The 57,671-nt window shown below is 30.0% G+C and carries 59 protein-coding genes (1 of these 59 running past the window's edge); 32 read left to right on the top strand and 27 right to left on the bottom strand.

Going from position 1 to position 57,671, the window contains the following annotated elements; all coding sequences use genetic code 11:
* The 13 genes in view from coaE to AC3ATN_RS01145 are tightly spaced (at most 58 nt apart) and all read right to left on the bottom strand, a layout consistent with a single transcriptional unit that may run on beyond the window.
* Positions 1 to 421 carry the 5' portion of a dephospho-CoA kinase gene (gene coaE, locus AC3ATN_RS01205; RefSeq protein WP_487531377.1) on the bottom strand. The gene continues 176 nt to the left of window position 1, outside the view, so the window shows 421 of its 597 coding nt (coding positions 1-421); it begins with the start codon at positions 419 to 421; its stop codon lies beyond the left edge, outside the window.
* Positions 418 to 1,374: a CdaR family protein gene (locus AC3ATN_RS01200; protein ID WP_487531376.1), complete on the bottom strand. Its 957-nt coding sequence runs from the start codon at positions 1,372 to 1,374 to the stop codon at positions 418 to 420. The genes coaE and AC3ATN_RS01200 overlap by 4 nt, the downstream gene beginning before the upstream one ends.
* Positions 1,375 to 1,389: 15 nt before the next feature.
* The gene (locus tag AC3ATN_RS01195; RefSeq protein ID WP_487531375.1) at positions 1,390 to 2,199 is read right to left on the bottom strand and encodes an enoyl-ACP reductase FabI; all 810 of its coding nucleotides are present in this window, start codon (positions 2,197 to 2,199) and stop codon (positions 1,390 to 1,392) included.
* A 24-nt stretch (positions 2,200 to 2,223) separates the two neighbouring features.
* Entirely contained in the window at positions 2,224 to 3,876 is a 1,653-nt protein-coding gene (locus tag AC3ATN_RS01190) for a DNA repair protein RecN (RefSeq protein ID WP_487531374.1), read from the bottom strand.
* A gap of 51 nt (positions 3,877 to 3,927) precedes the next feature.
* Entirely contained in the window at positions 3,928 to 4,818 is an 891-nt protein-coding gene (porD, locus tag AC3ATN_RS01185; protein WP_487531373.1) for a type IX secretion system protein PorD, read from the bottom strand.
* A complete protein-coding gene (gene coaBC / locus AC3ATN_RS01180; protein ID WP_487531372.1) occupies positions 4,811 to 6,019 on the bottom strand; it encodes a bifunctional phosphopantothenoylcysteine decarboxylase/phosphopantothenate--cysteine ligase CoaBC in 1,209 nt (402 codons plus the stop codon). The genes porD and coaBC overlap by 8 nt, the downstream gene beginning before the upstream one ends.
* A gap of 1 nt (position 6,020) precedes the next feature.
* Entirely contained in the window at positions 6,021 to 6,350 is a 330-nt protein-coding gene (locus AC3ATN_RS01175; RefSeq protein WP_487531371.1) for a DNA-directed RNA polymerase subunit omega, read from the bottom strand.
* A 4-nt stretch (positions 6,351 to 6,354) separates the two neighbouring features.
* Positions 6,355 to 7,176 carry an outer membrane protein assembly factor BamD gene (locus AC3ATN_RS01170; protein ID WP_487531370.1) on the bottom strand — a complete coding sequence of 274 codons (822 nt, stop codon included), beginning with the start codon at positions 7,174 to 7,176 and terminating at the stop codon, positions 6,355 to 6,357.
* Positions 7,177 to 7,234: 58 nt separating this feature from the next.
* On the bottom strand, positions 7,235 to 8,116 hold the full coding sequence (gene dapA, locus AC3ATN_RS01165; RefSeq protein WP_487531369.1) for a 4-hydroxy-tetrahydrodipicolinate synthase: 882 nt from the start codon (positions 8,114 to 8,116) through the stop codon (positions 7,235 to 7,237).
* Entirely contained in the window at positions 8,116 to 8,595 is a 480-nt protein-coding gene (locus tag AC3ATN_RS01160) for a DUF6913 domain-containing protein (RefSeq protein WP_487531368.1), read from the bottom strand. The genes dapA and AC3ATN_RS01160 overlap by 1 nt, the downstream gene beginning before the upstream one ends.
* 31 nt (positions 8,596 to 8,626) lie before the next feature.
* A complete protein-coding gene (ligA, locus tag AC3ATN_RS01155; protein ID WP_487531367.1) occupies positions 8,627 to 10,633 on the bottom strand; it encodes an NAD-dependent DNA ligase LigA in 2,007 nt (668 codons plus the stop codon).
* On the bottom strand, positions 10,626 to 11,471 hold the full coding sequence (prmC, locus tag AC3ATN_RS01150; RefSeq protein WP_487531366.1) for a peptide chain release factor N(5)-glutamine methyltransferase: 846 nt from the start codon (positions 11,469 to 11,471) through the stop codon (positions 10,626 to 10,628). Before prmC ends, ligA begins: the two co-directional genes overlap by 8 nt.
* Entirely contained in the window at positions 11,468 to 11,947 is a 480-nt protein-coding gene (locus tag AC3ATN_RS01145; protein ID WP_487531365.1) for a GNAT family N-acetyltransferase, read from the bottom strand. The genes prmC and AC3ATN_RS01145 overlap by 4 nt, the downstream gene beginning before the upstream one ends.
* Before the next feature lie 52 nt (positions 11,948 to 11,999).
* On the opposite strand from AC3ATN_RS01145, the gene ribD reads away from it, so the two are divergent.
* On the top strand, positions 12,000 to 13,049 hold the full coding sequence (gene ribD, locus AC3ATN_RS01140; protein WP_487531364.1) for a bifunctional diaminohydroxyphosphoribosylaminopyrimidine deaminase/5-amino-6-(5-phosphoribosylamino)uracil reductase RibD: 1,050 nt from the start codon (positions 12,000 to 12,002) through the stop codon (positions 13,047 to 13,049).
* On the opposite strand, the gene AC3ATN_RS01135 is transcribed toward ribD, so the two are convergent.
* Positions 13,028 to 13,426, bottom strand: a complete 399-nt coding sequence (locus tag AC3ATN_RS01135) for an acyl-CoA thioesterase (RefSeq protein WP_487531363.1) — start codon at positions 13,424 to 13,426, stop codon at positions 13,028 to 13,030. The two genes, ribD and AC3ATN_RS01135, sit on opposite strands and share 22 nt — an antisense overlap.
* Positions 13,427 to 13,604: 178 nt before the next feature.
* Between AC3ATN_RS01135 and dnaA the strand changes: the two genes are divergently transcribed.
* Together dnaA and AC3ATN_RS01125 are read left to right on the top strand one after the other, a co-directional pair.
* Entirely contained in the window at positions 13,605 to 15,032 is a 1,428-nt protein-coding gene (gene dnaA, locus AC3ATN_RS01130) for a chromosomal replication initiator protein DnaA (protein ID WP_487531362.1), read from the top strand.
* Positions 15,033 to 15,181: 149 nt separating this feature from the next.
* Positions 15,182 to 15,907 carry an SAM-dependent methyltransferase gene (locus AC3ATN_RS01125; RefSeq protein ID WP_487531361.1) on the top strand — a complete coding sequence of 242 codons (726 nt, stop codon included), beginning with the start codon at positions 15,182 to 15,184 and terminating at the stop codon, positions 15,905 to 15,907.
* On the opposite strand, the gene mltG is transcribed toward AC3ATN_RS01125, so the two are convergent.
* Genes mltG through dapF form a run of 3 tightly spaced genes read right to left on the bottom strand, consistent with a single transcriptional unit; the run spans position 15,898 to position 18,186 of the window.
* A complete protein-coding gene (gene mltG, locus AC3ATN_RS01120; RefSeq protein ID WP_487531360.1) occupies positions 15,898 to 16,947 on the bottom strand; it encodes an endolytic transglycosylase MltG in 1,050 nt (349 codons plus the stop codon). The two genes, AC3ATN_RS01125 and mltG, sit on opposite strands and share 10 nt — an antisense overlap.
* On the bottom strand, positions 16,940 to 17,407 hold the full coding sequence (locus AC3ATN_RS01115; RefSeq protein WP_487531359.1) for a GNAT family N-acetyltransferase: 468 nt from the start codon (positions 17,405 to 17,407) through the stop codon (positions 16,940 to 16,942). Before AC3ATN_RS01115 ends, mltG begins: the two co-directional genes overlap by 8 nt.
* Positions 17,404 to 18,186, bottom strand: coding sequence for a diaminopimelate epimerase (gene dapF / locus AC3ATN_RS01110; RefSeq protein WP_487531358.1), 783 nt, complete (start codon positions 18,184 to 18,186; stop codon positions 17,404 to 17,406). The genes AC3ATN_RS01115 and dapF overlap by 4 nt, the downstream gene beginning before the upstream one ends.
* A gap of 86 nt (positions 18,187 to 18,272) precedes the next feature.
* Here dapF and AC3ATN_RS01105 point away from each other — a divergent pair, with 86 nt between their 5' ends.
* The 12 genes from AC3ATN_RS01105 (at position 18,273) to AC3ATN_RS01050 (ending at position 29,392) form a co-directional block, all read left to right on the top strand.
* Positions 18,273 to 19,637: a trypsin-like peptidase domain-containing protein gene (locus AC3ATN_RS01105; RefSeq protein WP_487531357.1), complete on the top strand. Its 1,365-nt coding sequence runs from the start codon at positions 18,273 to 18,275 to the stop codon at positions 19,635 to 19,637.
* A 17-nt stretch (positions 19,638 to 19,654) separates the two neighbouring features.
* On the top strand, positions 19,655 to 20,332 hold the full coding sequence (gene trmD, locus AC3ATN_RS01100; protein ID WP_487531356.1) for a tRNA (guanosine(37)-N1)-methyltransferase TrmD: 678 nt from the start codon (positions 19,655 to 19,657) through the stop codon (positions 20,330 to 20,332).
* A 107-nt stretch (positions 20,333 to 20,439) separates the two neighbouring features.
* Positions 20,440 to 20,790 (top strand): 50S ribosomal protein L19, encoded by a 351-nt coding sequence (rplS, locus tag AC3ATN_RS01095; RefSeq protein ID WP_487531355.1) that lies wholly within the window; start codon positions 20,440 to 20,442, stop codon positions 20,788 to 20,790.
* A 90-nt stretch (positions 20,791 to 20,880) separates the two neighbouring features.
* A complete protein-coding gene (locus tag AC3ATN_RS01090; RefSeq protein WP_487531354.1) occupies positions 20,881 to 22,107 on the top strand; it encodes an NADP-dependent isocitrate dehydrogenase in 1,227 nt (408 codons plus the stop codon).
* A 48-nt stretch (positions 22,108 to 22,155) separates the two neighbouring features.
* A complete protein-coding gene (locus tag AC3ATN_RS01085; RefSeq protein ID WP_487531353.1) occupies positions 22,156 to 22,971 on the top strand; it encodes an N-acetylmuramic acid 6-phosphate etherase in 816 nt (271 codons plus the stop codon).
* Positions 22,968 to 23,204 carry a DUF6095 family protein gene (locus AC3ATN_RS01080; protein WP_487531352.1) on the top strand — a complete coding sequence of 79 codons (237 nt, stop codon included), beginning with the start codon at positions 22,968 to 22,970 and terminating at the stop codon, positions 23,202 to 23,204. The genes AC3ATN_RS01085 and AC3ATN_RS01080 overlap by 4 nt, the downstream gene beginning before the upstream one ends.
* Positions 23,205 to 23,259: 55 nt before the next feature.
* Complete coding sequence (gene thrS, locus AC3ATN_RS01075; protein WP_487531351.1) at positions 23,260 to 25,206, top strand: threonine--tRNA ligase; 1,947 nt, start codon at positions 23,260 to 23,262, stop codon at positions 25,204 to 25,206.
* Positions 25,207 to 25,265: 59 nt separating this feature from the next.
* Positions 25,266 to 25,778, top strand: coding sequence for a translation initiation factor IF-3 (gene infC, locus AC3ATN_RS01070; protein ID WP_487531402.1), 513 nt, complete (start codon positions 25,266 to 25,268; stop codon positions 25,776 to 25,778).
* Positions 25,779 to 25,800: 22 nt separating this feature from the next.
* A complete protein-coding gene (gene rpmI / locus AC3ATN_RS01065) occupies positions 25,801 to 25,998 on the top strand; it encodes a 50S ribosomal protein L35 (protein WP_487531349.1) in 198 nt (65 codons plus the stop codon).
* An 86-nt stretch (positions 25,999 to 26,084) separates the two neighbouring features.
* The gene (gene rplT / locus AC3ATN_RS01060) at positions 26,085 to 26,429 is read left to right on the top strand and encodes a 50S ribosomal protein L20 (RefSeq protein ID WP_487531348.1); all 345 of its coding nucleotides are present in this window, start codon (positions 26,085 to 26,087) and stop codon (positions 26,427 to 26,429) included.
* 60 nt (positions 26,430 to 26,489) lie between these two features.
* The gene (locus AC3ATN_RS01055; protein ID WP_487531347.1) at positions 26,490 to 26,759 is read left to right on the top strand and encodes a thioredoxin domain-containing protein; all 270 of its coding nucleotides are present in this window, start codon (positions 26,490 to 26,492) and stop codon (positions 26,757 to 26,759) included.
* A gap of 137 nt (positions 26,760 to 26,896) precedes the next feature.
* Positions 26,897 to 29,392, top strand: a complete 2,496-nt coding sequence (locus AC3ATN_RS01050; protein WP_487531346.1) for a TonB-dependent receptor — start codon at positions 26,897 to 26,899, stop codon at positions 29,390 to 29,392.
* A 5-nt stretch (positions 29,393 to 29,397) separates the two neighbouring features.
* Here AC3ATN_RS01050 and AC3ATN_RS01045 read toward each other — a convergent pair whose 3' ends face one another.
* A complete protein-coding gene (locus tag AC3ATN_RS01045) occupies positions 29,398 to 29,574 on the bottom strand; it encodes a hypothetical protein (protein ID WP_487531345.1) in 177 nt (58 codons plus the stop codon).
* A gap of 98 nt (positions 29,575 to 29,672) precedes the next feature.
* On the opposite strand from AC3ATN_RS01045, the gene fumC reads away from it, so the two are divergent.
* Together fumC and AC3ATN_RS01035 are read left to right on the top strand one after the other, a co-directional pair.
* Positions 29,673 to 31,070, top strand: coding sequence for a class II fumarate hydratase (gene fumC, locus AC3ATN_RS01040; protein WP_487531344.1), 1,398 nt, complete (start codon positions 29,673 to 29,675; stop codon positions 31,068 to 31,070).
* Positions 31,060 to 31,524: a GNAT family N-acetyltransferase gene (locus tag AC3ATN_RS01035; protein ID WP_487531343.1), complete on the top strand. Its 465-nt coding sequence runs from the start codon at positions 31,060 to 31,062 to the stop codon at positions 31,522 to 31,524. Before fumC ends, AC3ATN_RS01035 begins: the two co-directional genes overlap by 11 nt.
* A 12-nt stretch (positions 31,525 to 31,536) precedes the next feature.
* On the opposite strand, the gene ettA is transcribed toward AC3ATN_RS01035, so the two are convergent.
* From ettA to dnaK, 5 genes are all read right to left on the bottom strand, one after another.
* Positions 31,537 to 33,231: an energy-dependent translational throttle protein EttA gene (gene ettA / locus AC3ATN_RS01030; RefSeq protein WP_487531342.1), complete on the bottom strand. Its 1,695-nt coding sequence runs from the start codon at positions 33,229 to 33,231 to the stop codon at positions 31,537 to 31,539.
* Positions 33,232 to 33,233: 2 nt separating this feature from the next.
* Entirely contained in the window at positions 33,234 to 33,413 is a 180-nt protein-coding gene (locus AC3ATN_RS01025; protein WP_487531341.1) for a CAL67264 family membrane protein, read from the bottom strand.
* Positions 33,414 to 33,440: 27 nt separating this feature from the next.
* Positions 33,441 to 34,358 carry a CPBP family intramembrane glutamic endopeptidase gene (locus tag AC3ATN_RS01020; RefSeq protein WP_487531340.1) on the bottom strand — a complete coding sequence of 306 codons (918 nt, stop codon included), beginning with the start codon at positions 34,356 to 34,358 and terminating at the stop codon, positions 33,441 to 33,443.
* Positions 34,359 to 34,464: 106 nt separating this feature from the next.
* On the bottom strand, positions 34,465 to 34,878 hold the full coding sequence (locus AC3ATN_RS01015; RefSeq protein ID WP_487531339.1) for a hotdog fold thioesterase: 414 nt from the start codon (positions 34,876 to 34,878) through the stop codon (positions 34,465 to 34,467).
* Between the two features lie 44 nt (positions 34,879 to 34,922).
* Entirely contained in the window at positions 34,923 to 36,833 is a 1,911-nt protein-coding gene (gene dnaK, locus AC3ATN_RS01010; protein ID WP_487531337.1) for a molecular chaperone DnaK, read from the bottom strand.
* Between the two features lie 160 nt (positions 36,834 to 36,993).
* Between dnaK and panB the strand changes: the two genes are divergently transcribed.
* Together panB and AC3ATN_RS01000 are read left to right on the top strand one after the other, a co-directional pair.
* A complete protein-coding gene (gene panB, locus AC3ATN_RS01005; RefSeq protein WP_487531336.1) occupies positions 36,994 to 37,812 on the top strand; it encodes a 3-methyl-2-oxobutanoate hydroxymethyltransferase in 819 nt (272 codons plus the stop codon).
* 3 nt (positions 37,813 to 37,815) lie between these two features.
* Positions 37,816 to 38,502 carry an RluA family pseudouridine synthase gene (locus tag AC3ATN_RS01000; protein WP_487531335.1) on the top strand — a complete coding sequence of 229 codons (687 nt, stop codon included), beginning with the start codon at positions 37,816 to 37,818 and terminating at the stop codon, positions 38,500 to 38,502.
* On the opposite strand, the gene AC3ATN_RS00995 is transcribed toward AC3ATN_RS01000, so the two are convergent.
* Positions 38,465 to 40,036: a hypothetical protein gene (locus tag AC3ATN_RS00995; protein ID WP_487531334.1), complete on the bottom strand. Its 1,572-nt coding sequence runs from the start codon at positions 40,034 to 40,036 to the stop codon at positions 38,465 to 38,467. The genes AC3ATN_RS01000 and AC3ATN_RS00995 overlap by 38 nt on opposite strands.
* Before the next feature lie 143 nt (positions 40,037 to 40,179).
* On the opposite strand from AC3ATN_RS00995, the gene AC3ATN_RS00990 reads away from it, so the two are divergent.
* From AC3ATN_RS00990 to leuB, 5 genes are read left to right on the top strand one after another with little or no spacing between them, the layout of a single operon-like run.
* The gene (locus AC3ATN_RS00990; RefSeq protein ID WP_487531333.1) at positions 40,180 to 41,334 is read left to right on the top strand and encodes a 2-isopropylmalate synthase; all 1,155 of its coding nucleotides are present in this window, start codon (positions 40,180 to 40,182) and stop codon (positions 41,332 to 41,334) included.
* Positions 41,335 to 41,337: 3 nt separating this feature from the next.
* The gene (leuC, locus tag AC3ATN_RS00985; RefSeq protein WP_487531332.1) at positions 41,338 to 42,732 is read left to right on the top strand and encodes a 3-isopropylmalate dehydratase large subunit; all 1,395 of its coding nucleotides are present in this window, start codon (positions 41,338 to 41,340) and stop codon (positions 42,730 to 42,732) included.
* A gap of 2 nt (positions 42,733 to 42,734) precedes the next feature.
* The gene (leuD, locus tag AC3ATN_RS00980) at positions 42,735 to 43,331 is read left to right on the top strand and encodes a 3-isopropylmalate dehydratase small subunit (RefSeq protein WP_487531331.1); all 597 of its coding nucleotides are present in this window, start codon (positions 42,735 to 42,737) and stop codon (positions 43,329 to 43,331) included.
* Between the two features lie 15 nt (positions 43,332 to 43,346).
* Positions 43,347 to 44,870: an alpha-isopropylmalate synthase regulatory domain-containing protein gene (locus tag AC3ATN_RS00975; protein WP_487531330.1), complete on the top strand. Its 1,524-nt coding sequence runs from the start codon at positions 43,347 to 43,349 to the stop codon at positions 44,868 to 44,870.
* A 7-nt stretch (positions 44,871 to 44,877) separates the two neighbouring features.
* Positions 44,878 to 45,945, top strand: coding sequence for a 3-isopropylmalate dehydrogenase (leuB, locus tag AC3ATN_RS00970; RefSeq protein ID WP_487531329.1), 1,068 nt, complete (start codon positions 44,878 to 44,880; stop codon positions 45,943 to 45,945).
* 4 nt (positions 45,946 to 45,949) lie between these two features.
* On the opposite strand, the gene AC3ATN_RS00965 is transcribed toward leuB, so the two are convergent.
* The 3 genes from AC3ATN_RS00965 to AC3ATN_RS00955 all read right to left on the bottom strand — a co-directional run bounded on the left by AC3ATN_RS00965 (position 45,950) and on the right by AC3ATN_RS00955 (position 49,457).
* Positions 45,950 to 46,285, bottom strand: a complete 336-nt coding sequence (locus AC3ATN_RS00965) for a tRNA-binding protein (protein ID WP_487531328.1) — start codon at positions 46,283 to 46,285, stop codon at positions 45,950 to 45,952.
* A 1-nt stretch (position 46,286) separates the two neighbouring features.
* Complete coding sequence (locus AC3ATN_RS00960) at positions 46,287 to 47,219, bottom strand: peptidylprolyl isomerase (protein ID WP_487531327.1); 933 nt, start codon at positions 47,217 to 47,219, stop codon at positions 46,287 to 46,289.
* A 63-nt stretch (positions 47,220 to 47,282) separates the two neighbouring features.
* On the bottom strand, positions 47,283 to 49,457 hold the full coding sequence (locus tag AC3ATN_RS00955) for a RecQ family ATP-dependent DNA helicase (RefSeq protein ID WP_487531326.1): 2,175 nt from the start codon (positions 49,455 to 49,457) through the stop codon (positions 47,283 to 47,285).
* On the opposite strand from AC3ATN_RS00955, the gene AC3ATN_RS00950 reads away from it, so the two are divergent.
* The 8 genes from AC3ATN_RS00950 to menD all read left to right on the top strand — a co-directional run.
* Positions 49,406 to 50,515, top strand: a complete 1,110-nt coding sequence (locus tag AC3ATN_RS00950; RefSeq protein WP_487531325.1) for a KpsF/GutQ family sugar-phosphate isomerase — start codon at positions 49,406 to 49,408, stop codon at positions 50,513 to 50,515. The two genes, AC3ATN_RS00955 and AC3ATN_RS00950, sit on opposite strands and share 52 nt — an antisense overlap.
* The gene (tatC, locus tag AC3ATN_RS00945; protein ID WP_487531323.1) at positions 50,512 to 51,321 is read left to right on the top strand and encodes a twin-arginine translocase subunit TatC; all 810 of its coding nucleotides are present in this window, start codon (positions 50,512 to 50,514) and stop codon (positions 51,319 to 51,321) included. Before AC3ATN_RS00950 ends, tatC begins: the two co-directional genes overlap by 4 nt.
* Positions 51,322 to 51,325: 4 nt before the next feature.
* The gene (gene lptB, locus AC3ATN_RS00940; protein ID WP_487531322.1) at positions 51,326 to 52,066 is read left to right on the top strand and encodes an LPS export ABC transporter ATP-binding protein; all 741 of its coding nucleotides are present in this window, start codon (positions 51,326 to 51,328) and stop codon (positions 52,064 to 52,066) included.
* Positions 52,066 to 52,470, top strand: a complete 405-nt coding sequence (locus AC3ATN_RS00935) for a GNAT family N-acetyltransferase (RefSeq protein WP_487531321.1) — start codon at positions 52,066 to 52,068, stop codon at positions 52,468 to 52,470. The genes lptB and AC3ATN_RS00935 overlap by 1 nt, the downstream gene beginning before the upstream one ends.
* Before the next feature lies 1 nt (position 52,471).
* On the top strand, positions 52,472 to 54,319 hold the full coding sequence (gene glmS / locus AC3ATN_RS00930) for a glutamine--fructose-6-phosphate transaminase (isomerizing) (protein ID WP_487531320.1): 1,848 nt from the start codon (positions 52,472 to 52,474) through the stop codon (positions 54,317 to 54,319).
* A gap of 2 nt (positions 54,320 to 54,321) precedes the next feature.
* Positions 54,322 to 55,041 (top strand): bifunctional demethylmenaquinone methyltransferase/2-methoxy-6-polyprenyl-1,4-benzoquinol methylase UbiE, encoded by a 720-nt coding sequence (gene ubiE, locus AC3ATN_RS00925; RefSeq protein ID WP_487531319.1) that lies wholly within the window; start codon positions 54,322 to 54,324, stop codon positions 55,039 to 55,041.
* Between the two features lie 13 nt (positions 55,042 to 55,054).
* Positions 55,055 to 56,095, top strand: coding sequence for an isochorismate synthase (locus AC3ATN_RS00920; RefSeq protein WP_487531318.1), 1,041 nt, complete (start codon positions 55,055 to 55,057; stop codon positions 56,093 to 56,095).
* Positions 56,096 to 56,135: 40 nt separating this feature from the next.
* A partial coding sequence (gene menD / locus AC3ATN_RS00915) for a 2-succinyl-5-enolpyruvyl-6-hydroxy-3-cyclohexene-1-carboxylic-acid synthase (RefSeq protein ID WP_487531317.1) occupies positions 56,136 to 57,671 on the top strand: 1,536 nt, incomplete at its 3' end.

Below are 57,671 nucleotides of genomic sequence, written 5' to 3'. Positions count from 1 at the left end.
TAACAACCCTTTCTATTCTGTTAATTTTTGGAGCGGTTATTAAAACAATATAGTCACATAAAATATTAGCCTTTGATTCAAATAAAATTGCAGATTCTTTAAAAATTAAAGGAGATTCATTCTCATTCTTGAATTTGATAAAATTTTTATTAACGAATGGATGAACAATTGAATTTAACTTCTTAAGATCATCAATGTTATTAAATACTCTTCTAGATAAAACTTTGGAATCTATTTTATCAAACTCATATATCTCGTTTCCAAAATACTCTTTGATTTTAGATTTAATAATTGAATTTGTGTTTATTAAAAGTTTGGCTTGCTGATCTGAATTATAACAAGGTATTCCTTTGCTTTCAAAAAAACTTAAAGCTTTTGTTTTCCCACTTCCAATACCACCTGTAATACAAACAGTTTTCATTTTTTTATAAGATATGAGATAGTCTTTGGCTCCCATCGAACATTTCTTGAAAATTTTGGTGAATTAATAAGTTTAACAGGGACACTTTCAAACTTTCCATTTTCAGTTGTGTTATAATCAAAGATAAATTCAAAATCATTGCTTTTAACATTTTCAATTAAATCAAATGGAAATAAAGAAACAATAGATACCTTTTCAGGGAATAATTTAATTATAATACTGTCAGGTTTGTTAATAATATTAATAAAGACATCAAACTGTTGTTCAGTGAATTTTCTAATAGACTCGTTAAAAGTAACTTTATTTGGTTTTATACTTATTATAGACTGAATATTTTGAATAGAAACTACTAATTCAAAATCATCTGATAAGTTTTGTTTTTTTATTATTTCTGTTTCTACAAATTCGAGATTATTAAGAATTGATTCTGGACCTGAAACATAAACAGAGTCTGGGTATATTCTTGAATCACTAATATTGTTGAATCCAGCAGCATAACTTAAGTCAGAATTAATTTTTACTCTTATTTTTCTGGTGCTAAATTTAGAGTAATTAAAGAATAATTTATCATTTTCAAAGCCAAGAAAACTTCCACTTATTTGATCATCAAGTAATCTCCGTTGAGATATTAAGTCAACTACTCCCTTCGAATCTTTAAAATTCGCAATAGATATATCGACATTAATTTTTTTTGGAAATAATCTATAAAGAAGTAATTGAAAACCAGAAGCCTTAATATAACCCTCGATTTTCATATAGTCTAACTCTACGACAATTAATTCTGGAATATTTTCAAAATTAACATCAAAATAAACAAGTGCAGAATAATTTTTAGAAAATTTTGTTATACCCCAAAAAAAGAAAGAAATTAATGTGAAAATTAAAAACAGTTTTAACTTCTGTTTTCTAACCAAAGAATTTGACAACTCGTTATCAGAAATTTTAATATTCATTCTTTAGTCTTATTATCAATCAAGTGAATCAATAATATCTTGACTTACACCCACATTTGAAAAACCTCCATCATGAAATAAGTTTTGTAATGTGACTTTTCTTGAGTAATCAGAAAACATCATAACTGTATATTTAGCACAATCTTCAGCAGAAGCATTTCCTAAGGGAGACATTTTTTCTGCATATTTCAAAAACCCATCTAAGCCTTTAACTCCCTCTCCTGCCTTAGTCATGGTTGGAGATTGAGAAATTGTATTTACTCTTACTTTTTTTTCTTTTCCAAAAAAATATCCAAAACTACGAGCTATGGATTCTAAATATGCCTTATTATCAGCCATATCATTATAATTCGGAAAAGTTCTTTGAGCAGCAATATAAGTTAAAGCCAGAATACTGCCCCAAGTATTCATTGCATCCATTTTAAACAAAGTTTGCATTAATTTATGAAAGGATACAGCTGATATATCCCAACCTTTTTGCATCCAATCATAGTTTAAGTCTGTATAATGTTTACCCTTTCTTACGTTAACTGACATTCCTATCGAGTGTAAAACAAAATCTATTTTTCCACCAAAATGCTTGATTGTTAAATCAACTAAATTTTCAAGATCTTTTATAGATGTAGCATCAGCTGATATTAGGGGAGCATTAATTTTTACAGCAAGTTTATTTACGCTTCCCATTCTTATGGCAACTGGAGCATTTGTCAGAATAACTTCACCCCCTGCATCAACAATTGCCTCAGCTGTTTTCCAAGCAATTGAATTTTCGTCCAAGGCACCAAAAACAATTCCCTTTTTTCCTCTTAAAATTTTGTAAGACATATTAAATGTTTTCACAAATATATATTAATCTAGTAATTCTCGTGCATGATCTTTAGCGCTGATTGTGATTTTTTTTCCAGAAAGCATTAATGCAATTTCATCTTCTCTTTCACTTTCACTTAACACTTTTAAATTAGTAATTGTATCATTTTTTAAAACTTGTTTAAAAACTTTAATATGATTATTTCCTTTAGCTGCTACCTGAGGAATATGCGTGATTGCAATGACTTGAGTTGAATTAGACATCGTTTTCATTAACATTCCAATTTCATTAGCAACCGAACCTGAGACACCTGAATCAATTTCGTCAAAAATTATTGTAGGAAGATTATTAAATTTTGACATTAAATATTTAATAGAAAGCATAATTCTAGACTGTTCTCCACCAGAAGCGATTTTCTGTATTGGTTTATGAACTGATCCAATATTAGAAGAAAACAAGAATTCCAAATTATCATTTCCAAATTCATTAAAATCATTTGATTTTATCAAATTTAACTTGAAACTAGTATTTTTCATTCCTAACTTTAAAACAACATCTTTAAGTTTGTTTTCAATTTGCGGTATGGATTTTGCTCTATTTTTATGAATTTTTGAAGAAATTGTAAATAGTAATGATTTTTGTTTAGTAAGTAAGTCTTTAGTTTTTTCAATTTTTTTTGATAACGAATTTGAATCAAAAAAAACTTTTGATAAATCATTTTTTATTAAAATTAACTCTTCAACTGAAGAAACATTATGTTTTTTTAAAATTGAATAGATATTATCAAGTTCTAAATTTTTGTCATTTAATAGTGCTGGATTGTACTCCAAAGTCTCCGAAATATTCTCAAAGTCAAATAAAATATCCTTTAATTCGGTATCTAATGATTCAATTCTAAAATTGTATTCCTTGAATTTAACTGAAAACCTTTGGATAGATTTAATATTATTTAACACATCAGATAACCTGGTAAGTATCCCTTCTTCGTCTGAATTCAATAATTTAATTGATGCTGAAAGTTTATCTTTAAATTCAGAAACATTACTCAATTCTGCTACTTCTAATTTAATTTTAGACAAAGTATCCTCTTCTAATCGTAAAGAATCTAACTCTTGAAATAAGAACTTTTGATAGTCTAATTCTTTAACACTTGAATCTTTAGTTTTTATAAGATTTTTGAGAGAATTAGTTAATGAGTTAAATTCTAAATATTGAGCTCTATACTCCTTTAAATAATTTGTATTCTCAGATAATGAATCTAAAAATTTAAATTGAAAAAAATTTGAAAATAATTTTAGAGTTTCGTTTTGAGAATGGAAATCAATTAAACTTGAACTTATTCTATTCAGTAAATCAAGCGTAACCGGAGTATCATTTATAAATGATCTTGATTTACCAGATGGGATTAATTCTCTTCTTAAAATAGTTTCTTCATAATAATCCAAATCTTCAGAGGTGAAAAATCCCTTCAAATTATAATTTGATATATCAAAACTTGCTTCAATTATACATTTTACGGAAGAATCTTTCAAGTAATTTAAGTCTGCACGCTTTCCTAAAACTAAGGATAAGGCATCAAGAATAATAGATTTACCTGCACCGGTTTCTCCAGTAACAGATGTCATTCCGTCTAAAAATGACACTTCTAGAGAGTCAATTATGGCAAAATTAGAAATAGAAATTTTTTTTAACAAAACATTAAATTATACTTCCAAATATATGTTAGATAATGAGTATAATAAAATTTAGCCCTTTATTTCCTTCCATTTATTATTAAAAAAAGGCGCAACTCTTTTCAAAGTCTGCTTCGTGGCATCTAAATCTATTGCAACTCCCTCAGAAAAAATATTAACTATTTCTTGAGATTTAGCATCAAAAAATAATTGAATTAAGAAAGAATTAGGGCGACGCTTATTTAATTCGTTAAAGTTTAAAAGACTATTTGCAATATTAGTTTTAGCTTCAAATTGATCTGTAGTCATCATATCTAAACCCATTCTATGATATTGGTAATTAGTAGTTCTAAATTCTTCGAAAGTTTTAGAAAGAATTGAGTCGATAAGCCAATATCTATTTTTTCTATTTCCACTTGAAATCCAACCACTATTTTTAGTTTGTTGAGCTAGATTTGAAATTTTCTGAGCTTGCACATAAAAAGTCTGACCTCCTTGAGGTTTGAATGAGTCAGAATCTAAACCTATAATTAAATAAGCATAAAAACTTAAAATAGATATTAGATTTGAGTCAAATCTATTTGTGTTATAAAATAAAGGCTGAAATTCCTCAGATGAAAAATTTAAATCTAAATCTTGAAAATTTAAAATGGGGCTATTGTAATTAGATTCATATATCGGTCTTTGAGATTGAACCTGAAGTGTACCCTTAAAATTATTACCACTATAACTTGTTAAGTTAATAATAATACTACAATTAATTCTTTCCTCAACATTCCAATTCTGAGAAGTCCATACTTGAGAATTCATGAATTCTTGAATAGATTTTTGAAGAGTTACAAATATTTGTTGATTGGTTTGATTAACTAGATCAGAATTGACTAACACTTCACATCTAATCTCTTGATTGTAAGAGTTTAATGAGTTTAATAAAATACATAAAAACAATAATAATCTAGTCATTAATTTTAATGATTTCGTTAAAAATGTCTTTAGCTACATCGGATTTACTTTTTAATTCGAAAGACTTTAGAGTACCATTTTTTTTAATAAATGTTATTTTATTTGTTTCATATCCAAAACCTGCACCTTTGTCGTTTAATGAATTTACAATTATTGCATCAAGATTTTTGTTTTTGATCTTGCTGGTAGCATTATTTATTTCATTGTCAGTTTCAAGAGCAAATCCAATTAATATTTGATTCTTTTTTATCTTACCCATTTCAAATAATATATCTTTTGTTGGGATTAAATTAACTGAATCAAGATTATTCTCTTTTTTAATTTTGTCCTGAAATTTGTTTTCAGGGGTGAAGTCAGCTACTGCAGCTGCTGATATAAAAATATCCGTTTCATTGAAATTAGAGATCACTTTGTCAAACATTTCAGATGCCGTGACAACATTTATTATATCTCCTCTAAAAGAATCAAATTCTAAACTATTAGGACCAATTATCAACTTCACTATACCTCCTAGGTTATAAGCTTTTTTGGCTAACTCGTAACCCATTCTACCAGACGAATGGTTTCCAATAAAACGAACAGGATCAATAGGCTCATAAGTTGGACCAGCTGTTATTAAAATTTTTTTTCCTAACAATGGCATAGATCTATTGAAGTGTGAAATTAGTTTTTTTAATATTTGTTCAGGCTCAATCATTCTTCCCTTTCCATGCAAACCACTAGCTAAAAAACCTTCTCCTACTGGAAAGATAATATTTCCATACGAAGTTAGTTTTTTAATATTTTTTTTATTTGCAGGATGTGAATACATATCTAAATCCATAGCTGGAGCAATAAGTACAGGACATGTCGCTGATAAATATGTGGCAACAAGTAAATTGTTACATTTAGCGTTTGCCATTGAGGATAAACTATTTGATGTTGCTGGTGCAATTAAATATAAATCAGCCCAATTGCCTAATTCGACATGATTATTCCATTGCGGATTGTCATGTTTTTCTTCAGTAAAACTAGTTAAAACAGGGTTTTGAGAAAGTACCTGAAGTGTTAATGGAGAAACAAAATCCTTTGCTGAATTAGTTAAAATTATTTTTACTTCAGCACCAGCTTTTTTTAATAGTCTAACTAAAATAGGGGTTTTGTATGCCGCTATACCACCCGTAATACCTAGAAGTATTTTTTTGGATTCAAGCGACGACATATTAGGATTTAGATTCGTCGGTGTTACGGTAATATATATTATCATTTAACCATTCCTCAACAGCAATTGCATGAGGCTTTGGTAATCTTTCGTAAAAACGCGAAACTTCTATCTGCTCCTTGTTTTCAAAAATTTCTTCCAAACTATCATTATGTGTAGCAAACTCCTCTAATTTTTCATGAAGTTCTTTTTTTATATCAAGATTGATTTGAGAAGATCTTTTTGCAATAATTGATAAAGCTTCATATATATTTTCAGTTGCTGATTCAATTGATTCTCTATTGTAAGTTTTCGAACTTAGTGCTGCTTTAGAATTTCTATATTTTGTCATAATTTTATTTAGTTATTTTATTTTTAAATGACTCCAATGTGTCATTTATGAAATTATATTTTTGATTTAAATCCTCTTCATAAATAGTTTCTGGGTAATATCGGAGAATATTTTTATACAAAATTAAGAGTTCATTTAAACGATCTTCTTGTTTATTAATAACGCTATTAATTGCAATTTCATATGTTGATAAAAACTCATAATACATAGCTCCTTCTCTAAAAGATGTTCCTGGATATTCTGAAATAAAATTATCCAAAGATCTAATTGCAGACTTATAATCTCTTATTGTGTAATATTGCTTTGAAACCTCAAAATCTTTTTTCTCTAATTTAGTTTGTAGTTCTACTACTAATACGTTTGCTTCGTCTAAGAATTCTGATTTAGGAAATTTATTTATAAATATTTGGAACTTTTCAAGAGCAGTTTTGGTGTCATCCTGGTCTAAACTATATTCAGGAGACATTTGGTAATATGATTTTGCTTCTAAAAAAAGTGCTTGTTGAAGTCTTTGACTCTTAGGATAAGATTTAGAAAACTTCTCAAATTCATAAGCGGCTAAAACATAACTTTTAGTATGAAAGTACGAGTCTGCAAGAAAAAATATCACTCTTTCTGCCTGAGGCTTTCCTCTATATTTTGATTCAATTTGTTCGAAAAGCCTATTTGCCCTCCTATACTCCCCTTCATTATAGTATTTTTCTGCTGCACGATATTTACTGTTACTATCATCACTATTAAGTATTTTTTGATAATCATTGCAACCAAAAAAATTAAATATTAAAATTGTAAAGATGTATTTTGTATGTTTTTTAAAACCAATCATCCCGTAAAATTAACAAAACATTATTTATTAAGTGGATAAAAATAAATGTAATATGGTTTTAGTTTATAGATAAAGTATTTAGTTCGATTTTAATTTTATTAAATTCTTCCTCAGATACTGGAACAAGAGGTAATCTTAATATGTTTTCACAAATACCAAGTTGAGATATTAAGCACTTAATTCCAGCAGGGTTTCCTAACTTAGAAATTAATGTATTAATTCTTTTTAGTTCATTTCGCTTTTTTGAAGCTTTAAATACATCATTGGAGAGTGAGAGTTTCACCAACTTATTAGTTTGAAACGGAAAAGCGTTACCTATAACGGATATGACACCTGATGCTCCAGCTAAAATTGAATCGATTGCTGTATTGTCGTCTCCAGAAATGATCTGGAAATTATTTGAAGAAAATTTAATTAATTCTTCCATTTGATTTTTAAGGTTACTAGCCTCTTTAATTCCAATGATATTAGAGCTCTTTTTTAATAATTCAAAAACAGTATTAGGTTCAATATTTATGCCTGTTCGTGATGGAACGTTATATATCACAACTGGTATTGGACATTTTTTTGATATTTCTATAAAATGTTTAAATAATCCTCTTTGATTTGGCAAATTATAATATGGACAAATTGATAAAATTGATTGGAAATTTGATAAATTAAATTTGTTAAAACTATGAACCACTGAGGAAGTGTCATTTCCGCCAACCCCAATAACCAGAGGAAGTCTATTTTTATTTATTTTAACAATAAATTCTGAGATTTCAATTTGTTCTAAAACAGATAGTGTTGAGACTTCGGAAGTTGTCCCAAGAACTACCAGGTAATCAACTTGAGAAATAATAAGATTATTTACATGCTTCTCAAGAGCCTCATAGTCTATATCACCCTTTTTGTTAAAAGGTGTAACAACTGCAACACCATGTCCAATTAAACTCACTAGTTTGTTATTATTTTTAAATATTTTATGAGTTCTTTTCTAAATAATTTAATGTCTTGAATGTCAAAATCAAACACTATATCGTTTAATTCAATATCAACCGGTGTGAAACCAATTGAAAAGTTGTTTCTCACATTCAAACTTAATAATTTCATGGAAACACTATTTTTTTGATACAAATTTAATAAAAGATCATAGTTATTATTAAAAATCGAATTAGTAACATTACCACTAAAACTAATATCATTTCTTACAAAATTAAAGTGATTTGGGAGGTCACGATTAATATGTGATTTATACCATAAAAATGTTATAGCTTCATCACTAATTTTAAAAACCTCATTTAAAAAATCTAAATCTTTTAAGCCTATATTTAGTCTTGAGTCAACGATTACACAAATTGAAGGATTTATATTGGAAAATTTATTAAAATTTTTTTTAGATTTATTTTTTAATTTAGTTTTATAAATTAAATTCAAAATAAATTTTTTTAAAGTATTTTTTACTAAGTCAGTCATTAATTATTTGAATAAATTGTGTTTCACTTATTATAGGGATATTAAATAATTTTGCTTGTTTTAATTTTGAAGGACCCATATTCTCTCCAGCAATTAAATAACTAGTTTTTTTTGAAATACTTGAAATAATTTCTCCATCATTTTCAAGTATAATTTGTTTTATTTGATCTCGAGTATGGCTAGTAAAAATTCCAGAAATCACAATTTTTTGTCCATTAAGTTTTTTTGACAATGGTTTGTCATTAGATTCCTTTTGGAATTGGAGGCCTGAGGATACCATTCTATCAATGAGGATTAATTTGTTTTCTGATTTGAAATAATCGATTAAACTTTCTGCAATTCTGTCTCCTATTTCATCAATTAAAATTAATTCCTCAAAAGAACATTTTTTTAATTTATCAATGCTATTTATAGAGTTCGTTATTTTTTTCGCAACAGTTTCTCCAACATACCGAATGCCTAATCCGAATAGAACTTTGTTAAAAGGCTGATTTTTAGATTTTTCTAATCCTTCAAGAATATTGGATACAGATTTATCAGCCATCCTATCTAGTTTTAAAAGATCACGCTCCTTTAGATCATATAAATCCGCAATTGATTTGACTAAACCTGATTCATATAATAATGAAATAGTTTCACCTCCAAGACCTTCAATATCCATTGCGTTTCTGGAAACAAAATGCTGAATAGAACCAATGATTTGCTGTTTACAGCCATATAAATTCAAACAATAATGATTAGCCTCACCATCCTTTCTGAAGAGAGCCGTTTGACAATCAGGACAATTTTCAATAAATGAAATTTTTAAAGATTCTTTGGATCTTCTTTTTTCATCAACTCCAACAATTTTTGGAATAATCTCCCCCCCTTTCTCAATAACTACAAAATCTCCAATTCTAACATCTAACTTTTCAATTTGATTGGCATTGTGCAAGGAGGCGCGTTTAACTATTGTTCCAGATATCAAAATGGGTTCCAACTCTGCAACTGGAGTGATTGATCCAGTTCTTCCGACTTGGTAAGTGACCCCATTGAGTTGAGTTGTTGTTTGCTCAGTTTTATACTTGAAGGCAATAGCCCATCTTGGCGACTTAGAAGTATAACCTAATTTATTTTGGAGTTCAATATTATTAATTTTTATAACTATACCATCTATTTCGTAAGGTAAATTGTGACGAAGGTTATCCCATCTATCTAAAAAGGTAAAAACAGAATCTAAATCGTAAGCATGTATTACTTCTTTAGGAACATTGAAGCCCCAAGATCTTGCTTTTGAAAGAGCCTCGGATTGAGAAGAAAATTTGTCGTTTTTTGATATAACAGAATATAAATAACATATTAATTTTCGCTTTGCAACAATACTACTATCCTTAATTTTTAATGATCCAGAAGCGGTATTTCTTGGATTCATAAAAGAGGGTAATCCCTCATTTTCTCGTCTCTTATTCAAGTCTTCAAATACTTTTTTGGGCATTAAAATCTCACCTCTAATCTCAAAAAAATTTGGGTAATCTCCGTTAAGAACTAAAGGAATAGTTTTAATAGTTCTTACATTATTAGAAATATCATCTCCCTGAATCCCATCACCTCTTGTGAGAGCCTGAACTAAATTACCATTTTCATAGGTTAAACTAATTGATGCACCATCATATTTCAATTCACAACTAAAACTTAAATTAACATCATCTCCTACAACTTTTCTGACCCTTGCGACCCAATCACTTACCTCCTTCTTAGAATAAGTGTTGTCAAGAGAATACATGGGATAATTATGTTTCTTTGTTTCAAAACTTTTTGAGACTCCACCTCCAACTCTTTTGGTTGGAGAGTTTAAATCTTCTAATTCTGGGTAATTTTTTTCAAGATTTTCTAGTTTTCTTAACTTTTGATCAAAATCAAAATCTGATATAACAGGAATATCTTTGATATAGTAAAGATAATTTGCATGATGAATTTCTTCTCTAAGTTTTAAAATTTCGGCCTTAAAATTTTTATCCATTTCTTTGGGAACTTAACATCCTTTTTTTACCATAAACATCAAGTTTAATATCGATATTATTAAAATTTGAATTTACCAATAGCGTTTCAATTTCTTTAGCATAAAAAGGATTTATTTCAAAAAAAAGTTTTCCTCCTACTTTCAAGCTTTTTTTAGCAAAATTAATACAATACTTATAATAATATGTTGGATCATTTTTAGGAGTAAAAATAGCCATGTGTGGCTCAAAGTTTAAAACGCGAGAATGCATTATTTCTTTTTCATTAGGGTGAACATATGGTGGATTAGCAACAATTATATCAATCGAAGCATCTTTGGTTATAATTTTTTTTAAATCCTCTACTATCCAATTAATATTTAAATTTAATTTTTCAGAATTTTTAACTGCAATTAAAATGGCATCATTTGATATATCAATACCTGTAACATTTAAAGATGAATTTTTATTTTTTAAACCTAATGCAATGCAGCCACTTCCTGTACACAAATCAAATATTGTATCATCATTTTTCGTTGATCCCAATACATAATTAACCAATTCCTCAGTTTCGGGTCTCGGTATTAACACATTTGAATCTACATAAATTTCAAAATCCATAAATGTTGATTTTCCAATTACATATTGCAATGGGCAATTATTGTTAATCAGCTTTAAGGCTTCAATTAATTTAAATTCTTGACTAGCAGATAGTTCAAGTCTTGGACTAAGTCCAATTATGGTTGATTCAAAATTGAAAAAGTAATTTAAAAGTTTTTTGAAAATAAAATCAATTTCATTGATCTCAAATTTAGAGCTCAACGATTTACGAAATTGATTTCTAAATTGGATTATATTCATTCTATATTTTTAATCATCCATCTATCACAATTTACGTGACCAGTATTGCCCAACGGCTTTTTTATATATTCAAACCCCTTTTTCAGATAGAGTTTTTGTGCTGCTTTCATAAAACTCATTGTTTCAATATAGCATATCTTAAAATTATTTTTTCTAGCATGATTTAAACATTTCTCAATCATAATCTCACCCCAACCTTTGCCTCTCCCTTCCTTTAAAAAATACATTTTTTGTAATTCACACACGGAATCTTTAAAATGATTCAATGGATTTATTCCTGCTCCACCAAATATTTTATTATTTTCTTCGACGATGAAATATTTTGATCTGGATCCACTAAAAGCAGTACTTAAAAAATTCAATTCAGGATCAGCAAACGCAGTCCCTGTCTTAGGAGCTTTCATTTCAATAATCACACTTCTAATTATTTTTGCTATTTGCAAATCATCTTGGTGATTAATTTCTCTAATTATCATCTAATCAAATTTTAATTTAATTTTGTGTTAAAATTACACAAACAACAATTAAATGTCAACGAAAGAAGAATTGTTAATGAAGCGATGTTTACAACTTGCTAAAATAGGGTCAGGAAGAACATCACCAAACCCTATGGTTGGTGCAGTCATAGTTTATAATAATAAAATTATAGGAGAAGGTTTTCATGACAAGTACGGGGGAAATCATGCTGAGGTTGAAGCAATTAATAATGTGATAAATAAAAAATTGTTAGAAAAATCAAAACTATATGTTAACCTTGAGCCATGTAATCATTATGGAAAAACTCCTCCATGTAGTGATTTAATAATCCAATCAAAAATTCCGAACGTGATAATTGGCTCTGAGGATCCTAATCCAAAAGTTTCTGGTTTAGGAATCCAAAAATTAAAAGATAATAATATAATAGTTGAAGTAGGTGTTTTAGAAAATGAATGTATAGCATTAAATAAAAGATTTTTTTGTTTTCATAAAAAAAATAGACCCTACATTATATTAAAATGGGCAGAATCCAAGGATGGTTTTATTTCTCCAAAAGATCAAAAGAAAGGGAAAGTTTTTTGGATAACATCAGAAGAATCTAAACAAATTACTCATAAATGGAGGTCGGAAGAAGATACCATAGCAATAGGTGTAAATACAGCAAATAATGATAATCCAGAATTAACTACAAGATACTGGCGGGGAAATTCACCAAATCCAATAGTAATTGACCCAAACAATAGGCTAAACTCTAATTTAACTTTACTTTCAAAACATAAAAAAATTTATCATTTTATTGATATTAAAACAGAAATTATTGGAAAAAACAATATTCAGATAAACTTTAAAGAAAGTATTCAAGAAATTTTATCTAGTCTCTACAAAAACAAAGTGAATTCAATTTTAGTAGAGGGTGGAAGAAAAACAATTCAAAAGTTTATTGATAGTAATTTTTGGGATGAAATCAGATGTTTTGTTGGAGAAATTGAAATAAATGATGGAATAAAATCACCCTCAATTAATAAAATAAGATGGCATAAAAAAACTATTTCAAAAGATTCACTTTACTGTTCAATAAATTATTTTGCAAATAAATTATAAATCATTTCAGGACACCTTATTGGTTTTTGTGTTTTTGAACTAAGAAAAGCAAGTTTAGTAGATCCTTTACAAATTAACTCACTGTCTTGATTAAAAATCTTATATAAGAATTCTAAGGAAGCCTTTGGAGGCTTAATTAAAATTATTTCAATAAATAATTCATCATCAAAAAAAGAAGGCTTTATATGTTTTAAAGATGATGAGACAACTGGCATTATTATTCCATCATTTTCCATTTTTTTGTATGAAACACCAAGATCTCTGAGCCATGAAATTCTGGCATTCTCAAAAAATCTTAAATAATTAGAATGATGCATAAAACCCATTTGATCAGTATCAGAATATTTAACTCGAAAAGGTTCAGATAAATATTTCATTTTCACAACAAAAATTATATATTGTGTACGTTTTTTGGAACTAATGATTATGACCCTTAATGTCACTAAAAAATTTTTAAAAATCAATAGTAAAGTGACTTTTTTTTTAAAAAGTTTTAATCAATATTTGTTTAGCTTAAATAGTTAGTTTAAAATTCACATACATTACAATAAATAAATGGATTCTGTTAAAATTGAGGTTTGGAATAAATGTTTATCTTTTATAAAAGATAATATCCAACCCCAAGCATTTAAAACATGGTTTGAGCCAATCCAAGCAGTTAAGCTAACTGATAATGTTTTAAGTATTCAGGTTCCTAGTAAATTTTTTTATGAGTGGTTAGAAGAACACTACGTGAGTCTTTTAAAATCGGTATTAGTACAACAATTGGGCCCTGACGCGCGATTAGTTTATGTAATAAAAATGGAAAATACTTTTGGAAATAAGCAACCCTTTACTGAAAGTATTCCAAGCAACAACAGAGATTCTATAAAACCTCAAGATGTTTCAGCTCCTCTCACTTCAAGAAGTCATGAGCTTAAAAACCCTTTTATTATTCCGGGTATTCGTAATTTACAAATTGAATCGCAACTCAACCCGAATTATAATTTTGATAATTTTCTAGAAGGAGATGCTAATAGACTTGCAAGATCTGCTGGACAAGCAGTTTCAAATAAGCCTGGGGGCACATCTTTCAACCCACTATTGGTTTTTGGGGGTGTAGGCTTAGGTAAAACCCATTTAGCTCACGCTATTGGAGTCGAAATTAAAGATAAATATCCTGATAAAACTGTATTGTATATCTCAGCAGAAAAATTCACACAACAATATATTGAATCAGTTAAAAAAAATTCTAGAAATGATTTCATTCATTTTTATCAAGTAATTGATGTTTTAATTGTTGATGATGTCCAGTTTTTAAGTGGAAAGTCAGGTACTCAAGATGTGTTTTTTCATATTTTCAATCATCTCCATCAAAATGGCAAACAAGTAATTCTTACATCTGATAAGGCACCTGTTGACATGCAAGATATCGAGCAAAGATTATTATCTAGATTCAAGTGGGGGCTTTCAGCTGAGTTACAGTCTCCTGATTTTGAAACTCGAGTATCCATAATTAAAAATAAATTATTTAATGATGGTGTAAAGATAGAGGACAATATTATAGAATATGTTGCAAAAAATATTAGTTCTAATATTCGTGAATTAGAGGGAGCAATAATTTCCTTGATTGCTCAATCATCTTTCAATAAAATTGAAATTACTATTCAATTAGCACAAGAAATTGTAAATAAATTTGTGAAAAATACTAAACGCGAAGTGTCTATTGATTACATTCAAAAAATAGTATCCGAATATTTTCAAATGGATGTTTCTACACTTCAATCAAAAACGAGAAAAAGACACATTGTTCAAGCTAGGCAACTTGCAATGTATTTTGCTAAAAAATTCACAAAAGCTTCACTTGCTAGTATTGGTTCTCAAATTGGAAAAAGAGATCACGCAACTGTACTCCATGCATGCAAAACTGTAGATAATCTAAGTTTTACTGATAAGCAATTTCGAAAATATGTTGAAGACTTAAATCAAAAACTTACAATATAACTACAACCACCTATCCTGTTTCTATAAAATAGTTTGTTTTTTGATTACTTTTTATTTCATCATCTTTTTATATTTAATAAACTTTCCCTGATGCAAACGTAAATTAATTGCATCGTTAAACTTATTAATTGAAATCTAAATTTATAAAAATGGATAAAAAAGGTTGTTTATATTTGATTCCAACAACAATTGGGAGTAATCAAATTGATAATTGTATTCCTTTTCAAGTTAAGGTGGTAGTTGAAAAATTAAAATATTTTATAGTTGAAAATGAAAAAATAGCTAGAAAATTTATTAAGCTACTTTGTCCAAATAAACCTCAAGAAGATATAATCTTTTACTCCTTAAAAAAAAATACATCATTAATTGAATCTGATTCTTTTTTAAATATATGTTTCAAAGGTAAATCAGTTGGATTGATGTCGGATGCTGGATGTCCTGGAATTGCAGATCCAGGAGCCTCAGTTACTTCAAAAGCACATAGTCTTAATATAATAACTAAACCTTTAGTTGGTCCTTCCTCTATCCTTTTGGCTTTAATGGCATCAGGAATGAATGGCCAAAATTTTGCATTTAACGGATACTTACCAATAGACAAAAAAGAAAGAATAAAAAAAATTAAATTTTTTGAAAAAAGAGCTTTTAATGAAAATCAATCGCAAATATTTATTGAAACACCTTACAGAAATAACTCATTATTTGTTGACTTTCTCGCTGTCTTAGCAAGCTCAACTATATTATGTATTGCTACTGACATAAGTCTTGATTCTGAAGAAATTAGAAGTAAATCAGTTGGTGATTGGAAAAGATTAAGTAAAGAAGATTTTAATAAACATCCTTCTATTTTTATAATTAACAGTGGGGTTTATCTGTAAACTTTTTTTTTATTTATCCAGCGAACATATTTTTTTTTATTAGAATTATGTTCTTTTAAGTTTTTTCCAAAAAGATGATACCCTCTATTTTCAGGATCAGCAACAAAGTATAAAAATTGATGATTTTCAGCATTTAGAACAGCATCAATTGCATCTAAATCTGGCATACATATCGGTCCTGGAGGTAGTCCCTTGTTTCTATAAGTATTGTAGGGAGATTTTATTTTTAAGTCTTTATACAATACTCTCCTTATTTTTTTATTAAAATTTCCAATTTGTTTTTTTAGAGCAAAAATAACTGTAGGATCCGCTTGAAGTCTCATACGTTTTTTTAGTCTATTTAAATAAACACCAGCAATTCTGGGTCTTTCATCTTTCATTACGGATTCTTTCTGAACAATTGAAGCAAGAACAGAAACCTCTTGTTTAGATAAACCAATTTTTTTTGCTTTTGATATTCTTTGAGTATTCCAAAAGATATTGTAAAAATCAAACATTTTATTCCTAAATTCTTCTGGGCTTGTGTCCCAGAAAAAATCATAAGTGTTAGGTAAATACATGGATATGGAATTTTGTGAATCAAAACCATTTTCAATATTAAAAATTTTATTATTAAAAGCTCTTAATAACGATATGCTATCTGTGAAAATTTGTTTTGAAATTCTTCCAGCTAGATTTTCTAGTCTTTCCTGATTATTAAAAACAACCTTAACAGTCTCACCCTTACTTCTTAAAATATTGATTATGTCGTTATTGTTACTTTGCTTAGGAATAAAAAATATACCAGGATTAACTCGAGTTGAGTAGCCTTTTTTTTCTGCAGCTAAATTAAAATAGTATAAAGATTTAAGATTTTCACTTAGCTTATTTGTAAGATCATTAAAATTAGAATTTGGCTCAATGTAAATTTTAATTTTTTCTGAATCAAAATTTGTATTAATAGCAAAAAAAGTAAAGTAAAATCTATAACTGAAAAAAACTCCTGTTATTAAGAAAAAGGGAATAAGATTTAAAAAAAATCTACGAATTAATTTATTCATTTAATATTTTTTCATACAGTTCATTATTTTTTTTAACAAAACCAGATTTCGAAAACAATTTAATACTTTTTATATTGTTTGAATCTATGGATGCATATAACTTATTAATCCCAATTTGGTTCAAGCAATAATATTCTAAAAGCTGGATAGAATCATAACCAAAACCTTTTTGACGATACTCATCTAAAATAATAATACCCACAAAAGCTTTAAGTTTATTTGCATCATATTTAAAAACATCAATAAACCCAATAACATTTATATCATCCGACGAAATAACAAATCTTTTTTGTTTTGCTTTTTTTACAGTTTGAGCTGAAGCATTTTTAATATAATTTTTAATTGTTCCTCTTTCAAAAGGCTTGTCTTGAATTGAACAAGGCCAAATACTTTCATCATTTTCTGTTTTCAGAAGAATATTAGTATCAGAATCTTTAAGATTGCGAAGAAAAATATTCATTTGTATAAATTAATTGTACCATTAAAAACTTGTTTAACTGGACCCTCTAATAAAATTCCTGAATAAATTTTATTAAAATTAAAGGAAACCATTAGATCACCTCCTAAGGTTTTGATTTTAATTCTATTATGATTTGTTCTTTTATTGTTGTACATGGTAATTGCTGATGCTACAGCTCCAGAACCACATGATAGAGTTTCATTCTCAACACCTCTCTCATAAGTTCTAATTTCAAATTCTGTAGAAGATATTTTTTTGATAAAATTTACATTAACTCCTTTTAACTCGTAAGTTTTAGAATATCTAATTTTTGAACCTACTTTTTTAATATCAATCGAATTGATTTCAGCTTTTTCAATAATATGATGAGGAGATCCAGAATTAATAAATGTGTGATTCTTTTTTTTAATTATTTTTTCAATGTCGTTCATCTGTAAAATTACTTTTGAATCATTTACTATTTTAGCATTGTGTGGACCATCTATTGCCAAAAAAGTAGTTTTATTTTTGATTATTTTTAAAAAAAAAGCAAAATGAACTATGCATCTTCCACCATTTCCACACATAGTACTTTTTTCACCATCTGAATTATAATATATCATTTCAAAATCGTAATTCAAGTTATTTTTTAACAGTATGAAACCGTCAGAACCTATACCTGTTTTTCGATCACATATTTCCTTTACAAACTTTTTTGAAAAGATATTGTTATTAGTTCTTTCGTCTACGATAATAAAATCATTTCCAGCTCCATGATATTTATAAAAATTTAATCTCATATGATTTCAAAAATAGTTAAAAACTAGTTAAAGATTGCTAGGCATAAATCTAACTTGTTAAATTTGTGAAAACAAAAGTAATACCTATGAAATCTTTATTTAAATTAATTGTCGTTGGATGTTTAAGTAGCCTAATCACAATTTTTATTTTCAAAAAACTAAATGTTGAAGATGATAAAGTTGTTTACAGTTATCAAACTGAAATTCCCATAAATCATATTAGCAATGGAGCTAACGAAACTGATTTCACAATAGCTGCTAATAAAACAATAAACGCCGTAGTTCATATAAAAAACACGAGTAACTATATAGAAGATTCTAAAAGTTGGCTTTATAATTTTTATGGAGAATCTGCACCAAAAAAAATTGGAAGTGGATCGGGTGTAATTATTTCTCCTGACGGGTATATTATAACTAATGAACATGTTATCGAGGGGGCTAGTGAAATAGAGGTAACAATAAATAACAATAAGGCATACAAGGCTTTGCTAGTTGGTTCAGATCCCTACACTGATATTGCTGTTTTAAAAATTGAATCAAAATCACCCTTAAATTATATTCCATTTGGAGATTCTGAATTGATAAAAATTGGAGAATGGGTCTTGGCTGTTGGAAATCCATTTAACTTAAACTCTACAGTTACAGCTGGAATTGTGAGTGCTAAATCGAGAGATTTAAATAAATTAGATCGTAAGAATCAATCCTTCATTCAAACTGATGCCGCTGTAAATCAAGGAAACAGTGGAGGTGCATTGATTAACACAAACGGTGAACTGATTGGGATTAATACTGCGATAACATCAATGACAGGTGGCTTTGTTGGATATTCATTTGCCGTTCCAAGTAATCTTGCCAGAAAAGTTTTTGAAGATCTTTTGGAATATGGGAATGTTCAAAAGGGACTTCTTGGGGTGTCTGGAAATGCTTTAGATCAAAAACTTGCAAAAAGTTTAAATATTAATCAAACCGAAGGATTTTATGTTAATTCAGTAGAACCTGGTCTTGGGGCTGAAATGGCAGGTATAAAAAAAGATGATATAATTATAAGCATTGATAATGTCAAAATTAATAAGTTTTCTGACATGTCTGGTTACTTATCTACTAAACGTCCAGATGACAATATTTTAGTCAAATATATTAGAGATGCAAAAACATACACAACAAATGTTGTTTTAAAAAAAATAACAAGAATATTTTTTTTAGGTATGGAATTAAAAAATGCAACGAAAGATGATGAGAAAATAATCGGAGATAAAATTGGGGTTAAAATATCAAATATTCAAAATCCAAGACTTTATAGTTTTGGAATCGATAAAGACTATTTTTTACTCAAAATAAATGATATTGAGATAAATGACATAAGTGAAATTGATAGAATAAATATTGAATCAATTAAATCAATTCTTTTCATGAGTTATTCTGGTGAAAAAGAACGTATTATATTTGAATAAACTTTTTAATATCAATCATGCGCATAGACATTATAACTCTATTTCCCGAACTTTTAGAAAGTCCCTTTAATGCTTCCATAGTTAAAAGAGCTAAAGAGTCTAAGCTTGTTAAGATTTTTTTTCATAATCCAAGAGATTTTAGTTCAAAAAAACTAAAACAAGTGGATGATTATCAATACGGTGGTGGGGCTGGAATGGTAATGATGATAGAGCCTATTGCTAAATGCATTGAAAGTCTCCAATCTACGCGAATATATGATGAAATAATTTACTTAACTCCGGATGGAGAAACTCTTAACCAACCTATTGCTAACAAACTATCAAACTGCACTAATTTAATATTGCTTTGTGGTCATTATAAAGGAGTAGATCAAAGAGTTCGAGATCATTTTATTACACAAGAAATTTCAATTGGTGACTTTGTACTTTCAGGAGGGGAAATTGCTGCAGCCGTCATATGTGACTCAATTGTAAGACTTTTACCTGGCGTTTTAGGTAATGAATCTTCTGCACTATTTGATAGTTTCCAAGACGATATTTTAGCTCCTCCAATATATACTAGACCTGCAGAATATAAAGGTTTAAATGTTCCTAAAATTCTTCTTTCAGGAAATACACCTAAAATCGAGGAATGGAGAGAAGAAAAATCAATTGAATTGACAAAGAGATTGAGGCCAGATTTACTTGACAAATAAATTTAATCACATTTTTATATTAAATAAAAAAAAGTTAATTTTGCTGAATAATTTAACCTCTGGCGAGAATCGTGAATGTTGAATTTTTAAAATTATAATAATTATTTATGGAAGCGTTAATCGACTTCGTTCAAAAAGAATATATACCTCAAAATCAATTCCCAAAATTTTCATCCGGAGACACCATAACTGTTTACTACCAAATACGTGAAGGTGAAAAAATAAGGACCCAATTTTTCAAAGGTGTTGTTATACAGATTAAAGGTAAAGGGCAATCAAAAACTTTTACTATTAGAAAAATGTCAGGAACAATTGGCGTTGAGAGAATTTTTCCTTTGAATCTTCCAACAATTGAAAAAATTGAATTGAATAAACAAGGTAAAGTAAGGCGCTCACGTATTTACTATTTCAAAAATTTAAGAGGTAAAAAAGCTCGTATTAAAGAGGTCTTAAAATAATAAATTAAAAAAACCGCACTAATGCGGTTTTTTTAGTAATATCTCTAAAAAATAAGTTGTTTTGAAAAATTATAATTAATTACTCATCAAATGCTAAAAATTCAAGTTAAAAATCCTGTTGTAGAGATAGATGGAGACGAAATGACCAGAATAATATGGAAATTCATAAAAGACAAGCTCATATTACCATATGTCAATATTGAATTAAAGTATTTTGATTTAGGTATCAAAAATAGAGATTTTACTGATGATCAAATAACTATAGATGCTGCAAACGCAATTAATAAGTACAATGTAGGTGTCAAATGTGCTACTATTACTCCAGATGAACAAAGAGTTCAGGAGTATACTTTAAAAAAAATGTGGAGATCACCAAACGGTACAATAAGAAACATTGTAGGGGGAACTGTATTTAGAGAACCAATTATCATGAAAAATGTTCCTAGATACGTCCAAGGATGGACAAAGCCGATATGTATTGGAAGGCACGCTTTTGGTGACCAGTACAAAGCTACTGATATCGTAACACACGGAAAAGGGAAATTAACGATGACCTTTACTCCTGAAGACGGTAGTGAAAAAAAAATATGGGACATATATAATTTTCAAGAAGATGGAATTGCAATGAGCATGTACAATATTGACTCATCCATATATGGATTTGCTAGATCATGCATGAATAGAGCTTTAGATAAAAAGTGGCCGTTATATTTATCAACGAAAAACACGATACTAAAAGCTTACGACGGGAGATTTAAAGATATTTTTCAAGACGTTTATGAAAAAGAATTCAAAGATTTATTTGCTTCTGCTAAAATTACATATGAGCACAGATTAATAGATGATATGGTTGCTGCAGCTATGAAATGGAGCGGTGGTTTTGTATGGGCTTGTAAGAATTATGACGGTGATGTTCAATCTGACACCGTTGCTCAAGGATTTGGATCACTTGGCTTAATGACTTCAACTTTAGTTACTCCAGATGGAAAATCAATGGAAGCAGAAGCTGCTCATGGAACTGTAACTAGGCATTACAGACAACATCAAAAAGGAGAAGCTACCTCCACAAATCCAATTGCTTCAATTTTTGCTTGGACAAGGGGGTTGTCTTTTAGAGGTAAATTAGATAAAAATAAAGAATTAATAGACTTTTGTAGTTTACTTGAAAATGTATGCATTGAAACTGTTGAAAGTGGTAAAATGACTAAAGATTTAGCATTATTAATCCATAAGGAAAACTTAACCAGTTCAAATTATTTAACCACTCAAGAGTTTTTAAATGAAATTAAACTAAATCTTGATATTAAGTTAGCCTGATTTATAAATTAGAGTTATTTAAATTTAATTCTTTACTATCTTAATCCGATGCAATATTTAAAAATAACAGAAAAGGATTCTAAATACAATAATTTAGAATCAAAATCAGTTAATGAGATCATCAATGAAATTCACAATGAAGATTACACTGTTTTAAAAGCTATAGAAAACGTAATTCCCATAATTGAAAAAGTTATTGAAAAAGTTATTTTTCAATTAAATAAAAATGGACGTTTGTTTTATATTGGAGCTGGAACTAGTGGAAGAATAGGAGTGTTGGACGCTTCTGAATGTCCTCCAACTTTTGGAACTGATCCTAACTCTGTAATAGGTATAATTGCTGGGGGTGATCAAGCACTGAGAAGTTCTGTTGAACTTGCAGAAGATGATTATTTAGAAGGGTGGGAACAATTAAAAATCCATAATATAAATTCAAATGATTTCGTTATTGGAATAGCTGCATCAGGCTCAACACCCTTTGTTGTTGGTTCTCTGAAAGAGTGTCAGAAAAACAAAATACCAACAGCTTGTATTTGTTCTAATCCAGGAAGTCCTATAACGCATTACGCTGATTACCCTATTGAAGTGATAGTTGGTCCAGAATATATAACAGGAAGCTCAAGGATGAAAGCAGGCACTTCTCAAAAACTTATACTGAATATGATATCTACAGCTTCAATGATAAAACTAGGCCATGTAAAGGGAAGTAAAATGATTGATATTCAAATTACAAATAAAAAACTTGAAGATAGAGCATGTAGAATAATTAAAGAAAACTTAAAGATAAGTTACTCCGAAGCTTTAAATTTATTGAAAAAACATAAAAGTGTTAGAAAGGCAATTGAATCAAAAAATACTAATTGAAAAAAGATAGACTAATAAAAGGTTTTAAAAAATTGGCTTTTGCAATTATTTTTGCCTTTATGGGTCCGTTCGTTATTCAACAAGCTTTTCAAAATAAAGAGCACGGTTTGTATATATATGTTCTGACTCTAGGCCTTATAATTGCAGGCAGTTCTATTGCTTTAGGTTTTATAGGAATTTCGAATATAGTAAGTTCTTTAGATAATAATTTCAAAAAAAAAACAGATTCTTAACTCTACTCTTTTTTAACAGCTTTAGTCAGCTTATCTTTACCTAGATTATAATAATATGATTAATATCAAATTCCCAGATGGAGCTACTAAAAATTACAAAAGTGGAGTATCTGTGTTAGAAGTTGCAAAAAGTATTAGTGAAGGACTTGCTAGAAATATACTATCTGCAAAATACAACGATAAAATTCTGGAAACATCATCAAAAATAGATACCGACGGAAAGATAAAGTTCTTCACGTGGAATGACGATGAAGGTAAGTCCGCTTTTTGGCATTCCTCTGCCCACGTTCTGGCTGAAGCTATTTTAGATATATTTCCGTCAACCAAACTAACAATTGGTCCTTCAATTGAACAAGGGTTTTATTATGATGCAGATTTTGGAGATTTTAACTTTTCTGAAAAAGATCTACCCAAACTAGAAAGTAAATTTATTGAACTTGCTAGGAATAAATCTATTTTTAAAATGAGAAACTCTTCCAAGTCAGAAGCTTTAAGCTTTTATAAGAATATTGGGAATGAGTATAAAGTAGAATTGATAAATGGACTTGAAGATGGGACTATAACTTTTTGTGATCATTCCAGTTTCACAGATCTATGCAGAGGTGGGCATATTCCAAACACAGGCTTAATTAAAGCAGTAAAGCTAACTTCAGTGGCTGGCGCATATTGGCGAGGGGATGAAACAAAAAAACAATTAACTCGTATTTATGGTATTTCATTTCCCAAAAACAAAGAGCTTAATGAATATCTTGAATTGGTTGAAGAAGCAAAAAAAAGAGATCATCGAAAACTTGGTAAAGAATTAGAATTATTTACTTTCTCTAAAAAGGTTGGAATTGGACTACCTCTATGGCTTCCAAAAGGTGCTGCGCTTAGAGAAAGACTTGAAGGATTTTTAAAAAAGGCTCAAAAAATGGCAGGGTACGAACAAGTGATTTCTCCTCATATTGGTAGTAAAGAGCTTTATATGACATCTGGTCATTTTCAAAAATATGGGTCAGATAGTTTCCAGCCAATTGAAACTCCTACAGAAGGTGAAAGTTTTTTATTAAAACCAATGAATTGTCCGCACCACTGTGAGATATACAATTCCAGACCTTGGAGCTATAAGGAGCTACCAAAAAGATATGCAGAATTTGGAACTGTTTATAGATATGAACAAAGTGGAGAATTGCACGGTTTGACTAGGGTTAGGAGTTTCACTCAAGATGATGCACATATTTTTTGCATGCCAAGTCAATTGAACGCAGAGTTTAAGAATGTTATAGATTTAGTCCTTCATGTATTCAATTCATTAGGATTTGATGATTTTGTCGCTCAAGTTTCATTAAGAGACAAAAGTAAGCCTGAAAAATACATTGGAAGTGATGAAAATTGGGAATTAGCAGAAAATGCAATTATTAATGCTACGGAGGAGAAAAATCTTAAATACGTTGTAGAATATGGTGAAGCAGCATTTTATGGGCCAAAACTAGATTTTATGGTTAAAGATGCATTAGGAAGAAAATGGCAGTTGGGGACCATACAGGTTGACTATAATTTACCAGAAAGATTTAAATTAACCTATAAAGGAGATGATAATGAGTTGCACCAACCCGTAATGATTCACAGGGCTCCTTTTGGAAGTTTAGAGAGGTTTGTAGCTATATTATTGGAACATACAGGTGGGAATTTTCCAATTTGGCTTGCACCAGAACAGGTGATAATTTTGTGTGTTAGTGAAAAACATGAGAAATACGCTGAAAAAGTTTTAAATTACTTAGAAAATAACGAAATTCGCGCCTCGCTAGATTCTCGAAATGAGACTATTGGAAAAAAAATACGACAAGCAGAAATGAATAAAATTCCATTTATGCTAATCGTAGGTGAAAAAGAGCATACAAATCAATCTGTTTCTGTAAGAAAACATAGAAAAGGCGATTTAGGTAGTAAAACAAGTGAAGAGTTAGTTGAATTAATCAAAGAAGAAGTTGACAACAGTATGTCAAGTTTTAAAAAATAATTTAAAAATTAGAAGCTATAGCAATTCGAAGAAGAAGAACGAATAGACCAGGAAGGATAATTAAAGAGAATCCCCATTTAATCAATGAGAAAATAACAGCTCATGAGTTAAGACTTGTTGGAGACAACGTTGAAGTTGGCGTTTATAAACTTCCTAAAGCTTTAGAATTAGCCAGAGAACTTGAACTAGATTTAGTAGAAATTTCTCCTAAAGCAGTTCCTCCAGTATGTAAAATACTAGAATATAAAAAATTCTTGTACGAACAGAAAAAACGTGAAAAATCTTTAAAGTCTAAAGCAACAAAAGTTATTGTTAAGGAAATTCGTTTTGGCCCACAGACAGACGATCACGATTATGAGTTCAAAAAAAAACATGCCATGAATTTTCTCAAAGATGGTGCAAAGCTAAAAGCTTTCGTGTTTTTTAAAGGAAGATCAATAATTTTCAAAGAACAGGGTCATATATTACTCCTTAAACTAGCTCAAGATCTAGAGGAATGGGGAAAAGTTGAACAACTCCCAGTTTTAGAAGGTAAAAGAATGATAATGTTTATTGCTCCAAAGAAAAAATAATTAAAATAAAATTAATTAGGTTATGCCAAAAATGAAAACAAAATCAAGTGCAAAGAAGAGATTTAAAATTACTGGTTCAGGTAAGATAAAACGCAAACATGCATTTAAAAGTCATATTTTAACGAAAAAATCTAAAAAGAGGAAACTTGCATTGACTCATTCCGGATTAGTTCATAAAAGTGATGAAGACAATATTAAAGTTCAATTACGATTAAAGTAATTGTTATTTAATGGTTAAAACGATTAATAAACCCTGAATAAAGGCTTTAAGAACTAAATGTCGCCTCTTTCAAAAATAAATAAATTATGACTAGATCAGTAAATTCAGTTGCTTCAAGAGCACGTAGAAAAAAAATATTAAAACAAGCCAAAGGTTATTTTGGTCGTAGAAAAAATGTGTGGACAATTGCAAAAAATGCTGTTGAAAAAGCAATGTCCTACGCATATAGAGATAGGAAAAATAATAAAAGAAATTTTCGAGCATTATGGATAACTCGAATAAACGCTGGAGCAAGACTAAATGGAATGTCTTACAGTCAGTTCATGGGTAAAATTAAATCTAATAATATTGATTTAAACAGAAAAGTACTTGCTGACTTGGCTATGAATAACCCAAAAGCATTTGAAGCTGTAGTTAAAAAGATTAAGTAATTTTTTTATATAATCTTTAAGGACCTACTCAAAAAGTATGTCTTTTTCTATTAGTTATCTGTGTACGAAATTTTTCATAATCCTAGATTTAAAAAATCAAGAGAGGCTTTGGACTTATTGAAAAATTCATTTGTTGAATATGAAGTGATTTTATATATCCAAAATCACTTATCCACTTTTGAAATAATAGATCTTTTGAGACAGCTCAAAGTTTATCCAAAAGAATTAGTTAGAAAACAAGAGAAAATTTGGAAAGATAATTTCAAAAACAACACATTATGTGAAGATCATTACATTAAAATTTTAGTTACGCACCCCAAGCTTATTTAAAGACCTATAATTTTTTATAAAAACAAAGCAGTTGTTGGAAGACCAATTGATACTTTAATCTCTTTTATTGATCAAACTTAAACCTTTCTATTTGAATAATGTCTACATCATAAATTATTAAATTCTATATATTCTCAATGAATAAAATCATTAATATATTATTGCTATTTGGAGTTGTTTTTTTTTCAAATGGACAAACATCAAACAAAGCTTTTCAAAAACAAAATTTCAAAGGATTAGTTGTTGATATTGAAACTGGACAGCCTTTGGAGTACGCAACAATTTCACTCACAAACTTAAACCGTCCAGAGATAATCCAAGGAGGTATAACTAATAACGAAGGATATTTTAATATTGAAGTTTGGCCTGGAAAATATATCCTAACAATTGAATACATATCATTTAAAAAATATATTCAAAAAAATTTAATTATTAAAGGCCCTTTAGATATTGGTAAAATTGAACTTGAGATTGAAGTTAATACTCTCAATGAAGTTGAGGTTATGGGAGAAAGAACAGAGGTGGAAATTAGACTAGACAAAAGAATATATAACGTTGGTAAAGACATAACAGTTCGAGGTGGGTCTGTTGCAGATGTTCTAGATAACATCCCTTCTGTTTCAGTTGATGTAGACGGAGCAGTTGCCTTGAGGGGAAACAGCAATGTAAGAATTTTAATTAATGGGAAACCATCTGGATTAGTTGGTATTTCAGGACCTCAAGGACTTAGACAACTCCCGGCAGAGTCTATAGAAAAGGTTGAAGTAGTAACGTCACCATCAGCTAGATATGACGCTGAAGGAACTGCTGGAATTCTAAATATAATATTGAAGAAACAAGAATTGATTGGTCTTAATGGAAACTTTTCCTTAAATGCTGGGTCTCCTAAAAACAATAGAGGATCTGCTTCATTAAATTGGAGAACCAAAAAATGGAATATTTTTAGCACTACAACGATTGGAGATACTCAGACAAGAGGAAACTCCTTAAATAATAATGAATATTTTAACCAAGAAAGGCCAAGCACTTATTTAAATGAAAAAAGAAATAGTAAACGTGATAGAAAAAATATATTTAACAATCTTGGAGTTGAATACTATATTAATGATAATAGTTCACTAATTCTCAGTGGTTTTTATAGAACAAGTGATAATTTTAATAACACTACAAATGACATAAGAGAACTTAATATATCAGGAGATATAACTGGTTATATTCAAAGAACTGAAAATGAAGACGAAAAAGATGATTCATTTCAGTATTCTCTTGATTATAACAATAAAATTGATGAAAAAGGTCAAAAAATAACTGCAAGAATTCAATATGAAGAAAGCTCTGAAGATGAAATTGGCAATATAAAATCTAGTACGAAATTACCTAATCTACTACCCTCTTTATTTGAAAAAGTTTCTACTCTTGAGGATCAAAAAAGATTTTTAATCCAAACAGACTATGTTTGGCCAATTGATGAAAATACTCAGTTTGAACTTGGTTACAGAGGTAGGTTTAATAGCCAAAATACTGATTATGAGGTTGGATATCTAAATCAAGCTCAAGACGCAATATCACCTGATAGTTATAATATAGATACTAACTTATCAAATATATTAACATATAAAGAGTATGTCAATGCATTCTATAGTCAGTATGGACAAAAGCTAGATAAATTTTCGTATTTATTAGGTCTTCGAGTTGAAAACTCAAATATTCAAGTTGACCAAATAACTACATCAGATTATTCACAAAAAAAATATACAGACGCCTTTCCTACAGTTAATTTATCTTATGAACTGAATGAAATGGAAAATTTTACTTTGGGCTATAGCAGAAGAATTAGAAGGCCTAGATCTTATTTAATTAATCCATTTCCTTCAAGAAGTAGTGTGACTAATATTTTTCAAGGAAATCCAAATATAAATCCAAGTTATTCGAATACTTTTGATTTAGGTTATCTAAAAAGATGGAGTACGTTTACTTTTAATAGCTCCATCTATTTACAAAAAGCAACTAGTGTTTTTACTTTTATAACCCAAGACACAGGACTAACAGTGATAGTCTCAGGAGATCCAAATAATTCAACAAGTGAAATACTAGAAGTTCCTGTTTTAAAACTTAGTCCTGTGAATTTATCAGAAAATAATCGAATTGGCACAGAGCTCAATTTAACTTATACTCCATCTAGAAAAGTAAGATTAAATGGTAATTTTAATTTATTTAATTCTGAAACTATTGGATCATATAATGGAACTAGTTTTGATGCTGAAAATTTGAGTTGGCGAGCTAGAATTAATGCAACCATAAAACTCCCTTTTGATATTGATTGGCAAACAAGAATGTTTTATAGAGGCCCTACAGAAACTGCCCAGAGTAAAAGCAAAGGCATCTTCTCTATGAGTGGTGCTTTAAATAAAGATATTTTAAAAGACAAAGGAACAATTTCATTTAGAGCCAGTGATATTTTTAATTCATCAAAAAGAATATCTGAAACTAACACACCCAGTTTTTATAGCTACGGTGAGCGCCAATGGAGACAACCAACTTTTATTTTTACTTTTACATATAGAGTTAAGCAAAAGAAAAATCAACGAAGAAGACAAATGAATCAATCAGGCGGGGAAGAATTTGATTTTTAAAAAATCTATTTAGTTTTTAATTTATTTTTTCTATTTTCTTTCCACTCATTAAATGACTCCATTGCTGATCCAAAAACCCAATAAGGAATTACAAATGTTATAAGAAAAATCATTAACCAAAAACCAATAGTGAGTATTGTTAAGAATGCTAAAAAACCAAGATACTGGTCAAATTCAAACATATTTTAAAATCTTTTTACAAAAATACAATAATTATCTTTTTTTTCACACTAAATGTAAATTTTTGATTTTTGTACTTTTGTATATATAAACTACAGCGATGGATTACAGAATAGAAAAAGACACATTAGGAAAAGTTAAGGTCCCTATTGATGTATATTGGGGTGCACAAACTGAGCGTTCAAGAAATAACTTTAAAATTGGACCTCCTTCTTCGATGCCATTGGATATTATATATGGGTTTGCTTATTTAAAAAAGTCAGCTGCATATACTAATCATGAACTTGGAATACTATCAATTGAAAAAAGAGATTTAATTTCAAAAGTTTGTGATGAAATTATTTTAGGACAACATGATTCACAATTTCCACTGGTTATATGGCAAACAGGTTCAGGAACCCAATCTAATATGAATATAAATGAGGTTATATCTAACCGAGCTCACGTTATTGGTGGAAATAAACTAGGCATTGGTGAAAAAGTACTAAATCCCAATGACGATGTTAATAAATCTCAGTCTTCAAATGATACATTTCCCACCGCCATGCATATTGCAGCATACAAAAAAATTATTGAAGTAACTATCCCTGGTGTAAAAAAATTAAAAAAGGCTTTACAAGAAAAAGTAGTTGAATTTCAATCAATAGTTAAAATTGGAAGAACACATTTAATGGACGCTACTCCTCTTACATTAGGACAAGAATTTTCAGGGTACTCTTCACAACTCAAATATAGCATTAAGGCTATAGAAAACACCTTACCTCACTTATCAGAGTTAGCAATCGGAGGGACTGCAGTTGGAACAGGAATAAATACTCCAAAGGGCTATTCTAAAAAAGTTGCAGAATATATTTCAAAATTTACTGGATTTCCTTTTATCTCTGCTGAAAATAAATTTGAATCTTTAGCAGCTCATGATGCGATAGTCGAAACTCATGGTGCACTAAAACAGCTGGCAGTTTCATTAAATAAAATTGCCAATGATGTAAGAATGCTGTCATCAGGACCTAGATCAGGTATTGGAGAAATTCTTATTCCTGCAAATGAGCCCGGTAGCTCAATTATGCCTGGAAAAGTTAATCCAACTCAATCTGAAGCTTTAACTATGGTTTGTGCTCAGGTTATGGGAAATGACGTGGCTATTTCAATTGGAGGTGCACAAGGACACTTTGAATTAAATGTTTTTAAACCATTAATGGCTATGAATATAATTCAATCTGCTTCTCTTCTTGGGCAATCATGTTCGAGTTTTTCTGTAAACTGTGTGGAAGGTATCCAAGCAAATCATAAAAGAATTGATGAGCTATTAAATAATTCTCTTATGTTAGTTACTGCATTAAATACTAGAATTGGTTATTACAAAGCAGCTGAAATTGCTAATAAAGCACACAAAGAAGGATTGGGACTAAAAGAAGCATCGTTGAGTTTAGGTTATTTAACTGGTGAAGAATTTGATAAATGGGTTCGCCCTGAATTAATGACAGGGGATGATAGGTGATTTTGAAATTATTCCTTTTAGGAAAGAACTTATTAAGTATTTTATTGATTTTAATATTGAGTGGCTTAAATCTTATTTTGAGGTTGAACCTTATGATATTGATATTTTGGAGAACTGTGAGGAGCAAATTATAAATAAAGGTGGATTCATTTTTTTTGGTAAAAAGAAAAATAAAATTATTGGAACTTTTGCTTTTATTAAAAGAAAAGAAAATTTATTTGAACTTTCAAAAATGGCAGTAAAGAAAGAAGAAAGAGGGAAAGGGTACGGAAATAAAATTCTTGAATTCACAATTTCATTTGGAGAAAAAAACAGCTGGAAAGAAATATACCTTTACTCCAGCACCAAGCTTGAAAATTCTATTTATTTGTATAAAAAATATGGTTTTAAAAAAACTGAGTTTGGAAATAGTCCTTACAAAAGAGGTAATATTAGAATGGTTTATGAATATTGAGATTATTAAAAACTAGTTTCTAGTTAATTTTTTGTACTGAATTCTTTTAGGAAGTAAATCTGAACCGAGTCTTTCTTTTTTATTCTGCTCATAATCTGAATAAGAACCTTCAAAAAAGTAAACTTCTGAATTTCCTTCAAAAGCTAGAATATGGGTACATATTCTATCTAAAAACCACCTGTCATGTGATATAACAACTGCACATCCAGCAAAATTATTTAAGCCTTCTTCTAAAGCTCGAAGAGTGTTAACGTCTAAATCATTTGTGGGTTCGTCTAATAACAGCACATTCCCTTCCTCTTTTAGTGTCATAGCTAAATGAAGTCGATTTCTTTCTCCTCCTGACAATGCAGAAACTTTTTTATTTTGCTCATTTCCACTAAAATTAAAACGACTCAAATATGCTCTTGAATTAACCTGCTTACCCCCCATAAGAATTAAATCTTGTTCATCACAAAAATTTGACCATATTGATTTGTTAGAATCAATATTACTATGAGACTGATCTACATAAGCCACTTTTACTGTTTTTCCAGTTTTAAACGATCCTTTGTCAGGAGATAATTCTTCCATTATCATCTTAAACAAGGTTGTTTTTCCAGCTCCATTAGGTCCTATAACACCAACAATTCCAGCGGGAGGAAGTCTAAAGCTTAAATCATCATAAAGAAGCTTTTCACCGAAAGATTTACTAACTCCCAATGCTTCAATCACCTCATTACCGAGTCTTGGGCCAGATGGAATATAAATTTCTAACTTGTCATCAATTACATTTTGATCTTGGCTAAGTAATTTATCGTAGTTTGATAGTCTTGCTTTTTGTTTAGACTGTCGTCCTTTTGGAGACATTCTAACCCATTCTAATTCTCGTTCTAAAGTTTTTTGTCTTTTACTTGCTTGTTTTTGCTCATTTGACAAACGTTTAGATTTTTGATCTAACCAAGATGAATAATTTCCTTTCCAGGGAATGCCTTCCCCCCTATCTAATTCTAAAATCCATCCAGCTACATTATCAAGAAAATATCTGTCATGGGTAACTGCTATAACAGTACCCTTATATTGAGCTAAATGATGTTCCAACCAGTGGACTGATTCAGCATCTAAATGGTTAGTAGGTTCATCTAATAATAATATATCAGGTTTTTTAAGTAGTAATCGACACAATGCAACTCTTCTTAACTCTCCTCCAGAAAGAACAGAAATTTTTTCGCTAGCATCTGGGGTTCTTAGTGCATCCATTGCTATTTCTAGCTGGGTGTCTAGCTCCCATGCATTTCTTGAATCAATCTCATCTTGCAAGTTCGCTTGTTTATCTAAAAGTTTTTGCATTTTATCCGGATTCTCATAAACCTCTGGCAGTGCAAACTGATCATTAATAGCATTAAACTCATCTAGTATATTTACTGTTTCTGATACACCCTCTTTGATAACATCAATAACGGTTTTACTTTTATCAACTATTGGTTCTTGTTCCAAATAACCAATACTATAATCTTGATTAAAAGTAACGTCTCCTCTGAAATTTTTATCTACCCCTGCAATTATCTTTAATAATGAAGACTTTCCAGATCCATTTAATCCTAAAACACCAATTTTTGCACCATAATAAAAACTTAAATGAATATTTTTAATTACGTCTTTTTGAGCTCCAGGATAGGATTTAGAAACTCCAGACATGGAGAAAATTATTTTTTTATTATCTGACATATCTAAACTCTCCCTCTTAAAGCATTAAACGTCCATGCGATCGCATTAAAACCCAAACCCATTACTGTAAATCCAATTGTATATTCTTTGTACATAAATACTCCTAATAGGATAAGAGTGCTTCCTAGAATCATTAAAATTAAAGCTGCGTATCCGAAAATTTTATTTTTATTTAAACTCATTTGTAGAATATTTTAAAAATAATTTAACTAAAACTTTGATGTTAATTGGTGAATTACATTTTTCCATTTATATTTTTTTGAAAAAATAAATAGAATCATAGGATAAAATACTAAAAGACTAATTAACATCTCAGAATTCAAATTAGGTTCTGAAATATCTTTTAGTACTGAATTAGTTTGAAAAACCGTCCAATCAGCGGTCACAGTAAGAGCTCCTACTAAATTATTTGCTGCGTGCCATCCTAATGCTAACTCAACTCCTTCATCCATTAATGTCATTATACCTAGAAAAAATCCTGTTCCAATATAATAGAAAAGCAAACCATACCCTAGCTTTCCAATTTCAGGATTTGCAAGGTGAAGGCAGCCAAATATTACAGAAGTAAGTATTAGTGGAGCCCACCTATTTCTGAACCAATTACCAAATCCTTGCATTAAATATCCTCTAAAAATGTATTCCTCAAGACTAGTTTGAAAGGGTATTAGGACAATCGCTATAATAAACATGAACAAAAAAGGAATAGGCTTGAAATTCCAAATAAAATTTTCTGGAGATGAATTATAGCTATAAGTTATTAGACATATGGTTATAAAAGACCAAAGTCCAAAAGCATAAAATATTCTATTAAAATCTAACTTCTTTCTACTTGTAACTATGCTATTCATTGATTGTTCGTGAATTTTTCTAACCACGAGCCAAACACCAATAAAAGTGAAAGCAAAAGGAAAAAGCATCAAGAAAAGTCTAAGGTTAGATGGAATTATATTGAGTAATTCTATTGGATCTGACGAGGCATCAATTCCTTCTGGATTAGATGCAATTGATGTTACAAATGCAATCAGAAGTGGAATCTGACCTATGAAGTTAAAAATGATAATTATAAATGAACCCAATAAATAATATCCAAATTTAAATAATCGGCCCTCTTGAAACTTTAAAAACATCTTACAAATATTTTAAAACGATTTGCAAGATAGTTATTTTTTTTACGGAAATAAGATTTACAAATACAAAGACAAAGCAGCATTTAGTATGTAAATTGGGGAGAAATTAAATTTTTTTTCTAGAGTAGGTTGTTAGTTTACATATTGATATTAAATCATTTTGTTCGTTTGTTACTCTAATTTCCCACAATTGAATAGTTTTACCCTTATTGACAGGTCTTGCAGTTGCATAAACATAACCACTAGAAATAGATTTTAGATGATTAGCAGAAATTTCAATACCCCGAACAGTTCGCTTAGAATCCTTATTTAAAATAAAGGCAGCTGAACTCCCTACAGTCTCAGCTAGAGCAACAGTAGCTCCACCGTGGAGAATACCATCTGGTTGATAAACCTTTGAAGTAACTGGCATCTTTGCAGTAACAAAATCTTCACCAAAATCTACAAACTGAATATCTAAAGTTTGCATTAGAGTATTTGCGTTGGAATTGAAAATTTTTAACAAGTTATCTTTATCCATAATAAAAAACACAACCCTGCAAATGCAAGGCTGTAAATTAAATGCTACTTAACCTCTTCAAAATCAACATCTTGAACATCGTCACCACCAGTATCTGAGTTAGACTTAGGATCAGCTTTTGTGGAACCAGATCCGTCTTTTTGAGCTGCCTCAGCTTGAGCCTTATACATTTCTTCTGATGCATTTTTCCAAGCTTCATTTAGTTTATCTAGCTCAGGTTCAATTAATTTCAAATCTTTTGTTTCATATGCTTTTTTGAGATCGGACAAAGCAGTTTCAACTAACTTTTTCTTGTCATCTGAAATTTTATCTCCAAATTCAGAAAGCTGTTTTTCAGTTTGAAAGATTAGTTGATCCGCACTATTCATCTTATCAACCTTGTCTTTTGCTTTTTTATCAGACTCAGCATTAGCCTCAGCTTCTTGCTTCATTTTTTTAATTTCATCTTCTGTTAGACCTGAAGATGCTTCAATTCTAATATCCTGACTTTTTCCAGAAGCCTTATCTTGAGCACTAACCTTAATTATTCCGTTTGCATCAATATCAAATGTTACTTCAATTTGAGGAGTTCCACGGGGAGCCGGAGGAATTCCATCTAAGTGAAAACGTCCTATGGTCTTATTGTCTGAAGCCATGGATCTTTCACCCTGGAGTACATGAATTTCAACTGAAGGTTGATTATCAGCTGCAGTTGAAAAAACTTGAGATTTTTTACTTGGAATTGTAGTGTTTGATTCAATTAATTTAGTCATTACACTTCCCATAGTTTCAATACCTAATGAAAGAGGTGTGACATCTAAAAGAAGTACATCTTTTACATCTCCAGACAATACACCACCTTGAATAGCGGCACCAATTGCAACTACCTCATCTGGATTTACACCCTTTGAAGGTTTTTTGCCAAAAAACCCTTCTACTTCCTCTTGTATAACAGGAATTCTAGTAGATCCTCCAACTAAGATAACTTCATCTATATCAGATTTAGATAATCCAGCATCATCAAGTGCTTTTTTAACTGGACTCATTGAACGTTTTACTAATTTATCTGATAATTGTTGGAATTTAGCCCTGGTCAAACTTGTTACTAAGTGTTTTGGACCACTATCAGTAGCTGTTACATAGGGTAAATTAATTTCTGTTTGAGTTGATGATGATAATTCAATTTTTGCTTTTTCAGCTGCTTCTTTCAAACGTTGAAGTGCCATAGGATCTTTTCGGAGATCTATTTTCTCAGCAGCCATAAAATCATCAGCTAAAAAGTTAATAATTACTTTGTCAAAATCATCACCACCTAAATGCGTATCTCCATTGGTGGACAATACTTCAAAGACTCCATCACCAAGTTCTAAGATTGAAATATCAAATGTACCACCACCCAAATCATAAACTGCAATTTTTCTATCAGAACCTCCCTTATCTAATCCATAGGCCAAAGCGGCTGCTGTTGGTTCGTTAATTATTCTCTGGACTTTAAGACCTGCTATTTCACCAGCTTCTTTTGTTGCTTGCCTTTGAGCATCATTAAAATAAGCAGGAACTGTTATTACAGCTTCAGAAACACTTTGACCCAAATAATCCTCAGCTGTTTTTTTCATTTTCTGCAAGGTCATTGCGGAAAGCTCTTGCGGAGTGTATAGTCTTCCATCAATGTCTACTCTAGGAGTATCATTATCTCCTTTCACAACTTTGTAAGCTGTAGTACTTAAATCATTTTTAGAATCTGAGAATTTATTTCCCATGAAACGCTTAATTGATGAAATAGTTTTTGTTGGATTTGTAACTGCCTGTCTTTTAGCTGGATCACCAACTTTAATTTCACCACCTTCTACAAAAGCAATTACAGAAGGTGTTGTTCTTTTTCCTTCTGCATTGGGAATTACAACTGGCTCATTTCCTTCCATTACAGATACACATGAGTTGGTTGTTCCTAAATCGATTCCTATTATTTTACTCATTTCTAATGATTTTTAATATTTACAAATTATATTCAAGCTTTATGCCAATAAAAATTATGTGACATCTTGTCATTTTAAAAAACTCAATTATTAAAGGTTTTAGGATGATAAAACAATCTTTTTATAAAAAAGATCTTAATTTTACTTATAAACAATAAAGATGTCAATATCAAAAAAACAATATTCGCGGATAACAACCAATAGTTTATTGGAAATGAAACTTAATGGTGAAAGAATTGCCATGTTAACAGCTTATGATTTTACTCTAGCTGGAATTGTTGATAGAGCTGGAATAGATATTATTTTAGTTGGTGATTCTGCATCAAATGTTATGGCAGGTCATGAAACAACTCTTCCAATCACTTTAGATCAAATGATTTATCATGCAGCTTCAGTAGTAAGAGGTTCCAAAAGAGCTCTAGTTGTTGTAGACCTTCCTTTTGGTACATATCAAGCAGATTCTAAAGAGGCACTTCGTTCCGCTATAAAAATAATGAAAGAATCCGGAGCGCATGCAGTAAAATTAGAGGGAGGAAAAATGGCAAAAGATTCAATTGAAAGAATACTTCAAGCAGGTATTCCAGTAATGGGACATTTGGGGTTAACTCCTCAATCAATATATAAGTTTGGCACTTATACTGTTAGAGCAAAAGAAGAAAAAGAAGCAGAAGAATTAATGGAGGATGCGAAATTACTTGAAGAAATCGGTTGCTTTAGTATTGTTTTGGAAAAAATTCCTTCAGATCTTGCGGAGAAAGTTGCAAAAAATCTTGCTACTCCAGTCATTGGTATTGGGGCTGGAAATAATGTTGATGGCCAAGTTTTAGTTTTACATGATATGCTAGGTATGACAAAAGAGTTTAACCCCAGGTTTCTTAGAAGATATCTAAATCTTGATAAAGAGATTTCTGACGCTGTAAAGTCCTACTCAATAGACGTTAAGTCTGGACACTTCCCCAACAAGAATGAGCAATATTAAACAGTGAGTTTTAATTCAGAAGATGTTTTATTTGAAGATAATCATTTGATTATAATTAACAAGAGATCAGGTATTCTTGTTCAGGGTGACAAGACTGGCGATAAAACTCTTCTTCAAAATACAAAAGAGTTTTTGAAAAAAAAATATAATAAACCAGGTGATGCCTTTTTGGGTTTAATTCATCGGCTTGATAGACCAACTAGTGGGGTGGTTATTTTTGCAAAAACTTCAAAAGCGCTAACAAGACTAAACTTACTTTTTAAAGAAAAAAAAATAAATAAAATTTATCTAGCCATTACAGAAAAATCTGAAGTAAAAACGTCTGGCAAGTTAGAAAATTGGATAATTAAAAATTCAAAACAAAATAAGTCTTACATACGCCAAAAAAAAACAACAGGAAGTAAATTAGCAAAACTTGAATATAATCTAATTAAGGAATTGAAAAACTATTTACTTATGGAAATTAATTTAGAAACAGGAAGACATCATCAAATTAGAGCTCAACTTTCAGAAATAGGTTTTACGATCAAAGGAGATTTAAAATATGGAAGTAAAAGAAGTAATAAAGATGGTAGTATTGATCTTCACGCATATGAAATTAATTTTGATCATCCAGTGAATAAAAAGCTTGTGAGAATAAAAGCTCCTGTCCCTAAAAGAGAGCCCTGGAACTCTTTTCTTTTCGATTAAATTGATCAGCTTTTTCTCTAATAATTTCTCCTATTGGCCTATTGTAAATATTACTCTCCAACCATGACAAAATGTCTAAATAAAGAAACGATCTTCTTTCATAAGGATCTTTTTCATATTTTTTCAACTCTTTATGTAAATCTTTAAAGGCTTGTTTTAAATCCTGAGGATAAATATCTCCAAGTTTTTTGACAAAACGAATCATAGCTTTCTGAACTTCATGAAGATCGTTCATTTTGATAAGAAATTTGTAAGTGTCTCTTAGATGTGAATCCAAATGATAGTCAAAACCTGCCTCGTAATGAGCAACTAGATTTAATACTCTAGTGAAACACAACAAATCTTCACGCATTTTCAAATGCTTATTCGATATTATTCGATTTAAATAAAGTATACAATTTTCATAATCGTTTAAGCCAAAATATGAACATGCAATTTTATAATAAAAAATCATAATATGATGAGGGTCAATTCGAGTTTTGTATTTGTCAATACTTATCAAAACCTCAGGAACAATACTTTTAGCTTTATCAAAATGGCCTTGATAGTTGAAATGATTGAATAAATTATTGTACTTATATAAAAAACATAGTGTTTGTAGATTTTCATTATCGGGAAAATCAATATCTTTTGTTTGACTTATCATTTTATCAAGAGTGGATACAAACTTTATGGGATATTTGATTAATGTCAAAGACTCTAATAAATAATTATTACCCTTTAAATAAAAAACAGGGTGAATACATATCATATTGGTGTTTTTCTCAAACATTTCAACCCATTTAAGTGAGTATTTATAACTGGATAAAAAATCTTGAATTAAAAAACTATACCATACGTGGGCCTTAAGATACCAGAGCTTTTCCCTAAAAGCTAAGGCATCTTTATCAACTTTAGGAAGTCTTTCGTAAAAAAACTTTGTAATATCTCTAAATTCATCATCACTTTTTGCATAACCTGTCTTAATGAGCTTTTCATATAATTGAAGTGAAAGATTTGAAAGTTTACTTGCAATATCATTTTGATTTATAAGATCATCAGCTTGAGAAACTAATTCGTGAGTTCTATTACTAAGACTTCTAGTTATATATTGAGATTCAATTACTTTTTCGAGTTCAACAATTTCATATGCAGTATATTTTTCTTCATTTACCAAAGCTAAATTTTTTGACTTTTCAAGTAACTTAAGACTTTGTTTGTAAAGACCTTTTTGATATAAAATAGTAGCAAAATCTAATTGCTCTCTTATTTGTAGTCTAATATTTTTATTGGCTGGATTTAATCTTAAACTAATTAATATTTGTTTATATAAGTGGGCCTTTAAATTTGAAAGTTGCTGTTTAGTAACAATTTCTTTTTTTAAAATTAGCTTTTCGTCATATTTATCATTTTTTTCTAATAAATTAAAAAGATTTAAAAACTTTGAATCAAAATTTGAACCCATTCTATTAACAAAGAGCTTGAACTGTCTTTTTTCAGATTTTGTTAATGATTTGATTAAAATAAATAAATGTTCTTTTTGGTCTTTAGTCATTGTAATGAAAAAAAATTTAAAATGCTGTATATGAGTAATTTATATTCCAAATAAAATACTCGAGTATTGTAATGATTTTATTGAATTATTATAATATAAACTTACAAAATTTATTTTCGTATGTACTTATAATAATTTATAAAATGGCCAATGATATTGTACATATTTTTGATACAACACTTCGTGATGGGGAACAGGTGCCTGGCTGTAAACTTAACACTAAGAACAAACTAATAATTGCCGAACAACTTGAAGCTTTAGGAGTAAACATTATTGAGGCTGGTTTTCCAATTTCAAGTCCTGGAGATTTCAGATCTGTAGTGGAAATAAGTAAGCTAATTAAAAACACTATTGTCTGTGGATTATCAAGGGCTGTGAAAAAAGATATTGATGTTGCAGCAGACGCACTAAGATTCGCAAAATTACCCAGAATTCACACTGGAATTGGAACTTCACCAATGCATATTAAGTATAAATTCAAATCTAACAAAGAAAAAATTATACTAAGAGCTACAGAAGCGGTATCATATGCAAAATCGAAGGTAGAAGACATAGAATTTTACGCAGAAGATGCAGGTAGAACAGATAACGAGTTTTTAGCTAAAATTTGTGAAGCAGTAATAAAAGCTGGAGCAACGGTATTAAATATTCCAGACACCACAGGCTATTGTCTCCCTGACGAATATGGAGATAAAATTAAATATTTAAAAGAAAATGTAAAGGGAATTGAAAAAGCTACAATTTCTTGTCATTGCCACAATGACCTGGGTTTAGCGACTGCCAATTCAATATCCGGTGCATTAAATGGAGCAAGACAAATTGAATGCACTATTAATGGGATTGGTGAAAGAGCTGGTAACACTTCTTTAGAGGAGGTAGTTATGATTATGCGACAACACCCAAAGTTAAATATTGACACCTCAATAAATAGTAAGTTGTTATTTGGGATTAGTCAGTTAGTATCAGAAAATATGGCAATGCCAGTTCAGCCAAATAAAGCAATTGTTGGGGCTAATGCCTTTGCTCACAGCTCTGGGATTCACCAAGATGGTGTAATTAAGCATAGAGAAACTTACGAAATAATTGACCCTAAAGATGTTGGGGTGAATGAATCAACAATATCATTAACAGCAAGATCCGGAAGGGCTGCATTAGCATATAGAGCTAAAATTATAGGAATTGAACTTGACAAACAACAACTTGATAAGGTTTATGAAACGTTTCTTACTTTTGCTGACATAAATAAAGAAGTCAGTGATAAAGATATACCAGAAATTGTTGAAAAATCTAAATTGTAATTAATGCCAAAAACACTCTTTGATAAAGTTTGGGATTCTCATGTTGTCAAACATGTTGATGACGGACCTGATGTGCTATTTATTGACAGACACATGACTCATGAAGTCACAAGCCCTGTTGCATTTTTAGGGCTTGAAAAAAGAGGATTACCAGTTTTGTACCCTGGTAAAACATTTGCTACAGCAGACCACAATACACCTACTACTAATCAACATTTACCAATTAAAGATCCATTATCAGCCAATCAACTAGAGGCCTTAGAAAAAAACTGTTCGAAACATGGTATTCCATTCTGGGGGTTGGGACATGAAAAAAATGGCATTGTTCACGTTATTGGTCCTGAATACGGGATAACAGTTCCAGGAGCAACAATAGTCTGTGGGGATTCTCACACATCAACACACGGAGCTTTTGGAGCAGTTGCCTTCGGTATTGGCACATCTGAGGTTGAAATGGTTCTTTCGACCCAATGTATTATGCAACTGAAACCAAAAAAAATGAGAATTAATATAAAAGGGGATTTAGGTAAGGCTGTAACTCCTAAAGATATAGCTCTTTTTATTATTGCAAAACTAACAACATCAGGAGCAACTGGTTTTTTTGTAGAATATTCTGGAAGCGTTTTTACAAAGATGTCTATGGAGGGAAGAATGACTGTTTGTAATTTAAGTATTGAAATGGGAGCAAGAGGGGGAATGATTGCTCCTGATGAAAAAACATTTCATTACATAAAAAATCGTGAATTTACTCCAAAAAATAAATCATGGGAAAATGCAATGGATTATTGGCAAACTCTTTACTCTGATGAAGACTCTGTTTTTGATAAAGAATATTATTTCGACGCAGGTGAAATTGAACCGATGATTACATACGGTACAAACCCAGGCATGGGTATGTCAATAACAAAAGGTATTCCCATGGCTAACTCAATTAAAGGGGGTCAAACTACTTATAGAAAGTCATTAGACTATATGGGTTACAAAGAAGGAGATAACATGATCGGTAAACCGGTAGATTTTGTTTTTCTTGGAAGCTGCACTAATGGAAGAATTGAAGACTTTAGAGCATTTGCTCAAATAGTAAAAGGAAAGAAAAAAGCAAGTAATGTTACTGCTTGGCTAGTTCCAGGTTCTCATAAAGTTTTGGCCTCTATAAAAGAGGAGGGTATATTAGATATTCTTAATAATTCTGGATTTGAGCTTCGTGAGCCAGGATGTTCCGCTTGCCTAGCTATGAATGATGATAAAGTTCCCTTTGGTAAATATGCTGTGAGCACATCAAACAGAAACTTTGAAGGACGTCAAGGGCCAGGCTCAAGAACACTTTTAGCTAGCCCATTAGTAGCTGCTGCTGCCGCAATTACAGGAAAAGTAACAGACCCAAGAACTTTATTTTAATTATGGGATACGAAAAATTTAATATACTTACTAGTACAGCAGTCCCTCTCCAAATCGAAAATGTAGATACAGACCAAATAATCCCTGCTAGATTTTTAAAAGCTACGGAAAGAGTTGGTTTTGGTGATAATCTTTTTAGAGACTGGAGATACAATCAAGATCAATCACCCAAAGATGATTTTGTTTTAAATAATAATACTTATAGTGGTAAAATATTGGTAGGTGGAAAAAACTTTGGGTCTGGATCATCTAGAGAACACGCGGCTTGGGCAATATACGATTATGGCTTTCGATGTGTAGTTTCAAGTTTTTTTGCTGATATTTTTAGAAATAACTGTTTAAATATAGGCGTACTTCCTGTTCAGGTTTCATCTGATTTATTAGCTACTATTTTCAAAGAAATTGAAATCAATCCAAAAACAGAATTTAAAGTTAATCTAGACAAGCAAAATATAACAATTGTTAAATCTGGTGAATCTGAATTTTTTGAAATAAACTCTTATAAAAAAGATAATATGTTAAACGGATATGACGATATAGATTATCTGATTAACATTAAAGAAAAAATTAGCAATTTTGCTAAAAATACTCCACTTTAAAATTCAATTTTTACTTTGAATACGACTCGAAATATTGAAATATTAGACACTACCCTTCGTGATGGTGAGCAAACATCAGGTGTTTCCTTTTCTCCATCAGAAAAACTTTCATTATCAAAATTACTCCTAAAGGAGTTAAAGGTTGATAGAATTGAAGTTGCTTCAGCACGTGTCTCAAAAGGAGAGTTAGATGCCGTGAAGCAAATTAATGAATGGTCCAAAGAAAATGGATTTCAGGATAAAGTTGAAATTCTTACTTTTGTTGACAAGGGCCTATCGCTTGAATGGTTAATTAATTCTGGTGCAAAAGTTCAAAATCTATTAACTAAAGGTTCATTAAACCATCTAAAACATCAACTAAAACTATCACCCGATCAGCATTTTCAAAATATTGAAAATAATTTAGTTGAAGCAAAAAAAATTGGAATTATATCAAATGTATATCTTGAAGACTGGAGTAATGGTATGAAAACATCTCTTGATTATGTTTTAGATTTTTTAGATTTTTTAGTTACTCAACCTTTAAAAAGAATTTTGCTACCGGACACACTTGGTATTTTAACTCCTTCTGAAACTAAACAATACTTATCCAAAATAATTAAACGATATCCAAAACAACATTTTGACTTTCATGGCCATAATGATTATGATCTAGGTGTTGCAAATACTCTAGAGGCAGTCAAATCAGGAGTACATGGATTACATCTTACTGTTAACGGAATGGGTGAAAGGGCCGGAAATGCTTCATTAGCAAGTGTAATTTCAGTTCTAAACGATTTTGTTCCAAATGTTAAAACAAATATTAAAGAAAAGTCCTTATACAAGGTTAGCCAAATAGTATCGACTTTCACTGGCTTCAGAATCCCAGCAAACAAACCTATTGTTGGAGCCAATGTTTTTACCCAAACTGCTGGAATTCATGCTGATGGCGATAGTAAAAATAATTTATATCACAATAATCTTCTACCTGAGCGTTTTGGAAGAAAAAGGTCATATGCATTAGGAAAAACTTCTGGTAAAGCCAATGTTCTTAAAAACCTTCAAGAACTCGGTTTAACATTAAATGAAAATGATATAAAAAAAGTAACAGAACGAATTATTCAACTGGGAGATAAAAAACAGAAAGTGACAACGGATGATCTTCCATACATTATTTCAGATGTATTAAATACAAAAAATTTAAAAAAAAATGTCTCTGTTAAATCTTACGTTTTGACTCATGCTAAAGGTTTAAATCCAACCACATCAGTATCTATAGAGATTGATGGAGAAATTTTAGAGGAAAACTCGTCAGGTGATGGACAATTTGACGCTTTTATGAAGGCGATTCAAAAGATTTATAAGCGAAAAAAAATTATTTTACCAAAACTAATTGATTATGCTGTTCACATTCCACCAGGAAGTAACTCTGATGCTCTGTGTGAAACAAGTATAACATGGAGGACACAAAATAATCGAGAATTTATTACTCGTGGACTTGATTCAGACCAGACAGTTTCTGCAATAGTTGCCACAGAAAAAATGTTAAATACCTTATAATTATTAAATGAAATTAGAAATTGCTCTTTTAGCTGGAGATGGAGTTGGTCCAGAAGTTACAAATGAAGCTGTAAAAGTATCCAATGCCATAGCTCAAAAATTCCAACATGAAATTAAATGGAATCCAGCACTTACAGGTGCTGCTGCCATAGAATCTATTGGAGATCCTTATCCTGAAAATACTCATAATATATGTTTATCATCAGATGCAGTTCTTTTTGGAGCTATTGGACTTCCAAAGTTTGACAATGATCCCTCTGCCAAAATTAGACCTGAAGAAGGTCTTTTAAGGATGAGAAAGAAATTAGGCTTATATGCAAATGTGAGACCCACATTTACCTTTCCATCATTAATTGATAAATCTCCATTAAAAAAAGAACGAATAGAAGGTACTGATTTAGTTTTTTTACGTGAATTAACTGGAGGTATCTATTTTGGAGAAAAGGGACGAAAAGATAATGGGAATATTGCCTTTGATACCTGTACATACAGTAGAGAGGAGATTATTCGTCTAGCAAGAAAAGGTTTTGAATTGGCTATGAAAAGGTCAAAACGTTTATGCAGTGTAGACAAAGCAAATGTGATGGAAAGTTCAAGATTGTGGAGAGAAACTGTTCAAAGCCTAGAAAAAGAATATCCTGAGGTAAAAGTTTCACATGAACTAGTCGATGCAGTAGCTATGAGGTTAGTTCAATGGCCCAATACATATGATGTTTTAATTACAGAAAATCTATTTGGTGATGTGTTAACTGATGAAGCATCTGTAATCTCAGGATCTATGGGGCTAATGCCTTCAGCATCTATTGGTAACGGAAATGCTTTATACGAGCCAATTCACGGCTCCTACCCTCAGGCAACTGGAAAAAATATTGCTAACCCACTAGCAACTATTCTATCAGCAGCAATGATGTTTGAAATGAGTTTCAATTTGATTGAAGAGGGAAGTTTAATCCGAAGTATTGTAAACAAATCATTAGATAAAGGAATCGTAACTGAAGATCTATCAAATGGTGAAAAATCATACAAAACTTCAGAAGTTGGAGATTTTATAGTTGAGAATATTTTAAATAGTTAAGTATCTAAGTAACTATGATTCCGTTTTGAGAATTAAAATTGGTATGCAATAATGATACCCCGCTTTTAGTACTTACTCCCAATATAAGGCATTGACTTATAAAATTTGATATTTGTTTATGACCAACGTTTACAATAGCTATTATTTGCCTTCCAACAAGATCATCAGTTTTATATAACTCTGTTATTTGAGCCGACGATCTCAATTTCCCTAATGAACCAAAGTCAATAACTATTTGATACGCTGGTTTTTTTGCACTTTCAAAATTTACAACGCTAGTTATAGTTCCAATTCTAATATCTACAGAATCAAAGTCTTCAAACTCAATTAACTCACTCAAACTATGATATTTTAATTAACTCAACTTCAAAGATAAGAGTAGCATCTGGAGGAATTACTCCTCCAGCTCCTTGACTTCCATATGCTAAATTACTTGGAATTACAAATTTAGCATAAGAACCTTCAGTAATCATGCTAATTCCTTCATCCCAACCTGGAATTACTTGTCCAACACCAATAGAGAAATCAATAGGTTGATTTCTATCGTAAGAGGAATCAAATACGGTACCGTCTAATAACATCCCTTTATAATGAACAGATACACTATCTCCTTTTTTAGGTCTATTATCATTACCCTCTTTTGTGATTTTATAATAAAGACCTGAAGAAGTAACTTCCATCCCAGATATATGATCTCCAAGTTTATCTTTTGAAGATTCATTTTCCAATTTATTAAATTCATCTTTTTTATTTGAAAAATTTTCGAATGCCATTGAAGCATTCCATTTTTCGGCATCATCTCCAATTCTTATAATATCAATATTATTTAAAATATCACCCTGTTTAATCTGGTTAACTATCTCCTGACCTTCAACAACATTACCGAAAACAGTATGTTTACCGTCAAGCCAACCTGTAGGTATATGGGTTATGAAAAATTGACTTCCATTTGTTCCAGGACCTGCATTTGCCATAGACAAAATACCCGGTACATCATGTTTCAAGTCATCTACAAATTCATCAGCAAATTGATATCCTGGACCACCAACACCAGTTCCCATAGGACATCCACATTGAATCATGAAGTCAGGAATTACCCTATGGAATTTGAGACCGTCATAGTATGATTCACCATTTTTTTTGAAGTCATTTTTAATCTTGCCCTCAATCAAACCAACAAAATTACCAACAGTTCCTGGGGTTAATAAATAAGTCAGATTGACAACAATAGAACCCCTTGAGGTATTAAATTTTGCATATAAACCGTCTTTCATATTATTATTTTTTTAAAAATTCAAATATAAGTATTGGATTACTAATAAAAACCTAATTGATAACTAATTTGCTACTTCAGACAAAAATTTAATTCTATAAAGTTTAATTTCATCTTCTTCATAATCATCTTCAAAATAATTTAAAGCTTTTTGAATATTATCTGAGTCAGCTTCAATAAAATACTCGTATCGTTCCTCCTGAGAATCTTCATCTAAAATTTCATCTATCCAATAATTAATATTAAGCTTGGTTCCAGAATTTACAATTGTTTCCATTTCAATAATTAATTGATCCATAGACATTCTTTTGGCAGAAGCTATATCATCTAGAGGTAGCTTACGATCTATATTTTGAATCAAATAGAGCTTTATAGTAGAGTTAGAACCTGTACTTTTAAAAATTAAATCATCTGGTCTCGTTATATCATTTTCACTTACGTAATCATTTATTAATTTTAAAAAAGGAGCACCATAGCGCTTTGCTTTACCTTCTCCAACTCCTGTAATATTAATTAGCTCAGGTAGCTCAAAGGGGAACTTTAAAGCCATTTCTTCTATTGAGTTTTCTTGAAATATAACGTATGGAGGAATATTATTCTCGTTTGCAATTTTTTTTCTTAAGTGTTTTAAAATTTTAACAAGGTTTTGATCACTAGCGTTAGTTGATTTAATCGATTTAACCGAACTATAGTCGTGATCCAAAGTCATCATATAATTTTGAGGAGATGACAAGTATATGCGTCCTTTATTGGAGATTTTTAATACTCCGTATGTTTCGATATCTTTTATTAAAAACCCTGAAATTATAGCTTGTCGAATTAAGGCTATCCAAAAACTTTCATCCTTATAATTTCCATTTCCAAAAAATGCCTTTTGATGGGTTTTATGCGAAACTATTAATGCATTTGACTTACCCGACAAAACTTTTACCAATTCCTTAGACTTGTATTTTTCTTTTGTATCTCGAACAATATTAATTAAAATTAATAACTCTTTTTTAGCTTCTTTTTTGGGTTTTGGATTTCTGGAGTTATCGTCATTTTCAGCTCCGTCTCCATTCAACGGATCAAAATCTTCCCCGAAGTAATGAAGGATAAATTGCCTTCTAGAAATTGAAGTTTCCGCATATGAAGCCATTTCATTTAGTAAGGCATAACCTATTTCTTGTTCTGCAAGAGGTTTTCCTGACATAAATTTTTCAAGTTTTTCAATATCCTTGTATGCGTAAAATGCTAAACAGTGCCCTTCTCCCCCATCTCTTCCAGCTCTCCCTGTCTCTTGATAATAGCTTTCAAGACTTTTAGGTATGTCATTGTGAATTACAAATCTAACGTCTGGTTTGTCAATCCCCATTCCAAAAGCAATTGTTGCCACAATTATATCACAATCTTCATTAATAAATTTATCCTGATTTATTATTCTTGTTTTAGAATCTAAACCTGCATGATACGGGAGAGCATTGATTTTATTTACTTGCAATACCTGAGATAACTGCTCAACCCTTTTTCTTGATAAGCAGTATATAATTCCAGATTTTCCATTATTATTTTTTATAAATCTAATTATGTCAATATCTACATTATCAGTTTTTGATCTAACTTCATAAAAAAGGTTAGGTCTATTAAAAGATGCTTTAAAAACCTTAGCCCCTTTAATCTTTAAATTCTTCATTATATCTTCTTGAACTTTTGGGGTTGCAGTTGCTGTTAAAGCAATTATTGTAGAATTATTTTTTATTTTATTAATAATACTACTTAAATTTCTGTAGTCAGGACGGAAATCATGACCCCATTCTGATATACAGTGAGCTTCATCAATGGCAAAGAATGAAATTTGAATTTGTTTTAAAAAGGATACTGTATTTTCTTTAGTTAATGATTCCGGAGCAACATAAAGTAATTTGGTGTGACCATTTTTAATATCACTTTTTACTGTTTCAATTGCATTTTTACTCAAGGATGAATTCAAAACATGAGCAATACTATCATTTGAGGAAACTCCTCTTATAGAATCAACCTGATTTTTCATTAAAGCAATCAGAGGAGAGATTACAATTGCTGTTCCTGGCCTAATAAGTGCGGGTAATTGATAGCATAAAGATTTACCTCCCCCAGTAGGCATAATTACAAAAGAATCTTTTTCATCAAGGAGATTTTGAATTACAGACTTTTGCAAACCTTTAAATTGTGAAAACCCAAAATATAATTTTAACTTTTTCTCTAACTCTTCTCCTTTCATCTAGAACGATGCTTTATCATAAAATAGCTACATTTGCATTATTATTAAATATACAATTTTCTTTTCAAAAATTTAAAAATAAATTCAATTTGACATCAAAAGAAAAAATCATTGAAAGAGGTAAAATTACTCTTAGACTCGAAGCCGAGGCTATTCAAAATCTAATCATAAGTATAGATGATAATTTTTGTGAAATTATTGAATGCTTAAATAAAACCAAAGGAAGAATAGTAATCACTGGTATTGGAAAAAGTGGAGTTATTGGAATGAAAATTGTAGCTACTTTAAATTCAACTGGAACTCCATCTATATTCATGCATGCTGCTGACGCAATTCATGGAGATTTAGGAATAATCCAAAAAAATGATGCTGTAATTTGCATTTCTAAAAGCGGAAACTCTCCTGAAATTAAAGCCTTAGTTCCATTTCTAAAACAAGAAAAAAATCTTTTAATTGGGATGACTTCAGTTCCAGAATCTTTTTTAGCTCAAAATGCAGATTTAAATCTCATCACACCTATAAAAAAAGAAGCTTGTCCAAATAATCTTGCACCAACGACAAGCACAAGTGTCCAGCTAGCAATGGGAGATGCTTTATCCATGTGCCTATTAGAACTAAATAAATTTGACGCGAAAGATTTTGCAAAATATCATCCAGGAGGCAGTTTAGGTAAAATGTTGTTTCAAACTACTAGAGACTTAATCCAATCAGATTCTCCTCCAATTGTCAATACAAATGATCCAGTAAAAAAAGTAATAAATGAAATAACATCAAAAAGGCTGGGCGCAACTGCGGTAACGAAAGATAATAATATTATAGGTATCATTACCGACGGTGATATTAGAAGAATGCTAGAAACATATGATAATATTAGTAATTTATTAGCGTCAGATATCATGACTAAAAGCCCTATTTGTGTTCAGCACAATGTTTTAGCCACTGATTCTATTAAATTAATGAATAAAAACAAGATTAATCATCTAATTGTTATTAAAGAGACGAAGTTAATTGGTGTTGTTAATATTTTAGATTTTATAAAAGAAGGAATTGGTCAATGAAGGATCCTAATCAAATGTCATTTTTAGATCATCTAGAAGAGTTACGATGGCATCTTATCCGTTCTGCATTATCAATTCTAATCTTTGGAATTATCGCTTTTATGTTTAAAGATTTTATATTTAACACTCTATTATTTGGCCCAAAAAGTACTGATTTTATAACATACAGATGGTTTTGCGACATAAGTCAATTAATTGGTCAAGGAAATAGTTTTTGTATTCAAGAAATGCCTTTTAGAATTCAAAGCAGAACAATGGCTGGACAGTTTTCTGCTCATTTATGGACCTCAATTTTAGCTGGCTTTATTATTTCTTTTCCCTATGTACTTTATGAAATATGGAAATTTATAAGCCCTGGTCTCAATCAGAATGAAAGAAATAATGCTAGAGGTTTTATTTTCGTTGCTTCTGCCCTATTTTTTATTGGAGTACTTTTTGGTTATTACATTATTACACCACTATCAATAAATTTCCTTGGAAACTATACCGTAAGCAGTGAAGTTTTCAATGATTTTGATTTGGCAAGCTATATTGGTTTATTGCGAGCATCTGTTTTGTCTTCAGGATTAATTTTTGAACTTCCAATTATAATTTATTTTTTTACAAAAATTGGAATTGTTAGTCCTACGTTTTTGAAGAAAAATAGAAAATATGCATTAGTTATTTTGTTGAGTTTATCAGCCGTTATTACGCCTCCAGATATAGCAAGTCAAATTATAGTTTGTATTCCACTATTCATATTATATGAAGTAAGTATAATAATATCAAGATTTGTATACAAAAAACAAGAGCTAAATAAAATATAATTGAATGGAATTAAGAGCTGACAAAATAGAAAAATCTTATCGAGGTAAAAAAGTTGTAAAGGGAATTTCATTAAAAGTTAATCAAGGAGAAATTGTCGGTCTTCTTGGACCCAACGGAGCAGGTAAAACAACTTCCTTTTATATGATAGTTGGCCTTGTTAAACCAAACAAAGGAAGTATTTATTTAAATAATGAAGAAATTACAAGATTTCCAATGTACAAAAGAGCCCAAAATGGAATTGGATATCTTGCTCAAGAAGCTTCTGTTTTTAGAAAGCTTAGTGTAGAAAATAACATTTTAAGTGTTTTGCAAATGACTAACCTCAGTAAAAATGCGCAAATTGAAAAAACAGAATCTCTTCTGGAAGAGTTTGGATTAACACAAATAAGAAAAAATAGAGGTGATCTTCTATCTGGTGGAGAAAGAAGAAGAACTGAAATTGCAAGAGCTCTAGCAACTGATCCTAAATTTGTTTTATTAGATGAACCATTTGCAGGTGTTGACCCTATTGCCGTTGAAGATATCCAAAGAATTATAGCTCATTTAAGGGATAAAAATATAGGAATATTAATAACTGATCATAACGTCCAAGAGACCCTTGCTATTACAGATAAAACATATTTAATGTTTGAGGGAAATATAATGAAAGAGGGAACGCCCGAAGAGCTAGCTAAAGATGAAATGGTAAGAAAAGTTTATTTAGGCAAAAACTTTGAATTAAGAAAAAATAAAATCAAATTATAATGATTATAAAAATTCGTCCTGCAGTAAAAAATGATATTGCTGATATTTTATTTATTCTTAAAGACGCTTTTGGTTCTCCCACTTTTGTTACAACAAATGATGAGTATTTTGATGATATAAATATTTTAACTTTTGTTGGAGAATTTGAGGGTACCATAATTGGTACTGCAACTTTGCACATTATAAAAAAAATTAATAGAAAAGTAGGACTAATTGAAGATGTTGCAGTTATGCCATCATACAAAAAAAAGGGTTTTGGAAAATTATTGTTAGAACATCTGGTTAAATTAGCCAAATCAAAAGGAGTATACAAGACTATGTTAAACTCTGATTTGAAAAATGAGATATTCTATCATAAAATTGGATTTAGAACTGAACAAATACAATTAGTAAAACGCTACTAGAATGTGTGGGATAGTCGCTTACATAGGATTAAAAAATCCGATACCTATAATTATTGAAGGACTCCAACGCCTTGAATATAGGGGTTACGATAGTGCTGGATTATTTATTAGTAATGGAAAAACAAATAACACTATAAAGGTAGCTGGAAAAGTTTCTAAACTCAAAAAGGAGCTTCAAAAAAAACAAGATATAGAACCAACAATTGGAATGGGTCACACCAGATGGGCAACTCACGGAGAACCCAACAATATTAATGCTCATCCCCATAAATCAAACTCGAATGAACTAACACTGGTTCATAATGGTATTATTGAAAATTATGATATATTAAAAATAGAGTTGGTTAAACGTGGTTATAAATTTTATTCAGATACTGATTCTGAAGTTTTAGTTAATCTAATTGAGGATATACAAAAACAAGAAAAAGTAAAACTTGAAGAAGCTGTAAAAATAGCTCTAAATCAAGTAGTTGGGGCATACGGGGTTGTTGTTTTTGATAGTAAAAATCCAAATGAAATTATTTCTGCTAGATTAGGAAGTCCATTAGCAATCGGTGTAGGAGTTGAAGAATTTTTTGTTGGTTCTGACGCAACACCTTTCATAGAGTTCACACGAAATGTAATCTATTTAAAAGATTACGAAATGGCTATTCTTAAGAGAGATAAACCTATAAAAATTATTAATATTAATAATGATCAGATTGTAGATCCGTATATAAACGAATTAAAGTGGAATTTAGAAACTATTCAAAAAGGAGGATATGACCACTTTATGTTAAAAGAAATTTATGAACAACCTCATGCTATTAATAATGCGCTACGAGGAAGATTATTGACTAGTGAAGGAAAAATCCAAATTGGAAGCTTGAATGAACACAAAACAAAATTTTCAAAAGCAAAAAGAATTATTATAGTAGCATGTGGGACCTCATGGCATGCAGGTTTAGTTGGAGAGTATTTAATCGAAACGATTGCTCGACTACCAGTAGAAGTTGAATATGCATCGGAGTTTAGATATCGTAATCCCATTATTAATTCAGATGATATTGTGATTCCAATTTCTCAATCTGGAGAAACTGCAGATACTTTAGCTGCAATTAAAACTGCAAAAAAAAATGGTGCTTTTATTTATGGTATTTGTAACGTAGTTGGAAGTAGTGTCTCCAGAGAAACACATAGTGGGATGTATACCCCTGCAGGACCAGAAATTGGTGTTGCATCAACTAAAGCATTTACTACGCAAATTACTACTCTTATTTTATTGGCTTTAAAGATGGCTGAAATAAGAGGTACAATTTCTGATTCAGAGTTAAGAGCATTATATCTTGAATTAGAATGTGTTCCCGAAAAAATAAAAGAATTCTTAAATGACAATTTATCTGCTTTTGAAATTGCAAAGAAAATATACAACTGCTCTAATTGTCTTTTTCTAGGAAGAGGTTTTAACTTTCCAGTTGCTCTAGAAGGGGCGCTAAAGTTAAAAGAAATTTCATATGTTCATGCTGAGGGATATCCGGCTGCTGAAATGAAACACGGACCTATTGCATTAATCGATGAAAATATGCCTGTAATTGTAGTTGCAACAAAAAAGGGTAATTACGACAAAATAATTAGTAATATTCTGGAAATAAAATCACGAAAAGGTAAAATAATAGCCATAATTTCCAAGAGTGACACTATTGTAAAAAAAATAGCTGATTATACAATTGAAATTCCAGAATCTTCTGTGTATTTCACTCCTTTATTTAGCATTATTCCTCTTCAACTTTTATCGTACCATATTGCAGTTTTAAGAGGCTGTAACGTCGACCAACCAAGAAATCTTGCTAAATCTGTTACCGTAGAATAAATATGACTAAACCCAATAATTTATTAAATAGCTCAAAAAAAGTTCAAATTGAAAAAATGTTTGATTCAATTTCATTTGAATATGACTTTTTAAACCGACTTATTACTTTTGGAAGAGATGTGAGATGGAGAAGATTGATAGTATCAATTGCTAAAAAAAATAATCCAAAAAAGATTTTAGATATAGCAACTGGTACAGCTGATATTGCAATTGAACTTACAAAAATTATTGATTCAGAAATAATTGGAGTTGATTTATCTCAAAAAATGTTAAATGTTGGAAGAGAAAAGATTAAAAATAATAATTTATCAAAACAAATTATCTTAGAGTCAGGAGATGCTGAAAAACTTAGTTATGATAACGAGTTTTTTGATTTAATCACGATTGGTTTTGGAGTTAGAAATTTTGAAAACTTAGAAAAAGGTCTTTTAGAAAGTAATAGAGTACTTAAAAAAAACGGTGAGCTAATAATTTTAGAAACATCCGTTCCTGAAAATCCAGTCATAAAGTATTTTTACTTTTTATTCAGCAGAAAATTTATTCCATTACTTGGATCAATATTCTCAAAAGATAAGTTAGCATATAAATACCTTCAAAAGTCAGCTGAAAATTTTCCTTACGGAAAAGAATTTATATCAATTTTGAAAAAATGTGGATATAAAAATATAAGAGTAAAAAAATTAATGCTTGGTGCTACTTCTATATATATAGCTAAAAAGTAGATATCTTATTTTTATGATCTCAAATAAATTATATTTCGAAAAATTAAATTTTTATTTTAAAAACTGTCTACCCTTCTGTTCGTTCAGACCTCCAAATAAAAATATAGCTACCTGTTATTCATCTAAAACAACAGATATTCCAAAAATTAAAAACCCTAGAGGCTCTGGATTTATAATTTCATCATTTAACACCGAAAAAGGAAGCTATTTGATTCCACCAGATACTGTAATATCTACAAAAATATTAAAGTTAAAAACACATGAATATGTTAAATCCAATAAAAAAGAAACGAATTTAAACAAGCATAAAAAAGATTACATTGATGCTGTTTCGGATATCATAGATAGAATATCAAAATCAGAATTAGTTAAAATGGTTTATTCTAGATCATTTGAATTTGAATTAGAATCCCATAATGTTTTCGATGTTTACAAAAATATTTTGAATTTATATCCCAGTGCATATTGTTATTTATTCTTCCATCCAAGTGAAGGTTTCTGGATGGGAGCTAGTCCTGAAACCTTATTGGAAATAAATAAAACAAAAATTTCAACAATGGCTTTGGCAGGTACAAAAAAAATAAATGATTCAAATTGGGGGCATAAAGAGTTGAATGAGCAAAAGATTGTTCAAGAAGAGATTAAGAAAAACCTTACTCCACTTTGTAATAATTTGAATTTTCAAAAAACTAAATCATCAAATGCAGGAGACATAAAACATTTAAAAACCATAATAACTGGAAACACAAATAAATCTCCTAGAGAAATAATTAACAAACTCCATCCTACTCCTGCAACAGCAGGAGTTCCTCTAGACAAAGCATTATCAAATATCTTTTTGAAAGAAAAGCATGATCGATCATTTTATGCAGGATATTTAGGTATAATTGATGATTATGATTGTGAATTATATGTAAATCTTAGATCAATGAATATCTCAAATAATATTGTAAAAGTTTTTGTAGGTGGAGGAATCACATCAGATAGTGAACCTGAAAACGAATGGGAAGAAATCGTTCAAAAATCACAAACTATGTTAAAAGTGATTTTTTAACAAATAAATTAATTCATTTGTTACATTTGTTATTTGAATTATGTTTCCAAATATTCCATCTGCACAAACAACAATTCTTACATGTATTAAACTAGGAATAACAGATATAGTTATTTCACCCGGCTCAAGAAATATTCCTCTAGCTTTTGGCTATGCTTCAAATAGTTTTTTTAACTGCTTCAGCATAGTGGATGAAAGATCTGCTGGTTTTTTTGCATTAGGAATTTCTCAAAAAAGTAAAAAACCAACTATTTTATTATGTACATCCGGATCAGCACTTCTAAATTACTCTCCAGCTATTGCTGAAGCTTTTTACAGCGACATCCCTTTAATAGTTATTTCAGCTGATCGTCCTGAGTACAAAATTAATATCGGAGACGGTCAGACCATAAATCAAAATAATGTTTTTGGTGATCATATATTAGATTCACTATCCTTGAAGCAAGATGTGATTCATGAAACTAAAAGTATACTTAATAGCAACAAACAAAAATTAATAAAAGATAATTTTGATAACACTTATTTGAATAATTTACAATTAGATATTCAAAATTCTAATGAAAAGTTTTTACATGAGATTTTATCCAGGTCTATTTACAATAAAAAACCAGTTCATGTAAATATTCCATTTGAAGAACCACTATCTGAATTTAGTCCCAAAGCTTCTGTTGAAATATCTAAGAAAAAGATAATATTATCAAAAAAAATTGAAGACACTGAAGAAATAGAAGCCTCAATTAAAAAATCAACTAGAATATTGGTTTTAATTGGATGCTTAAACCCAAATACTCTTTCTAAAGGTTCGATTGATAACTTAGCTAATGCAAATAATATAATTGTTTTAACAGAATCAACTTCCAATTTACATCACGAACATTTTATTAAGAATATTGATAAAATAATTGCTCCCATTGAAATTTCAAATAATAGGAAATTAGTTTTTGAAATACTTAAACCTGATTTAATATTAACTATTGGAGGGATGGTTATTTCAAAAAAAATAAAGCAATTTCTCAGAGAATACTCTCAGAAAAAACATTTTCATATAGGGAATAACAGTGCAAAAGATACTTTTTATTGTGGGGTGAAACACATTAAAATAGATCCTGATTTATTCTTTAAAAAAATCATATTTAACAAAACAAAATCAAACTTCAGAAATACGTGGTTAGAAATATTAAATAGAAGAAGAATTCATCATGAAAAATATATTAATGAGATTCCCTTTACTGATTTACTTGTTTTTTCAGTACTATCACAAAAAATTCCTCAAGAATATATTATTCAAATAGCTAACAGTTCACCAGTTCGATACTTACAACTTTTTGAAAATTTTAAACATACTACATATTGTAATAGAGGAACAAGTGGCATAGACGGAAGCACTTCTACTGCTGTTGGATATTCTGTGATGAGTAAAAATCCAATACTACTAATTACAGGAGATTTAAGTTTTTTTTATGATAAAAATGGTATCTGGAATAATTATATTAATTCTAATTTTAGAATTATCCTCATAAATAATGGTGGTGGAGGTATTTTTAAGATACTACCTGATTATAATAAAAGCTCTATA

It is taken from the genome of Candidatus Marivariicella sp. (assembly GCF_983056325.1).
Note: the sequence above shows the minus strand (reverse complement) of the source record. Positions and strands in the feature narration are given on the sequence as shown.

Coding starts and splice junctions, on each gene's coding strand:
- AC3ATN_RS01200 (WP_487531376.1), bottom strand. CDS start 1,374: ATGAATATTAAAATTTCTGATAACGAGTTGTCAAATTCTTTGGTTAGA.
- AC3ATN_RS01195 (WP_487531375.1), bottom strand. CDS start 2,199: ATGTCTTACAAAATTTTAAGAGGAAAAAAGGGAATTGTTTTTGGTGCC.
- porD (WP_487531373.1), bottom strand. CDS start 4,818: ATGACTAGATTATTATTGTTTTTATGTATTTTATTAAACTCATTAAAC.
- coaBC (WP_487531372.1), bottom strand. CDS start 6,019: ATGTCGTCGCTTGAATCCAAAAAAATACTTCTAGGTATTACGGGTGGT.
- AC3ATN_RS01175 (WP_487531371.1), bottom strand. CDS start 6,350: ATGACAAAATATAGAAATTCTAAAGCAGCACTAAGTTCGAAAACTTAC.
- AC3ATN_RS01170 (WP_487531370.1), bottom strand. CDS start 7,176: ATGATTGGTTTTAAAAAACATACAAAATACATCTTTACAATTTTAATA.
- ligA (WP_487531367.1), bottom strand. CDS start 10,633: ATGGATAAAAATTTTAAGGCCGAAATTTTAAAACTTAGAGAAGAAATT.
- prmC (WP_487531366.1), bottom strand. CDS start 11,471: ATGAATATAATCCAATTTAGAAATCAATTTCGTAAATCGTTGAGCTCT.
- AC3ATN_RS01145 (WP_487531365.1), bottom strand. CDS start 11,947: ATGATAATTAGAGAAATTAATCACCAAGATGATTTGCAAATAGCAAAA.
- ribD (WP_487531364.1), top strand. CDS start 12,000: ATGTCAACGAAAGAAGAATTGTTAATGAAGCGATGTTTACAACTTGCT.
- AC3ATN_RS01135 (WP_487531363.1), bottom strand. CDS start 13,426: ATGAAATATTTATCTGAACCTTTTCGAGTTAAATATTCTGATACTGAT.
- dnaA (WP_487531362.1), top strand. CDS start 13,605: ATGGATTCTGTTAAAATTGAGGTTTGGAATAAATGTTTATCTTTTATA.
- AC3ATN_RS01125 (WP_487531361.1), top strand. CDS start 15,182: ATGGATAAAAAAGGTTGTTTATATTTGATTCCAACAACAATTGGGAGT.
- mltG (WP_487531360.1), bottom strand. CDS start 16,947: ATGAATAAATTAATTCGTAGATTTTTTTTAAATCTTATTCCCTTTTTC.
- AC3ATN_RS01115 (WP_487531359.1), bottom strand. CDS start 17,407: ATGAATATTTTTCTTCGCAATCTTAAAGATTCTGATACTAATATTCTT.
- dapF (WP_487531358.1), bottom strand. CDS start 18,186: ATGAGATTAAATTTTTATAAATATCATGGAGCTGGAAATGATTTTATT.
- AC3ATN_RS01105 (WP_487531357.1), top strand. CDS start 18,273: ATGAAATCTTTATTTAAATTAATTGTCGTTGGATGTTTAAGTAGCCTA.
- trmD (WP_487531356.1), top strand. CDS start 19,655: ATGCGCATAGACATTATAACTCTATTTCCCGAACTTTTAGAAAGTCCC.
- rplS (WP_487531355.1), top strand. CDS start 20,440: ATGGAAGCGTTAATCGACTTCGTTCAAAAAGAATATATACCTCAAAAT.
- AC3ATN_RS01090 (WP_487531354.1), top strand. CDS start 20,881: ATGCTAAAAATTCAAGTTAAAAATCCTGTTGTAGAGATAGATGGAGAC.
- AC3ATN_RS01085 (WP_487531353.1), top strand. CDS start 22,156: ATGCAATATTTAAAAATAACAGAAAAGGATTCTAAATACAATAATTTA.
- thrS (WP_487531351.1), top strand. CDS start 23,260: ATGATTAATATCAAATTCCCAGATGGAGCTACTAAAAATTACAAAAGT.
- rpmI (WP_487531349.1), top strand. CDS start 25,801: ATGCCAAAAATGAAAACAAAATCAAGTGCAAAGAAGAGATTTAAAATT.
- rplT (WP_487531348.1), top strand. CDS start 26,085: ATGACTAGATCAGTAAATTCAGTTGCTTCAAGAGCACGTAGAAAAAAA.
- AC3ATN_RS01050 (WP_487531346.1), top strand. CDS start 26,897: ATGAATAAAATCATTAATATATTATTGCTATTTGGAGTTGTTTTTTTT.
- AC3ATN_RS01045 (WP_487531345.1), bottom strand. CDS start 29,574: ATGTTTGAATTTGACCAGTATCTTGGTTTTTTAGCATTCTTAACAATA.
- fumC (WP_487531344.1), top strand. CDS start 29,673: ATGGATTACAGAATAGAAAAAGACACATTAGGAAAAGTTAAGGTCCCT.
- AC3ATN_RS01035 (WP_487531343.1), top strand. CDS start 31,060: ATGATAGGTGATTTTGAAATTATTCCTTTTAGGAAAGAACTTATTAAG.
- ettA (WP_487531342.1), bottom strand. CDS start 33,231: ATGTCAGATAATAAAAAAATAATTTTCTCCATGTCTGGAGTTTCTAAA.
- AC3ATN_RS01025 (WP_487531341.1), bottom strand. CDS start 33,413: ATGAGTTTAAATAAAAATAAAATTTTCGGATACGCAGCTTTAATTTTA.
- AC3ATN_RS01020 (WP_487531340.1), bottom strand. CDS start 34,358: ATGTTTTTAAAGTTTCAAGAGGGCCGATTATTTAAATTTGGATATTAT.
- AC3ATN_RS01015 (WP_487531339.1), bottom strand. CDS start 34,878: ATGGATAAAGATAACTTGTTAAAAATTTTCAATTCCAACGCAAATACT.
- dnaK (WP_487531337.1), bottom strand. CDS start 36,833: ATGAGTAAAATAATAGGAATCGATTTAGGAACAACCAACTCATGTGTA.
- panB (WP_487531336.1), top strand. CDS start 36,994: ATGTCAATATCAAAAAAACAATATTCGCGGATAACAACCAATAGTTTA.
- AC3ATN_RS00995 (WP_487531334.1), bottom strand. CDS start 40,036: ATGACTAAAGACCAAAAAGAACATTTATTTATTTTAATCAAATCATTA.
- AC3ATN_RS00990 (WP_487531333.1), top strand. CDS start 40,180: ATGGCCAATGATATTGTACATATTTTTGATACAACACTTCGTGATGGG.
- leuC (WP_487531332.1), top strand. CDS start 41,338: ATGCCAAAAACACTCTTTGATAAAGTTTGGGATTCTCATGTTGTCAAA.
- leuD (WP_487531331.1), top strand. CDS start 42,735: ATGGGATACGAAAAATTTAATATACTTACTAGTACAGCAGTCCCTCTC.
- leuB (WP_487531329.1), top strand. CDS start 44,878: ATGAAATTAGAAATTGCTCTTTTAGCTGGAGATGGAGTTGGTCCAGAA.
- AC3ATN_RS00960 (WP_487531327.1), bottom strand. CDS start 47,219: ATGAAAGACGGTTTATATGCAAAATTTAATACCTCAAGGGGTTCTATT.
- AC3ATN_RS00955 (WP_487531326.1), bottom strand. CDS start 49,457: ATGAAAGGAGAAGAGTTAGAGAAAAAGTTAAAATTATATTTTGGGTTT.
- tatC (WP_487531323.1), top strand. CDS start 50,512: ATGAAGGATCCTAATCAAATGTCATTTTTAGATCATCTAGAAGAGTTA.
- lptB (WP_487531322.1), top strand. CDS start 51,326: ATGGAATTAAGAGCTGACAAAATAGAAAAATCTTATCGAGGTAAAAAA.
- AC3ATN_RS00935 (WP_487531321.1), top strand. CDS start 52,066: ATGATTATAAAAATTCGTCCTGCAGTAAAAAATGATATTGCTGATATT.
- glmS (WP_487531320.1), top strand. CDS start 52,472: ATGTGTGGGATAGTCGCTTACATAGGATTAAAAAATCCGATACCTATA.
- ubiE (WP_487531319.1), top strand. CDS start 54,322: ATGACTAAACCCAATAATTTATTAAATAGCTCAAAAAAAGTTCAAATT.
- AC3ATN_RS00920 (WP_487531318.1), top strand. CDS start 55,055: ATGATCTCAAATAAATTATATTTCGAAAAATTAAATTTTTATTTTAAA.